Annotated in this window: 52 protein-coding genes and 1 pseudogene (2 of these 53 cut by a window edge); 28 read left to right on the top strand and 25 right to left on the bottom strand. The window is 63.1% G+C overall.

Features of this window, described 5'->3' with window-relative positions:
* Positions 1–106 carry the 5' portion of a SlyX family protein gene (locus AC07PQ_RS19285; protein ID WP_007931136.1) on the bottom strand. It extends 101 nt beyond the left edge of the window, so the window shows 106 of its 207 coding nt (coding positions 1–106); its start codon is at positions 104–106; its stop codon lies off the left edge, out of view.
* A 3-nt stretch (positions 107–109) separates the two neighbouring features.
* The gene (locus AC07PQ_RS19280; protein ID WP_493186094.1) at positions 110–535 is read right to left on the bottom strand and encodes an HIT family protein; all 426 of its coding nucleotides are present in this window, start codon (positions 533–535) and stop codon (positions 110–112) included.
* A 923-nt stretch (positions 536–1458) separates the two neighbouring features.
* Here AC07PQ_RS19280 and AC07PQ_RS19275 point away from each other — a divergent pair.
* Positions 1459–2823 (top strand): OprD family porin, encoded by a 1365-nt coding sequence (locus AC07PQ_RS19275; protein ID WP_007931140.1) that lies wholly within the window; start codon positions 1459–1461, stop codon positions 2821–2823.
* Positions 2824–3014: 191 nt separating this feature from the next.
* Here AC07PQ_RS19275 and AC07PQ_RS19270 read toward each other — a convergent pair whose 3' ends face one another.
* Both AC07PQ_RS19270 and AC07PQ_RS19265 read right to left on the bottom strand, forming a co-directional pair.
* Positions 3015–3854, bottom strand: a complete 840-nt coding sequence (locus AC07PQ_RS19270) for a mechanosensitive ion channel family protein (protein WP_007931142.1) — start codon at positions 3852–3854, stop codon at positions 3015–3017.
* Positions 3855–3991: 137 nt separating this feature from the next.
* Positions 3992–4477, bottom strand: a complete 486-nt coding sequence (locus AC07PQ_RS19265) for a YajQ family cyclic di-GMP-binding protein (RefSeq protein ID WP_007931144.1) — start codon at positions 4475–4477, stop codon at positions 3992–3994.
* A 146-nt stretch (positions 4478–4623) separates the two neighbouring features.
* On the opposite strand from AC07PQ_RS19265, the gene AC07PQ_RS19260 reads away from it, so the two are divergent.
* From AC07PQ_RS19260 to AC07PQ_RS19250, 3 genes are read left to right on the top strand one after another with little or no spacing between them, the layout of a single operon-like run.
* Positions 4624–5541, top strand: a complete 918-nt coding sequence (locus AC07PQ_RS19260) for a putative 2-dehydropantoate 2-reductase (RefSeq protein ID WP_493186095.1) — start codon at positions 4624–4626, stop codon at positions 5539–5541.
* A 45-nt stretch (positions 5542–5586) separates the two neighbouring features.
* Positions 5587–7623 (top strand): sensor histidine kinase, encoded by a 2037-nt coding sequence (locus AC07PQ_RS19255; RefSeq protein ID WP_493186096.1) that lies wholly within the window; start codon positions 5587–5589, stop codon positions 7621–7623.
* 2 nt (positions 7624–7625) lie between these two features.
* A complete protein-coding gene (locus AC07PQ_RS19250) occupies positions 7626–8204 on the top strand; it encodes a cob(I)yrinic acid a,c-diamide adenosyltransferase (protein WP_493186097.1) in 579 nt (192 codons plus the stop codon).
* A gap of 75 nt (positions 8205–8279) precedes the next feature.
* On the opposite strand, the gene AC07PQ_RS19245 is transcribed toward AC07PQ_RS19250, so the two are convergent.
* The 4 genes from AC07PQ_RS19245 to secA form a co-directional block, all read right to left on the bottom strand.
* Positions 8280–9218: a Nudix family hydrolase gene (locus tag AC07PQ_RS19245; protein ID WP_092417536.1), complete on the bottom strand. Its 939-nt coding sequence runs from the start codon at positions 9216–9218 to the stop codon at positions 8280–8282.
* Entirely contained in the window at positions 9215–9847 is a 633-nt protein-coding gene (locus AC07PQ_RS19240; RefSeq protein WP_007931154.1) for a glutathione S-transferase, read from the bottom strand. Before AC07PQ_RS19240 ends, AC07PQ_RS19245 begins: the two co-directional genes overlap by 4 nt.
* 104 nt (positions 9848–9951) lie before the next feature.
* The gene (gene argJ, locus AC07PQ_RS19235; RefSeq protein ID WP_493186098.1) at positions 9952–11169 is read right to left on the bottom strand and encodes a bifunctional glutamate N-acetyltransferase/amino-acid acetyltransferase ArgJ; all 1218 of its coding nucleotides are present in this window, start codon (positions 11167–11169) and stop codon (positions 9952–9954) included.
* 123 nt (positions 11170–11292) lie between these two features.
* The gene (secA, locus tag AC07PQ_RS19230) at positions 11293–14034 is read right to left on the bottom strand and encodes a preprotein translocase subunit SecA (protein WP_007931158.1); all 2742 of its coding nucleotides are present in this window, start codon (positions 14032–14034) and stop codon (positions 11293–11295) included.
* Between the two features lie 306 nt (positions 14035–14340).
* Here secA and AC07PQ_RS19225 point away from each other — a divergent pair, with 306 nt between their 5' ends.
* Positions 14341–14796 (top strand): DUF721 domain-containing protein, encoded by a 456-nt coding sequence (locus AC07PQ_RS19225; protein WP_007931160.1) that lies wholly within the window; start codon positions 14341–14343, stop codon positions 14794–14796.
* A 15-nt stretch (positions 14797–14811) separates the two neighbouring features.
* Here the strand turns inward: AC07PQ_RS19225 and AC07PQ_RS19220 are convergent, their stop codons facing one another.
* Entirely contained in the window at positions 14812–16299 is a 1488-nt protein-coding gene (locus AC07PQ_RS19220) for a helicase HerA-like domain-containing protein (protein WP_009045300.1), read from the bottom strand.
* A gap of 180 nt (positions 16300–16479) precedes the next feature.
* Here AC07PQ_RS19220 and AC07PQ_RS19215 point away from each other — a divergent pair.
* The 5 genes and pseudogenes from AC07PQ_RS19215 to gpgF form a co-directional block, all read left to right on the top strand.
* A pseudogene (locus AC07PQ_RS19215) lies at positions 16480–17511 on the top strand (HAMP domain-containing protein); the annotation flags it as partial.
* A gap of 93 nt (positions 17512–17604) precedes the next feature.
* Positions 17605–18369, top strand: a complete 765-nt coding sequence (locus AC07PQ_RS19210; RefSeq protein WP_370686811.1) for a methyl-accepting chemotaxis protein — start codon at positions 17605–17607, stop codon at positions 18367–18369.
* 171 nt (positions 18370–18540) lie between these two features.
* On the top strand, positions 18541–19662 hold the full coding sequence (gene gpgS, locus AC07PQ_RS19205; protein ID WP_493186099.1) for an N-acetylglucosaminyl phosphatidylglycerol synthase: 1122 nt from the start codon (positions 18541–18543) through the stop codon (positions 19660–19662).
* Positions 19655–20431: an N-acetylglucosaminyl phosphatidylglycerol deacetylase gene (gene gpgD, locus AC07PQ_RS19200; protein WP_493186100.1), complete on the top strand. Its 777-nt coding sequence runs from the start codon at positions 19655–19657 to the stop codon at positions 20429–20431. Before gpgS ends, gpgD begins: the two co-directional genes overlap by 8 nt.
* Entirely contained in the window at positions 20428–21423 is a 996-nt protein-coding gene (gene gpgF / locus AC07PQ_RS19195; protein WP_493186101.1) for a glucosaminyl phosphatidylglycerol flippase, read from the top strand. Before gpgD ends, gpgF begins: the two co-directional genes overlap by 4 nt.
* Here the strand turns inward: gpgF and AC07PQ_RS19190 are convergent.
* Positions 21410–21592 (bottom strand): hypothetical protein, encoded by a 183-nt coding sequence (locus AC07PQ_RS19190; protein WP_007931171.1) that lies wholly within the window; start codon positions 21590–21592, stop codon positions 21410–21412. The genes gpgF and AC07PQ_RS19190 overlap by 14 nt on opposite strands.
* 93 nt (positions 21593–21685) lie before the next feature.
* The gene (gene purU / locus AC07PQ_RS19185; protein WP_007931173.1) at positions 21686–22534 is read right to left on the bottom strand and encodes a formyltetrahydrofolate deformylase; all 849 of its coding nucleotides are present in this window, start codon (positions 22532–22534) and stop codon (positions 21686–21688) included.
* A 338-nt stretch (positions 22535–22872) separates the two neighbouring features.
* Here purU and mvaT point away from each other — a divergent pair, with 338 nt between their 5' ends.
* Complete coding sequence (gene mvaT, locus AC07PQ_RS19180) at positions 22873–23247, top strand: histone-like nucleoid-structuring protein MvaT (RefSeq protein WP_007931174.1); 375 nt, start codon at positions 22873–22875, stop codon at positions 23245–23247.
* 104 nt (positions 23248–23351) lie between these two features.
* Here mvaT and sbcB read toward each other — a convergent pair whose 3' ends face one another.
* The gene (sbcB, locus tag AC07PQ_RS19175) at positions 23352–24782 is read right to left on the bottom strand and encodes an exodeoxyribonuclease I (RefSeq protein ID WP_493186102.1); all 1431 of its coding nucleotides are present in this window, start codon (positions 24780–24782) and stop codon (positions 23352–23354) included.
* Between the two features lie 182 nt (positions 24783–24964).
* Here sbcB and AC07PQ_RS19170 point away from each other — a divergent pair, with 182 nt between their 5' ends.
* Genes AC07PQ_RS19170 through AC07PQ_RS19145 form a run of 6 tightly spaced genes read left to right on the top strand, consistent with a single transcriptional unit; the run spans position 24965 to position 31713 of the window.
* Positions 24965–25687: an RDD family protein gene (locus AC07PQ_RS19170; RefSeq protein WP_493186103.1), complete on the top strand. Its 723-nt coding sequence runs from the start codon at positions 24965–24967 to the stop codon at positions 25685–25687.
* Positions 25684–26661, top strand: coding sequence for a stage II sporulation protein M (locus tag AC07PQ_RS19165; protein ID WP_493186104.1), 978 nt, complete (start codon positions 25684–25686; stop codon positions 26659–26661). Before AC07PQ_RS19170 ends, AC07PQ_RS19165 begins: the two co-directional genes overlap by 4 nt.
* The gene (locus AC07PQ_RS19160; protein WP_493186105.1) at positions 26648–28186 is read left to right on the top strand and encodes a DUF4129 domain-containing protein; all 1539 of its coding nucleotides are present in this window, start codon (positions 26648–26650) and stop codon (positions 28184–28186) included. Before AC07PQ_RS19165 ends, AC07PQ_RS19160 begins: the two co-directional genes overlap by 14 nt.
* Positions 28183–29346, top strand: coding sequence for a DUF4350 domain-containing protein (locus AC07PQ_RS19155; RefSeq protein WP_493186106.1), 1164 nt, complete (start codon positions 28183–28185; stop codon positions 29344–29346). Before AC07PQ_RS19160 ends, AC07PQ_RS19155 begins: the two co-directional genes overlap by 4 nt.
* Entirely contained in the window at positions 29343–30368 is a 1026-nt protein-coding gene (locus tag AC07PQ_RS19150) for an AAA family ATPase (protein ID WP_087090210.1), read from the top strand. The genes AC07PQ_RS19155 and AC07PQ_RS19150 overlap by 4 nt, the downstream gene beginning before the upstream one ends.
* Before the next feature lie 13 nt (positions 30369–30381).
* Positions 30382–31713 (top strand): DUF58 domain-containing protein, encoded by a 1332-nt coding sequence (locus AC07PQ_RS19145; RefSeq protein ID WP_493186107.1) that lies wholly within the window; start codon positions 30382–30384, stop codon positions 31711–31713.
* Positions 31714–31716: 3 nt separating this feature from the next.
* Here the strand turns inward: AC07PQ_RS19145 and AC07PQ_RS19140 are convergent, their stop codons facing one another.
* Together AC07PQ_RS19140 and AC07PQ_RS19135 are read right to left on the bottom strand one after the other, a co-directional pair.
* Positions 31717–32076, bottom strand: a complete 360-nt coding sequence (locus tag AC07PQ_RS19140; RefSeq protein ID WP_037035875.1) for a PilZ domain-containing protein — start codon at positions 32074–32076, stop codon at positions 31717–31719.
* A gap of 152 nt (positions 32077–32228) precedes the next feature.
* Positions 32229–32603: a hypothetical protein gene (locus AC07PQ_RS19135; RefSeq protein ID WP_102679023.1), complete on the bottom strand. Its 375-nt coding sequence runs from the start codon at positions 32601–32603 to the stop codon at positions 32229–32231.
* A 157-nt stretch (positions 32604–32760) separates the two neighbouring features.
* Between AC07PQ_RS19135 and pyk the strand changes: the two genes are divergently transcribed.
* Positions 32761–34212, top strand: a complete 1452-nt coding sequence (gene pyk, locus AC07PQ_RS19130; RefSeq protein ID WP_007931191.1) for a pyruvate kinase — start codon at positions 32761–32763, stop codon at positions 34210–34212.
* A gap of 197 nt (positions 34213–34409) precedes the next feature.
* Here the strand turns inward: pyk and AC07PQ_RS19125 are convergent, their stop codons facing one another.
* The 3 genes from AC07PQ_RS19125 to AC07PQ_RS19115 are packed head-to-tail and all read right to left on the bottom strand — an operon-like array spanning position 34410 to position 37226.
* Positions 34410–35159 (bottom strand): enoyl-CoA hydratase-related protein, encoded by a 750-nt coding sequence (locus AC07PQ_RS19125; protein WP_101338913.1) that lies wholly within the window; start codon positions 35157–35159, stop codon positions 34410–34412.
* A 29-nt stretch (positions 35160–35188) separates the two neighbouring features.
* Positions 35189–36127 (bottom strand): iron-sulfur-binding ferredoxin reductase, encoded by a 939-nt coding sequence (locus AC07PQ_RS19120; RefSeq protein WP_007931193.1) that lies wholly within the window; start codon positions 36125–36127, stop codon positions 35189–35191.
* The gene (locus AC07PQ_RS19115; protein WP_037035869.1) at positions 36120–37226 is read right to left on the bottom strand and encodes a GGDEF domain-containing protein; all 1107 of its coding nucleotides are present in this window, start codon (positions 37224–37226) and stop codon (positions 36120–36122) included. The genes AC07PQ_RS19120 and AC07PQ_RS19115 overlap by 8 nt, the downstream gene beginning before the upstream one ends.
* Before the next feature lie 359 nt (positions 37227–37585).
* Here AC07PQ_RS19115 and AC07PQ_RS19110 point away from each other — a divergent pair, with 359 nt between their 5' ends.
* The 4 genes from AC07PQ_RS19110 to AC07PQ_RS19095 all read left to right on the top strand — a co-directional run bounded on the left by AC07PQ_RS19110 (position 37586) and on the right by AC07PQ_RS19095 (position 43885).
* A complete protein-coding gene (locus AC07PQ_RS19110) occupies positions 37586–39109 on the top strand; it encodes a fumarate hydratase (RefSeq protein ID WP_493186108.1) in 1524 nt (507 codons plus the stop codon).
* Positions 39110–39255: 146 nt separating this feature from the next.
* Positions 39256–41022, top strand: coding sequence for an ATP-binding protein (locus AC07PQ_RS19105; protein ID WP_493186109.1), 1767 nt, complete (start codon positions 39256–39258; stop codon positions 41020–41022).
* Positions 41016–42350, top strand: a complete 1335-nt coding sequence (locus AC07PQ_RS19100) for a sigma-54-dependent transcriptional regulator (RefSeq protein ID WP_493186110.1) — start codon at positions 41016–41018, stop codon at positions 42348–42350. Before AC07PQ_RS19105 ends, AC07PQ_RS19100 begins: the two co-directional genes overlap by 7 nt.
* A gap of 212 nt (positions 42351–42562) precedes the next feature.
* On the top strand, positions 42563–43885 hold the full coding sequence (locus AC07PQ_RS19095; RefSeq protein ID WP_007931214.1) for an MFS transporter: 1323 nt from the start codon (positions 42563–42565) through the stop codon (positions 43883–43885).
* Between the two features lie 131 nt (positions 43886–44016).
* On the opposite strand, the gene AC07PQ_RS19090 is transcribed toward AC07PQ_RS19095, so the two are convergent.
* Complete coding sequence (locus AC07PQ_RS19090) at positions 44017–44772, bottom strand: COG4705 family protein (protein ID WP_007931223.1); 756 nt, start codon at positions 44770–44772, stop codon at positions 44017–44019.
* A gap of 373 nt (positions 44773–45145) precedes the next feature.
* On the opposite strand from AC07PQ_RS19090, the gene AC07PQ_RS19085 reads away from it, so the two are divergent.
* Positions 45146–45487: a hypothetical protein gene (locus AC07PQ_RS19085; RefSeq protein ID WP_493186111.1), complete on the top strand. Its 342-nt coding sequence runs from the start codon at positions 45146–45148 to the stop codon at positions 45485–45487.
* A gap of 143 nt (positions 45488–45630) precedes the next feature.
* Positions 45631–46260 (top strand): flavin reductase family protein, encoded by a 630-nt coding sequence (locus tag AC07PQ_RS19080; protein WP_007931227.1) that lies wholly within the window; start codon positions 45631–45633, stop codon positions 46258–46260.
* 43 nt (positions 46261–46303) lie between these two features.
* On the opposite strand, the gene AC07PQ_RS19075 is transcribed toward AC07PQ_RS19080, so the two are convergent.
* On the bottom strand, positions 46304–46576 hold the full coding sequence (locus AC07PQ_RS19075) for a hypothetical protein (protein ID WP_037035873.1): 273 nt from the start codon (positions 46574–46576) through the stop codon (positions 46304–46306).
* A 9-nt stretch (positions 46577–46585) separates the two neighbouring features.
* Positions 46586–46951 carry an antibiotic biosynthesis monooxygenase family protein gene (locus AC07PQ_RS19070; RefSeq protein ID WP_007931229.1) on the bottom strand — a complete coding sequence of 122 codons (366 nt, stop codon included), beginning with the start codon at positions 46949–46951 and terminating at the stop codon, positions 46586–46588.
* 331 nt (positions 46952–47282) lie between these two features.
* On the opposite strand from AC07PQ_RS19070, the gene AC07PQ_RS19065 reads away from it, so the two are divergent.
* Positions 47283–48212 carry an AraC family transcriptional regulator gene (locus AC07PQ_RS19065; RefSeq protein WP_007931230.1) on the top strand — a complete coding sequence of 310 codons (930 nt, stop codon included), beginning with the start codon at positions 47283–47285 and terminating at the stop codon, positions 48210–48212.
* Positions 48213–48344: 132 nt separating this feature from the next.
* On the opposite strand, the gene AC07PQ_RS19060 is transcribed toward AC07PQ_RS19065, so the two are convergent.
* Complete coding sequence (locus AC07PQ_RS19060) at positions 48345–49793, bottom strand: aldehyde dehydrogenase family protein (protein ID WP_493186112.1); 1449 nt, start codon at positions 49791–49793, stop codon at positions 48345–48347.
* Positions 49790–51427, bottom strand: a complete 1638-nt coding sequence (locus AC07PQ_RS19055) for a 5-guanidino-2-oxopentanoate decarboxylase (protein WP_493186113.1) — start codon at positions 51425–51427, stop codon at positions 49790–49792. The genes AC07PQ_RS19060 and AC07PQ_RS19055 overlap by 4 nt, the downstream gene beginning before the upstream one ends.
* A 153-nt stretch (positions 51428–51580) precedes the next feature.
* Here AC07PQ_RS19055 and AC07PQ_RS19050 point away from each other — a divergent pair, with 153 nt between their 5' ends.
* Entirely contained in the window at positions 51581–52462 is an 882-nt protein-coding gene (locus tag AC07PQ_RS19050; RefSeq protein WP_493186114.1) for a LysR substrate-binding domain-containing protein, read from the top strand.
* A gap of 150 nt (positions 52463–52612) precedes the next feature.
* Here AC07PQ_RS19050 and AC07PQ_RS19045 read toward each other — a convergent pair whose 3' ends face one another.
* Together AC07PQ_RS19045 and AC07PQ_RS19040 are read right to left on the bottom strand one after the other, a co-directional pair.
* Positions 52613–53227 carry an NAD(P)-dependent oxidoreductase gene (locus AC07PQ_RS19045; protein WP_101338922.1) on the bottom strand — a complete coding sequence of 205 codons (615 nt, stop codon included), beginning with the start codon at positions 53225–53227 and terminating at the stop codon, positions 52613–52615.
* Positions 53228–53303: 76 nt separating this feature from the next.
* Positions 53304–54188: an MBL fold metallo-hydrolase gene (locus tag AC07PQ_RS19040; protein ID WP_493186115.1), complete on the bottom strand. Its 885-nt coding sequence runs from the start codon at positions 54186–54188 to the stop codon at positions 53304–53306.
* A 144-nt stretch (positions 54189–54332) separates the two neighbouring features.
* Here AC07PQ_RS19040 and AC07PQ_RS19035 point away from each other — a divergent pair, with 144 nt between their 5' ends.
* The gene (locus tag AC07PQ_RS19035) at positions 54333–55238 is read left to right on the top strand and encodes a LysR family transcriptional regulator (protein ID WP_037035534.1); all 906 of its coding nucleotides are present in this window, start codon (positions 54333–54335) and stop codon (positions 55236–55238) included.
* 138 nt (positions 55239–55376) lie between these two features.
* Positions 55377–55553, top strand: coding sequence for a hypothetical protein (locus tag AC07PQ_RS19030; RefSeq protein ID WP_007929787.1), 177 nt, complete (start codon positions 55377–55379; stop codon positions 55551–55553).
* A 15-nt stretch (positions 55554–55568) separates the two neighbouring features.
* On the opposite strand, the gene AC07PQ_RS19025 is transcribed toward AC07PQ_RS19030, so the two are convergent.
* Positions 55569–55588: the final stretch of a helix-turn-helix domain-containing protein gene (locus AC07PQ_RS19025; protein WP_053262424.1), read on the bottom strand. The gene runs 871 nt beyond the window's last position; the window shows 20 of its 891 coding nt (coding positions 872–891); its start codon lies beyond the right edge, outside the window; the stop codon is at positions 55569–55571.

Genomic DNA, 55588 nt, shown 5'->3' with positions numbered 1-55588 from the left:
CGACCACCCGCTGCTGCCCTACCAGCACGTCGTTCAGGGCTTGAATGGTGTCATCCTGAAAAGCCAATCGGCTTTCCAGATCGGTTACCCGCTCTTCCAGGTTCATGACTCAGCCCTCCAGAAACTTGAAATCATCGGTCAGGACCAGTCGTAACCGCTCACGAATCGCAGCCACCTGTTCGGCGTCGTAGGGCTTGGCAGGCAGCTTGCCCCATACCGGAGCAGACCAGGCCGCATCGTCGCGCTTGCGAACGATAACGTGCATGTGCAACTGGCTGACGACATTACCCAGAGTCGCCACATTCAACTTGTCCGCATCGAACGAGTCTTTAAGCAACTCCGCCAGCGCCGTGGTTTCTCGCCATAGTTGCTGCTGGTCCGCGTCATCCAATTGAAACAACTCACTGATATCTTCCCGGCGCGGTACCAGGATGAACCACGGGTAATTGGAATCGTTGGACAACAGCAGCCGGCAAAGGGGGAAATCCCCAATGGGCAGTGTGTCTTGTTGAAGTCGTGGATCTAAAGCGAACACCGCGCGCACTCCCGCTCAGCTCATCAAGTTTCAGCTTAGCGAACGCCATGACCGGCTGCCCGCCAAGCGACAGAACGGCAGCATACCTGCGAAAGCTCTTGCGTTCATCGCTCTGCTGCGCAGATCCCGCCTCAACATTCATCCTCGATGCCACACGTCAGAGCGCCCCGGCCTGGAACATTTTCCAGCGGGCTGCACCACGACAGAACGAAGCTCATAAAAAACAAGGAGAAAACCACGAAAGCCCCCCTTGCCTGCGCATTCTTCCAGGGCCCGACGCCGGATGACGATTGAGCTGCATCAAGAAACTTTTGCACCAAAACCTCACAGTGCGTCTACGCTCAGTGCGTTAACCATCCGCCATCTACTCACTCAGCAGGGTGAACCGGTAACGTTTTGGAATGTCATGCGTTTTTTTCAGGGATCAACACCAGGAGGACAGGGAACGTCAAGCCCAAACAAAACGACCTTAAAACCACTGTTTTATGCGGTTTTTACAGCCAGAAGGGCTATCACCGAAAAAAACTCGGTGCCTTCGCGTTTTGTGCACGCTTGTTGCATTCACACCCACATTGTCCCAGGAGTAGCCATCGGAAAAAGGCCTCTCCTGTGACTAAATAACAATAGTGGCAAGGCTGCCCATGGAGATTTGACTGCTTGACCAAAGTTCTTTTTGTTCCAGGTTCAAGCCTTCGAAAACAGCGCTGAAGTTGTCAGTCCGGGTACATGCGGACTGCGGATTTGCGACATTGATCGAGCATTTTGCGACAGGGTCGTAAAGAAGCTGAAAGGACTGATACGCAAGTATCGCCAACATTGTCGGCGTGATATAAGTTTGCGCCGACACAAAAAGAAAGAGCCGCCCAGATAATAAAACAGGTGGGACGGCAGTACTCTTCTAAAAACCAAAGGAGCAAATCACGATGCGCGTGATGAAGTGGAGCATGATCGCACTGGCAGTTGCAGCAGCCGCCAGTACTCAAGTGGCTACGGCCGCACCTTTTGTAAGTGACCAGTCTGAAGCCAAGGGCTTTGTTGAAGACGCAAAATTCGACGTACTGCTGCGTAACTATTACTTCAACCGTGACAACAAAGACCACAGCAACGATCAGAAAGACTGGACCCAGGGTATCTGGGGTAACTTCAGCTCCGGTTACACCCAGGGCACCGTAGGCGTCGGCGTCGACGCGTTCGGTTATCTGGCGATCAAACTGGACGGCGGCGATGGCACTGGCGGGACCGGCAACATGAGCCGCGACTCCGATGGCGACGTCAACAACAGCCAGGGCAAAGCAGGCGCTGCGGTCAAATTCCGCATCTCCAAAACCGAGTTGAAAGCTGGCGATATGCAGCCAAGCACCTCCCCGGTCTTCGCGGTCGGCGGTTCCCGTATCCTTCCTCAAACTGCCAGCGGTTTCCAACTGCAGAGCAGCGAGATCAAAAACCTTGATCTGGAAGGTGGTCACTTCTATTCGGCCACCAGCCAGGACTCCAACGCCCGTAACGGCAACTTGTATGCTAACTATGCCGGCATCGCATCCAACAGCATCGACTACTTCGGTGGCAAGTACGGCATCACCGACAACCTGAGTGCATCGCTGTACGGTGCCAAGCTGGAAGACATCTGGAACCAGTACTACGCCAACCTGAACTACACCATCCCGATGGGTGGCGATCAGTCGCTGAACCTGGACGGTAACATCTACCGCACCACCGATGCTGGTAGCGCCAAGGCTGGTGACATCAGCAACACCACGTTCTCCCTGGCAGCTGCTTTCTCGTTCCTGAAAGCACACACCATTACCGTCGCTTTCCAGAAGGTCAATGGTGATACTCCATTCGACTACATCGGTGTAGGTGGTCACGACACCTCCCGGCGCGGTGCCAACCGTGGCGGCGACTCGATCTTCCTCGCCAACTCCATCCAGTACTCTGACTTCAACGGCCCGAACGAGAAGTCCGCACAGATCCGTTACGATCTGAAAATGGCCGAGTACGGCGTTCCTGGTCTGAGCTTCATGACCCGTTATGTTAAAGGCTGGGACATCGACGGCACCGGTCTGGCTGACAACAGCGTGTACCGTAAAAACAACGGTGATCCGATTTACGGTGCCGATGGCAAACACAACGAGACCAACTTCGAAGCCAAGTACGTTGTTCAGTCTGGCCCGGCAAAAGATCTCTCCTTCCGCGTTCGTCAAGCTTGGCACTTCGCTAACAGCGACCAAGGTGAAGGCGATATCAAAGAGTTCCGCCTGATCGTCGACTACCCACTGTCGATCTTGTAATAGCGGTTACTTCGCGAGTAATAAAAAAGGCCCATCATTCGATGGGCCTTTTTATTAGGGCTGGCAGCTCGCTGAAGCTCCGGTTATCGACAGCTTATTGTTACAACCAGGTTTCAAATACTCTCCAGCGAATACCGCGTTAAAAGCCTGACCACTCGATCAGACTTTTAATCCCTATCCCCGTTACTGACTCAAACAGCCGCTTCCTGAACCACACGAATCACGCGCTGTGGAAACGGAATATCAATACCCGCTGCCTTCAAGCGATCACGGGACAACTCGTTGAAGCGGAACATCACATCCCAGTAGTCGGCAGTCTTCACCCAGACTCGCAAGGAAAGAGTAATGGCGCTGTCACCCAGCATGGAAACCACCGCCACCGGCTCCGGATCGGCCAGCACACGCTCGTCCTTGGCCAGGTCCAGCAGAACCTCACGGGCCTTTTGCAGGTCAGCCTCGTAGTTCACACCAACATCGAAGATCACTTTGCGGGTCAGCTGGCGGTTGTGGTTGGTGATGATGCCGTTGGACAGGTTGCCGTTTGGCACGATGACGGTCTTGTTGTCACCGGTACGCAGCACCGTGTGGAAGATCTGGATGCTGTCGACCGTGCCGCTAATACCCTGGGCTTCGATCACGTCACCGATGCGGAAAGGACGGAACAGCAGGATCAGCACGCCACCGGCGAAGTTGGCCAGGCTGCCTTGCAAGGCCAGGCCGATGGCCAGGCCCGCCGCACCGATCGCGGCAACGAACGAAGTGGTTTCGACACCGATCATCGAGGCCACGCTGACAATCAGCAGCACCTTGAGAATGATGTTCGCCAGGCTGCTGATAAAACCCTGCAGGGCCTGGTCCGCATTACGCAGTGCCAGCAGCTTGCCGACCTTGTGCGTCAACCTGTTGATCAGCCACCAGCCGATGGCCAGCGTGATGACGGCCAGCAGTACCCGACTGCCATATTCCATGATCATTGGAATCCAGGCTTGGGAAGCCTTGACCAGGTTGTCCACTTCAGCATTCAAATCCATCTATCTCTCCTGATTCCCGGCTGCCGGGCACACAAAAAACAAGGGCAGAACGAGTAGCTTTATAAAGGCTCAATCGTTTCTGCCCACCACTCGGGCCTCGGACGCCAATAAGCTCGCGAGGTTCCCGAAAAATCCCATCAGTCGCGGAAGTTGTTGAACTGCAGCGGCATGCCGAACTCTTTCGCCCGCAGGGCGGCGATGGCTTCCTGCAGATCGTCGCGCTTCTTGCCGGTCACCCGTACCTGCTCGCCCTGGATCGCAGCCTGGACCTTCAGCTTGGCGTCCTTGATGTGGGCAACGATCTTTTTCGCCAGCTCTTTGTCGATGCCTTCCTTGAGGGTGGCTTCCTGCTTCATCACCTTGCCCGAAGCGTAAGCGTCCTTGACCTCAAGGCACTGCACATCGATCTTGCGCTTGACCAGGGCCAGCTTGAGGATCTCGATCATCGCTTCCAGCTGGAATTCGGCTTCAGCGGTCAGGTTGACGGTGAGTTCCTTTTCCTTGAACTCGAAGCTGCCCTTGCCCTTCAAGTCATAGCGGCGGTCCAGCTCCTTGACGGCGTTTTCCACTGCGTTGGTGACTTCGTGTTTGTCCAGTTCGGATACCACGTCGAACGACGGCATGTAATTTCTCCAATAAAAAAAGGGGCGCAGCTCGATAAAGATGGAGCACGCCCGGTTTGCGGTTAAAATCCGGGCTCATTATAACGGGTCTTTCCCCTCCTTCACTGCGAGCCTCGCATGCGCCTGCCAAACCGAGCACCACGCTGATGTCGACGACCTGGCACATTCTGGGCGCGGGCAGCCTCGGCACCCTGTGGGCGACACGCCTGGCCCGGGCCGGCTTGCCGGTACGCCTGATCCTGCGCGATCAGGCCCGCCTGCAGGCCTACCAGGCCGCGGGTGGGCTGACGCTGGTGGAACAAGGGCAGGCCAGCTTTTACGCCATTCCCGGCGAGACGGTCGACAGCCCTGAGCCCATCACTCGGCTGCTGGTGGCCTGCAAGGCCTATGACGCGCAACAGGCCGTCAGCCAGCTAGTCTCGCGCCTGACGCCGGATGCCGAACTGATCCTGCTGCAGAACGGCCTGGGCAGCCAGGACGCCGTGGCCGCCCAAGTGCCGCAGGCCCGCTGCATTTATGCCTCGAGCACCGAAGGCGCCTTTCGCGATGGCGACTGGCGCGTGGTGTTCGCCGGCCACGGCTACACCTGGCTGGGGGACGCCAGCCACCCCACCGCGCCCTTCTGGCTCGACGACCTGAGCGCCAGCGGCATCCCCCATGAATGGAGCGCGGATATCCTGACCCGCCTCTGGCGCAAGCTGGCGCTCAACTGCGCAATCAACCCCCTGACGGTCCTGCACGACTGCCGCAACGGCGGCCTGCTGCAGCACCATTGCGAAGTGGCGATGCTGTGCGTCGAGCTGAGCGAACTGCTGGAACGTTGCGGCCAGCCCGCCGCGGCCGAGAACCTGCAGCAGGAAGTGGAGCGGGTGATACAGGCGACCGCCGCCAACTACTCCTCCATGTACCAGGACGTTGCCAGTCGGCGCAGAACCGAAATCAGCTATTTATTGGGGCATGCCTGCGACGTTGCCGCCAGGCACCAGTTGCACCTGCCCAACCTCGGCCGTCTGCGCCGGCTATTGGTGGAACACCTGCAACAACGCGGATTGCCCAGCGACTGAGCAGCGGCTACGCTGCCCACGTGTTCATCTCTAGCGACGTCCCCGATGCCATTGCGCCAGCGCCTTGAAAACCTGCCGGTCGGCCAAAAACTGCTGGCCGCCTTGCTCGTCCTGCTGATTACCGTACTGCTGGTCGCCAACCTGACCTTCATCAGCGCCGCCTACTGGATCTCTCAGGAAAGCATGGCACCGCAAGCCTTGCAGACCATCGGCCGACTGGTATCCAACCCGACCCTGGCCGCACAGGCGCTGGACTCGCCACAAAACGCCGAGAAGCTGCTCAACGAACTCAACAGCTACTCTCCCCTGCGCGCCGCAGCGATCTATGACGGCAAGGGCACGCGCCTGGCCCAGTTGCAACATGGCGAACGCCTGAGCCTGCCGGAGCGCTATCGGCATATCGAAGCCTGGCAACTGACCGAGTTTCGCAGCAACCAGATCATTACCCTGCCCCGCGCCGGCCAGCCCCCCGGTCACCTGTTGCTGGTAGCCAGCAGTGAGCTGCCGATGGCCTTCTACACCGGCACCCTGACCGCGAGCCTGGGCATCCTGATCTTCAGCGTGCTGCTGTGGCTGATCATTGCCCGACAGATCAAACGGCTGATCACCCAACCCATCCATCAGCTGGAAGAACTGTCCCGGCAGGTGACACGCGAGGAAAACTATTCCCTGCGCGCCGCCCGTGGCAACCACGATGAAATCGGCAGCCTGGCCGAGGCCTTCAACACCATGCTGTCGCGCATCGAAGCGCGAGAACAGCAACTCAAGCGGGCCCGCGACGACTCCCAGGCGGCCTATGACCAGGCCCAGGGGCTGGCCGAGGAAACCCGCCACACCAACCGCAAGCTGGAACTGGAAGTCCAGGTGCGCAGCAAGATCGAAAAGAAACTCACCGGCTTTCAGAACTACCTCAACAGCATCATCGACTCGATGCCCTCGGCGCTGATCGCCCTGGACGAGCAGCTCTATGTCACCCAATGGAACCAGGAGGCCAGCGCCCTCTCCGGCACCCGCCTGGACGAAGCGCTGAATCAGCCGATCTTCCTCGCCTTCGAACCGCTCAAGCCGTTCCTGCCGCAACTCAAGGAAACCGTGGAGCAACATACGGTCACCAAGGTCGAGCGGGTCACCTGGGTCAAGGACGACGAAGCCCGGCATTACGCCCTGACCTTCTACCCGCTGATGGGCGGTGCCGGGCGCGGCGTGGTGATCCGGATCGACGACATCACCCAGCGCCTGTCCCTGGAAGAAATGATGGTGCAGTCGGAAAAAATGCTCTCCGTGGGTGGCCTGGCCGCCGGCATGGCTCACGAAATCAACAACCCGCTGGGGGCCATCCTGCACAACGTGCAGAACATTCGCCGGCGCCTGTCCCCCGAGCTGCCGAAGAATCAGGAACATGCCGAGCAGATTGGCATCGAGCTGGAAACCGTCAACCATTACCTGCAGAGCCGCGAAGTGCCGCAACTGCTCGATGGCATTCAGCAGGCTGGTGCCCGGGCGGCGAAGATCGTGACCCATATGCTCAGTTTCAGCCGGCGCAGCAACCGGCAGATGGCGCCCTGCGACCTGCCGGCATTGATCGACCAGGCCGTGGAGATTGCCAGCAACGACTTCGACCTGGCCATAGGCTTCGACTTCAAGGGCCAGGCCATCATCCGCCAGTTCGACCCCCAACTGGGGCCGGTGCCCGGCACCGCCAACGAACTGGAGCAGGTACTGCTCAACCTGCTGAAAAACGCCGCCCAGGCCATTCACCAGCGCGTGGATGACAGCGAACCCGGGCGCATTATCCTGCGCACCCGGCTGAACCCGCCCTGGGCGGAAATCCAGGTCGAGGACAACGGCATCGGCATGAGCGAAAACGTGCGCAAACGCACCTTCGAGCCGTTCTTCACCACCAAGGAAATCGGCCAGGGCACCGGCCTTGGGCTTTCGGTCTCTTACTTCATCATCACCAACAATCACAAAGGCCAGATGGAAGTGCAGTCGACGCAGGGCCAGGGCACTTGCTTCACCTTGCGTTTGCCATTGGCGGGCAGTCAGCCGCCACCACTGGAACATCCCCCACTGGAGAGGTAAGCATGGGCTTTCGCTTGTCGAAGATTTACACCCGCACCGGCGACAAAGGCGAAACCGGGCTGGGTGACGGGCGCCGGGTTCCCAAGGACCATCCGCGGGTCGAGGCCATCGGCGAAGTCGATACGCTGAACAGCCAGCTGGGGCTGCTCCTGGCCGGGCTGGAGGAACAACGTCTAGAGCATCCCGGCTTGCAAGAGCTGATCGACGTTCTGGCGCCTTGCCAGCACCGCCTCTTCGACCTGGGCGGCGAGTTGGCCATGCCGGTGTATCAGGCACTGAATACCGCGGAAGTCGAACGCCTGGAAGCGGCCATCGATGCCTGGAACGAAGAGTTGGGGCCGCTGGAGAACTTCATTCTGCCGGGCGGTTCGGCCTTGATTGCCCAGGCCCATGTCTGTCGCAGCCTGGCGCGCAGTGCCGAGCGACGCTGCCAGCATCTGAATGCCGTGGAACCGCTGGAAGGGGTCGGCCTGGCCTACATCAATCGCCTGTCCGACCTGCTGTTCGTGGCGGCGCGCCTGATTGCCAAGCGCCAGGGGATTGCCGAGATTCTCTGGCAGGCGGCGGCCAAACCCGAATAGCGGGCGTTTTCCTGTTGATCGCGAGCCAGCTCGCCCCTGCGGCTCATGCAGGAACGAACTGGCTAGAGCCTGACCTCAGGGCCAGAACGCGCGAATCCCCGCCACCCCTTGCGCACCAGCCTGCCAGGCCTGCTCGCGCTGATCCGGACCGACGCCGCCCAGCAGGTACACCGGCTTGTTGAAACCGCTGATCAGTCGGGCGGCCTGCTCCCAACCCAGTGGCTGCGCCTCAGGGTGGGTCTGGGTCGGCTGGACCGGCGACAGCGTCACGAAGTCCACATCCATCTGCTGCGCCAGGGACAACTCTTCAGCGTCATGGCAAGACGCAGCCAGCCAGCGCTCCTTGCCAAAGGGACGTCCGGCGCTGGCGTATTTGCGCAGCTGCGCCGAAGTGATATGCCAGCCCGCCGAGGGGAAATCCCCCAGCCATTCGAACGGCCCCTTGAGCATCAATTGCGCCTTGCCCGCACACAGGCCGACCGCATCTACCGCCAGGTCGCGGTATTGCGGGTCGTAGCCGTTGGGCGCGCGTAGCTGGATCAACTTGCTGCCACCGGCAATGGCCTTCTGCATGCCCCGCAACAGCGCCGGTGTTTCCAGGCCTTCCGGGGTGATCAGGTAGTCGCTCGGCAAGCGCGCCGCCGCCACGATCGGCTGGTTGGCCGCCGGGAACTCGTAGTTCTCCAGCTCACGGGCCGTGACCCAGGCCAAAGGCTGGCCCTCGGCGCCGTGGGGTTCGCCGGTAAAGGCGCACACTTCCCAGACATCCAGCAACACCTGCTTGTCCGGGTAATCGTGCTGCACCTTGATCAACGGCCGCGCCTGGGACACCAGAATGCCCAGTTCCTCCTGCAGCTCACGGGTCAACGCCGCTTCCACCGCCTCGTCCGCTTCGACCTTGCCGCCGGGAAACTCCCAGAGGCCGCCCTGATGCTGGGTATCGGCACGTCGGGCAATCAGGATCCTGCCGTCGGCATCACGGATAACGGCCGCCGCCACATGTACTCGTTTCACCGCACTGCTTCCTCTAAACCGGCTTTCTGCCAGGCCTTGAAGGCTGGCCATTGATAGATCGTTTCAACATAGGCGGCATCGACAGCCGGCAGCGCCACCCGATAGGTGCGCAGGCGCACGGCGATTGGCGCAAAAAAGGCGTCCGCCAGGCTGACCCGACCAAACAGGAAAGGCCCTGGCTCGGTCGCAGCCATGCGACATTCGGCCCATAACGCCAGCATCCGTTCGATATCGGCCTGGGCCTCGGGCGGCATGGGTGAAAGCGCGGCATCGCGGCTCAGGTCGAACGGCAGGTTGCCGCGCAAGCCGAAAAAGCCGCTGTGCATCTGCGCGCAGGCGGAGCGGGCCTGGGCACGGGCGGCCACATCCCGCGGCCAGAGCTCGGCTTCGGGAAAACGCTCGACCAGGTATTCGGCAATCGCCAGGGAGTCGGCAATGGTGCCGTGCTCGGTCTTCAGCAACGGGACTTTGCCGGTTGGCGAATGCTTGAGAATCAGCTCGCGGGTATCGGGCTGGTTCAGCTTGATCAGTTCTTCGGTGTAAGTCGCGCCGGCCAGCTCAAGCGCCAGGGCGGCGCGCAGCGACCAGGAGGAATAGAGTTTGTCGCCGATGATCAGGTGAAGATTCATGTCGGGCACCTTTCAGAGGAGATGGAGGCCCGGGGCCTCCATCGCGAGCGGACTCGCTCCTACACGTGATGCGTCGCGTCCATGTAGAAGCGAGTAGCGGTGTATCAGGTACGGTATTCCGCGTTGATTTTCACGTACTCGTGGGACAGGTCGGTGGTCCAGATGGTTTCGCTGCAATCACCGCGTCCCAGCTCGATGCGAATGGTGATTTCTTCCTGCTGCATCACCGCCGCACCCTGGGCTTCGGTGTAGCTGGCGGCACGCGCGCCACGGCTGGCGATACACACCTCACCGAGGAAAACGTCGATCTTGCTCACATCCAGGTCCGGCACGCCGGCACGACCGACAGCGGCCAGGATACGCCCCCAATTCGGGTCGGAAGCGAACAGCGCGGTCTTGATCAGCGGCGAGTGGGCCACGGTGTAGCCGACATCCAGGCACTCCTGGTGATTGCCACCGCCGTTGACTTCGACCGTGACGAACTTGGTCGCGCCTTCACCGTCACGCACGATGGCCTGGGCCACTTCCATGCACACGTCGAACACCGCCTGCTTCAGCGCGGCGAACAGCGAGCCGCTGGCCTCGGTGATTTCCGGCAGGGCTGCCTGGCCGGTGGCGATCAGCATGCAGCAGTCGTTGGTGGAGGTATCGCCGTCGATAGTGATGCGGTTGAACGACTTGTTGGCGCCATCCAGCAGCAGGTTCTGCAGCACTTCACGGGAGACTTTGGCGTCGGTGGCGATGTAGCCGAGCATGGTCGCCATGTTCGGACGAATCATGCCCGCGCCCTTGCTGATGCCAGTGACGGTGATGGTCACGCCATCGTGCTGGAACTGACGGCTGGCACCCTTGGGCAGGGTGTCGGTGGTCATGATGCCCGTGGCGGCGGCGGCCCAGTTGTCAACGGACAGGTCATCCAGTGCGGCCTGCAGCGCGCCTTCGATCTTCTCGACCGGCAGCGGCTCGCCGATGACCCCGGTGGAGTACGGCAGTACGGCGCTGGCATCGACACCAGCCAGCTCGGCCAGCTTGGCGCAAGTGCGGGTCGCGGCGGCCAGGCCTGGCTCACCGGTGCCGGCGTTGGCGTTACCGGTGTTGGTCAGCAGGTAACGCACAGGGCCTTGCACGCGCTGCTTGGCCAGGATCACCGGAGCGGCGCAGAACGCGTTCAAGGTGAACACACCGGCCACCGTAGAGCCCTCGGCACAGCGCATGACCACAACATCCTTGCGCCCCGGGCGCTTGATGCCCGCCGAAGCGATACCAAGTTCAAAACCGGCAACCGGGTGCAACGTTGGCAAAGGACCAAGACCAACAGCCATGAATGCGCTCCTCTTTAACCTGATGTGTGCACCGCCATCGCAAAAGGCAGTGCGGCGAATGGAAAAACGCCGCGACGGCTGATGCCGGTCGCGGCGCGGGTATTTCAGTGTCTGGCGAAAATCTTAGTTGATCTGGCCGTGACAGTGTTTGTACTTCTTGCCCGAACCGCAGTAGCACAGTTCGTTGCGGCCCAGTTTCTGCTCGTTGCGTACCGGAGCCGAAGCCAGGGCCACGTCGACATCGACGCCCTCTTCCAGCGCTTCTGGCTGCTCCAGGCCCGGGGCTTCGGCATGTTCGAACTGCATGCGCTGGGCCAGTGCCTCGGCTTCCTGGCGCAGGCGCGCCTCTTCCTCGACCGGGTCCTCGCGGCGAACCTGAACGTGCGACAGCACGCGGATCGAGTCGCGCTTGATGGAATCCAGCAGCTCGGAGAACAGGGTGAAGGACTCGCGCTTGTATTCCTGTTTCGGGTTCTTCTGCGCATAACCACGCAGGTGAATACCGTGACGCAGGTGATCCATGGTCGACAGGTGGTCTTTCCACAGGTCGTCCAGGACGCGCAGAACGATTTGTTTCTCGAAGGTGCGTAGTGCTTCGGCACCGGCCTGGTCTTCTTTCTCGTTGTACGCCGCCACCAGCTCGTTGAGCAGTTTCTCGCGCAGGGTTTCTTCGTACAGGTGATCGTCTTCGTCGAGCCATTGCTGGATCGGCAGGGTCACACCGAAGTCGCTTTGCAGCGCAGCTTCCAGACCGGCCACGTCCCACTGCTCAGGCAGAGATTGTGGAGGAATGTGCGCGCTGACGGTGGCGTTGAGCACGTCCTGGCGGAAGTCGGAGATGGTCTCGCCGATGTTGTCCGCGGCCAGCAACGTGTTACGCATGTGATAGATCACTTTACGCTGTTCGTTGTTGACGTCGTCGAACTCGAGCAGTTGCTTGCGAATGTCGAAGTTGCGGCCTTCTACCTTGCGCTGGGCCTTTTCGATCGCGTTGGTCACCATGCGGTGCTCGATCGCTTCGCCGGACTGCATGCCCAGGGCCTTCATGAAGTTCTTCACCCGGTCGGAGGCGAAGATGCGCATGAGGCTGTCTTCCAGGGACAGGTAGAAACGGCTGGAACCGGCGTCGCCCTGACGACCGGCGCGACCACGCAGCTGGTTGTCGATACGGCGCGATTCATGACGCTCGGACGCGATCACCTGCAGGCCGCCGGACTCCAGCACTTGCTGGTGGCGCTTCTGCCAGTCGGCCTTGATCTGGGCAATCTGCTCAGGAGTCGGGTTTTCCAGGGAGGCGACTTCGACTTCCCAGTTACCGCCCAACAGGATATCGGTACCACGACCGGCCATGTTGGTGGCGATGGTCAGGGCGCCCGGACGACCGGCCTGGGCAATGATTTCCGCTTCTTTTTCGTGGAACTTGGCGTTCAGGACCTTGTGCTCGATGCCTTCCTTCTGGAGCAGGTTGGACATGTGCTCGGAAGTTTCGATGGTCGCGGTGCCCACCAGAACCGGGCGGCCCTGGGTCATGCATTCCTTGATGTCGTTGATGATCGCGGCGTATTTCTCGTCCGCGGTCAGGAACACCAGGTCGTTGTAGTCTTTACGAGCCAGCGGCTTGTTCGGCGGGATGACCATCACCTGCAGGCCGTAGATCTGATGGAACTCGAACGCTTCGGTGTCCGCGGTACCGGTCATGCCGGACAGCTTGGTGTACAGACGGAAGTAGTTCTGGAAGGTGGTCGACGCCAGGGTCTGGCTCTCGGCCTGGATGTTGAGGTTTTCCTTGGCTTCGATGGCCTGGTGCAGGCCCTCGGACAGACGGCGACCCGGCATGGTACGACCGGTGTGTTCGTCCACCAGGACCACCTGGCCATCCTGGACGATGTATTCGACGTTGCGGTTGAACAGCTTGTGTGCGCGCAGACCGGCATAGACGTGGGTCAGCAGGCCCAGGTTGTGCGCCGAGTACAGGCTCTCGCCTTCCGCCAGCAGGCCGACCTGGGTCAGCATCTCTTCGATGAACTGGTGACCGGCTTCGTTGAGTTCGACCTGACGGGTCTTCTCGTCGACGGTGAAGTGACCGGCCTTGGTGACCTCGCCTTCCACTTCCTCGACGTGCAGCTCAAGGCGCGGGATCAGCTTGTTGATTTCGGTGTACAGACGGGAACTGTCTTCAGCCTGGCCGGAGATGATCAGCGGGGTACGGGCCTCGTCGATCAGGATCGAGTCGACTTCGTCGATCACGGCAAAATTGAGCTCGCGCTGGAACTTGTCTTCCATGCTGAAAGCCATGTTGTCGCGCAGGTAGTCGAAACCGAATTCGTTGTTGGTGCCGTAGGTGATGTCGGCGGCGTAGGCGGCACGCTTCTCTTCCGGCGGCTGGAACGGCGTGACCACGCCGACCGTCAGGCCGAGGAATTCATAGAGCGGGCGCATCCAGTTGGCGTCGCGGCGGGCCAGATAGTCGTTCACCGTGACCACGTGCACGCCCTTGCCGGACAGCGCGTTGAGGTAAACGCCCAGTGTTGCCACCAGGGTCTTGCCTTCACCGGTACGCATTTCGGCGATCTTGCCTTCATGCAAGGTCATGCCGCCGATCAACTGTACGTCGAAGTGGCGCATACCCATGACCCGCTTGCCGGCTTCGCGGGCGACCGCAAAGGCTTCGGGAAGCAGTTTGTCGAGGGTTTCACCTTTGGCTATGCGAGCCTTGAACTCTTCGGTCTTGGCGCGCAACTGATCGTCCGAAAGGGCCACCATTTGCTCTTCGAAGGCATTGACGATCTGTACCGTCTTGAGCATGCGTTTGACTTCACGCTCGTTCTTGCTTCCAAAAAGTTTCTTTAACAAAGGCGCAAACATATCGGCAGGATCTTCCACACATAGGGATGGAGGGCGGCCCCGTGAGTCGCCCGTGCAGCCCTCATGGCCGCATGCGAACGAGCATTCTACCCGGAAACGATGGTGAGGAAAGTGGCGTTATTCCACGATGCTGGTACAGCGCTGTGACGGGGCTCACTTACAATAAGGCCTTTTGCGCCAGTTTCAACCCGGACGAGTACGAAGTTAACCATTGATTTAATGGATAAAGCGCAGCCGCAGCGATGAACGAGGTCCGGCCAGCGCTTTCTGCTACCATGGCGGCTCTGTAACTTCAGGTGTCTGATCATGGCATTTCGCCCTCTTACGGCCAGAGCACCCGCCGTACTCCTTCGCGAAGCCAAGCCTCTCAAAGCCATACTCGGCCACGCCCAGCGCCTGGCGCATTTGCAGCGTCTGCTGGAAAGCCAGCTGCAACCGGCCGCGCGCGAACACTGCCACGTTGCCTCCTGGCGCGAAGGCAGCCTGTTGCTGATCGTCACCGACGGCCACTGGGCAACGCGCCTGCGTTATCAGCAAAAACGCCTGCAACGTCAGCTTTTGGAGTTCAATGAGTTCAACAATCTGACGCGGATTCTGTTCAAAGTGCAGCCTCCCACCGTGCAACGCGGCGCAGCCGGCCACACCATGGACCTATCGAGCAACGCCGCCGAGACCATTCAGGCCACCGCCGACGGCATCACCGATCCCAACCTGCGCGCTGCCCTGGAGCGCCTGGCCAGCCACGCCAAACCTCGGGCGTAACTGGCCAGCCGCCGATCAGCGGCGCTTGCTGCCACCCAGTAGAGACCCCATCAACCCGCGCACCAGTTGCCGGCCCAACTGATTGGCGGCCTGACGCATGGCGGACTTCAGGGCCTGACCGGCGGCAGTGCCAAGGAACTCGCCGGCCCGATCGGTAAAGCTCGGCTCCTCCGCGGCCGGTTTGCCCGGCGCAGCCTCGGCCTCTGGTGCCAGGCCCTTGCGCCCCATCAGCACTTCATAGGCCGACTCGCGGTCGACCGGTTTGTCATAGCGGCCGACCAACGGTGAACTGTTGATCAGCGCGGTACGTTCGGCCTCGGTCAGCGGCCCGATGCGCGATTGCGGCGGTGCCACCAGCACTCGCTGGACCATCTCCGGCGTGCCTTTTTCCTGCAGGGTACCGACCAGCGCCTCGCCGATCCCCAGCTCGGTCAACACCGACAGCGCATCGAACGCCGGGTTCGGCCGGAAGCCGTCCGCCACCGCGCGCAAGGACTTCTGTTCCTTGGCGGTGAAGGCCCGCAAGCCGTGCTGGACGCGCAGCCCCAGTTGCGCCAGCACGTCGTCCGGCAAGTCGCCTGGCGACTGGGTGACGAAGTACACACCCACGCCTTTGGAGCGAATCAGCCGCACCACCTGTTCCAGCCGGTCCTGCAACGCCTTGGGCGTGCCGGCGAACAGCAGGTGGGCCTCGTCGAAAAACAGCGCCAGCAGCGGCTTTTCCGCATCGCCGCGCTCCGGCAGTTGCTCGAACAGCTCGGCCAGCAGCCACAACAGGAAGGTCGCATAGACCTTGGGCGCCTCGTGCACCAGGCGACTGGCGTCGAGCAGATGGATCCGCCCGCGCCCGTCACTGGCCGGCTGCAGGATGTCTTCCAGTTGCAGGGCCGGCTCGCCGAACAGGGCTTCGGCGCCCTGCTGTTCCAGAGTCGCCAGGCGCCGCAACAGGGCCTGGCTGGAGCCGGTGGTCATCAGCGCCGCGTCATCCCCCAGCAACTGCGGGTTGTCCTTGAGGTGGTTGAGCAACGCCTTGAGGTCTTTCAGGTCGAGCAGCAACAGCCCTTCGCGGTCAGCCACCTTGAATGCCGCGTACAACGCCGATTGCTGGCTGTCGGTCAGTTCCAGCAGGCTGCCCAGCAACAGCGGGCCCATTTCGCTCAGGGTAGTGCGCAGCGGGTGCCCGGACTGCCCGTGAATGTCCCACAACGTGACCGGATAAGCCTGGGGCTTGTGGTTCAGCCACGGCATCCCGGCAATACGTTCGGCGACCTTGCCCTGGGGATTGCCCGCGGCGCCCAAGCCACACAGGTCACCCTTGATGTCCGCGGCGAACACCGCGACACCGGCATCGCTGAACGCTTCTGCCAGTCGCTGCAAGGTGACGGTTTTCCCTGTCCCGGTAGCGCCTGCCACCAGCCCGTGACGGTTTGCCAGGCGCATGGCCTGGGCAATCGGTTGCCCCGCGAGATCGGCACCGATAACGAGTTGCGATGAATCCGGCATTTTGTCACCCATGGTTAATCTTTAGCCTTGACCGGCCGATAGATCAGAAAAGACTGAAAAATAGTTCAGATAATTCCCCAAGGAGAGGTGGAAATATCAACTTACTTTCAACCCCGCCCATTTTGCGCGCTTTTATAAGAGCACGCTCGTGACATTAAGACCTAGCGGACACCACAAGCCATGAACAAAAACCTGCGCTTCAGCCATAAAATCCTGCTTGCCGCCGCCCTCATCGTTATTGCCGCCTTCGCTTCCTTCACGCTGTACAACGACTACTTACAGCGCAACGCGATCCGCGAAGACCTGGACAATTACCTGCATGAAATGGGCGATGTGACCGCCAGCAACATCCAGACCTGGCTCACCGGGCGCATCCTGTTGATCGAAAACCTGGCGCAAAACCTGGCGATCGACCCGCAATCGACCAAGGTGGCCAGCCTGCTCGAACAGAAGGCCCTGACCTCGACCTTCATGGCCTCCTACCTGGGCGATGCCAGCGGCAGCTTCACCATCCGCCCGGACGCGAAGATGCCCGACGGCTTCGACCCGCGCGTTCGTCCCTGGTACAAGGGCGCCGAAAGCAGCAGCGGCTCGACCCTCACCGAACCCTATATAGATGCAGCCACCGGCCAGTTGATCATTTCCGTCGCCACCGCCTCGCGTAATGGCGGGCAGAGCATCGGCGTGGTGGGCGGCGACCTGAGCCTGCAAACCCTGATCGAAACCCTCAACGCCCTGGATTTCGACGGCATGGGCTATGCCTTCCTGGTCAGCGCCGACGGCAAGATCCTGGTGCACCCGGACAAGGCGCTGGTGATGAAGAGCCTGAGCGAGGCCTACCCGCAGAACACGCCACGCATCAATGGCGATTTCAGCGACATCGAAGTCGAGGGCAAGACCCGCATCGTCACCTTCACCCCGATCAAGGGCCTGCCGTCGGTGAACTGGTACATCGGCCTGTCCGTGGACAAGGACAAGGCGTTCTCGATGCTCAGCGAGTTCCGCGCTTCGGCCATCATTGCCACCGTCATCGCCGTGGCCATCATCATCGCCCTGCTGGGCATGCTGATCCGGGTGCTGATGCAGCCCCTGCATGTCATGACCCGCGCCATGCAGGACATCGCCGACGGCGAAGGCGACCTGACCCGCCGCCTGACCATCCAGAACCAGGATGAATTCGGCATCCTCGGCACCGCGTTCAACCGCTTCGTGGAACGCATCCACGGTTCGATCCGCGAAGTCTCGTCGGCCACCGAGCACGTCAATGAAGTCGCCCTGCGCGTGGTCAGTGCCTCCAATTCGTCGATGCTCAATTCCGACGAGCAGGCCAGCCGCACCAACAGCGTGGCCGCGGCGATCAATCAGCTCGGCGCCGCCGCCCAGGAAATCGCCCGCAACGCCGCCCAGGCCTCGCAACAGGCCAGCGACGCGCGCAACCTGGCCGAGGACGGCCAGCAAGTGGTGGACCGCAGCATCCTGGCGATGAACCAGCTGTCGGACATGATCAGCGCCTCCAGCAGCAACATCGAAACCCTCAACAGCAAGACCGTGAACATCGGGCAGATCCTCGAAGTCATCACCAGCATCTCCCAGCAGACCAACCTGCTGGCCCTCAACGCGGCCATCGAGGCGGCGCGGGCGGGCGAGGCCGGACGTGGCTTCGCCGTGGTTGCCGACGAGGTGCGCAACCTGGCCCACCGCACCCAGGAATCGGCACAACAGGTGCAGACCATGATCGAGGAGCTGCAGGTCGGCGCCCGCGAGTCGGTCAGCACCATGAGCAACAGCCAGCGCCACAGCCAGGACAGCGTGGAGATCGCCAACCAGGCCGGCGAACGCCTGAACAGCGTGACCCAGCGCATCGGCGAGATCGACGGCATGAACCAGTCGGTCGCCACCGCGACCGAGGAACAGACCTCGGTGGTGGAGTCGATCAACATGGACATCACCGAGATCAACACCCTGAACCAGGAAGGGGTGGAAAACCTGCAGTCGACCCTGCGCGCCTGTTCCGACCTGGAGCAGCAGGCCGCACGCCTGAAACAACTAGTCGGCAGCTTCCGTATCTGATCCCTTCAGCCATCCGGTGCCTGGGCAAAACTCAGGCACCGGACTGCCGACAATCCCTCCCGCATCCGCAGCAAACCGTTCATCCAGGCACATCGCCAACCGCCACGGCATCCCGACCGAACATCTATCCTTGATAAGGGTCAACCCTAGGGAGAACACCGGATCGGAGGGATGATCATCGTGCATATCGCTGACATAACCATGTTCTACGCCCCTGCCAGCGGTGGCGTGCGCACTTATCTGGACGCCAAGCATCGTCGCCTGGGACGCCAACCAGGAATCCGCCATAGTTTGCTGATCCCCGGGGCCCACTTCAGCGAACGCGACGGCATCTATAAAGTCCCCGCTCCCGCCCTGCCCTTTGGCAAGGGCTACCGTTTTCCCCTGCGCCTGGGGCCCTGGCGCAATATTCTCCATGACCTGCAACCGGACCTGATCGAAGTCGGCGACCCTTACCTCACCGCCTGGGCGGCCCTGGATGCTCGGCGCCAGCTGGACGTACCTGTGATCGGCTTTTATCACTCGGACCTGCCGCTGCTGGTCAGCAACCGCATGGGCCCCTGGTTCACCCCGAATGTCGAGGCCTACGTGCGCAAGCTGTACGGCAACTTCGACCGGGTTCTGGCCCCCAGCCAGGTCATGGCCGACAAACTGATCGGCCTGGGCGTGCGCAACGTCTATGTGCAGCCGCTGGGCGTCGACCTGCAGACCTTCCACCCGAGTCATCGCGACCCCGGCCTGCGTACCGAACTGGGGATTGCCGAAGACAGCCGCCTGCTGATCTTTGCCGGTCGCGGTTCCAAGGAAAAGAACCTGCCGGTGTTGCTCAGCTGCATACACCGCCTGGGCAAGCGCTACCACCTGCTGCTGGTGGGCTCGGCCATGCCGACCGCCGTGCCGGAGAACGTCACGGTGATCGACGAGTTCTGCCCGGCCCCTCAGGTCGCCCGCCTGATGGCCAGCGCCGATGCCCTGGTCCATGCCGGGGATCAGGAAACCTTTGGCCTGGTGATCCTCGAAGCGATGGCCAGCGGTATTCCCGTGGTGGCGGTGGCCGCCGGGGCCTTCCAGGAAATCGTCACCGCGGAAGGCGGCTTGCTCTGTGCGCCGAACAATCCGCTGGCGATGGCCCATGCCGTGCAGGAGCTGTTCGCCCAGGGCTGCGCCGAGCGGGGTCAACGGGCGCGCCGCCATGTCGAACGTTATTACGCCTGGGATACGGTGGTCGCCAGCCTGCTGGAGCACTATCGCGCCGTGCTCGGCACCCAGCAGCCGATGCTGGCCCATGGTTGAGTCCGCCGGGGTGCCCAGCGTGCTGCTGGTATTGCACGATGTCGCGCCACAAACCTGGATCGACTACCAACCCTTCGTCGAAACCGTCGACGCCATGGGCAACGTGCCGATGACCTGGCTGGTGATACCGGATTTTCACCGACACAACCCGCTCGATGCCCATCCCGGCTTTCGCCGGCTGCTCAGCGCGCGCCTGGAACGCGGCGACGAACTGGTGCTGCACGGTTACTTCCATTGCGACGAGGGTCCGCCACCACGCACCCCGTATGACTGGTTCATGCGTCGCGTGTACACCCATGAGGGTGAGTTCTACAGCCTCTCGGAAAACGCCGCCCTGGCACGCCTGCATGCCGGCCTGGAACTGTTCCAGCGTTACAACTGGCCCTTGCAGGGGTTCGTCGCCCCCGCCTGGCTCATGAGCCCGGGTACGCGCCAGGCCCTGCGCCAACTGCCCCTGCGCTACACCAGCGGCCCGCAGCATCTGTACCGGCTGCCGGACTTCTCGCCGATTGCCGCCCCCGGCCTGGTGTGGAGCGCCCGCAGCGCCTGGCGCCGCAAAGCCTCCCGGCTGGTCAGCCTGCAACGCGAACGACACTGGCAGCAGGCATCGGTGATTCGCCTCGGCCTGCACCCGGTGGACATGCGTCACCCCGACTCACGCCAGTACTGGCTGGACACCCTCGAACGCCTGCTGGAGCAAGGACGCCAGCCGCTGACCAAGGCCGACTGGCTCGATACCCAGCCGCCAAGGGCACGCGGTACCCCATGAGCCGGGCGATCTGGCTGGCCATGGCCTTGTTGGCGGCGCTCCTGGTGCCGCTGCTGCTGGGCGGCGGCGAACTGTGGGGGCGGGTCCAGCGTTTTTCCCTGCCGTTGCTGCTGGGCATGCTGAGCATGATTCTGCTGTGCTGGATCATCAATTCGCTGCGCCTGAGCCTGCTGCTGGGTCGACACCGCGGCCGGCTGGGACGCTGGAAGAGTCTCGCGGTGGTGATGTCCACCGAGTTCGCCATGTGCGCCACGCCCGGCGGCAGTGGCGGCCCCCTGACCTTGATGGCCCTGCTGGCGCGTAACGGCGTGAGCCCGGCTCGCGGCAGCGCGGTGTTTGCCATGGATCAATTGAGCGACCTGCTGTTCTTCCTCTGCGCGCTGCTGGGGATCCTGTTCTACGCGCTGTTCCAGAACCTCAGCCAGCACCTGGAATGGCTGCTGGCCCTCAGCAGCCTTTCGCTGTTCGGCGGGTTATGCATCTGCCTGGCGATAGCTCGCTACCACCGTCGCCTGATCCTGATCAGCGGCCATCTGCTTGCGCCCTTCAAGATTCGCCCCGCGACCCGTCGGCGCCGGGCGCGCAAATGGCTGCATTTCCTCAAGGCCTTCGGCGATAGCCTGAAACTGCCCTGGCAGACCCTGACGGGGGTCTTTGCCCTGACCTGCATGCATTGGGCGCTGCGCTACAGCGTGCTGTACCTGGCGTTGCGCGGGCTGGGGGTGGACCTGCAATGGGCCTGGACCTTTCTGATCCAGATGCTCGCCCTGAGCGCAGGGCAATTCAGCCTGCTGCCCGGCGGCGCGGGAGCGGCGGAGCTGACATCGGCGGCGCTGCTGGCGCCCATGGTGGGAAAATCGACAGCAGCCGCAGCCATCCTGATCTGGCGGGCCGTCACCTACTATTTCTATCTGCTGGCCGGCGGCCCGGTATTCCTGATGATGGTCGGGCGCCCCTTGCTGCGCACCCTGATGAAGCTCAAGCAGGCTTAGGCGGCTCTGTATCCGGGGCATCCTGCTGCAACTGCTGCCACAACTCGGCGGCGCCGGGAAACTCGGTGCCGTCCTCGGCGCTCATGTCGTCCGGGTCGTAACGGCTCAGGCAGCCCTCGCCGAGGGTGGCGGGTGCCTTGGATGTGGCTTTGTCCAGTGGATCACTCATCGGTCGATCCTCATGAAAAATCGCCGGACCTGGGGATTGGATGCCCGGGCCCGGCGGATTCGATCAGAGCGCTTTTAATCAGAACACTCTGAATCAGAACACGACAGTCTTGTTGCCGTGCACCAGCACGCGGTCTTCCAGGTGGTAGCGCAGGCCGCGGGCCAGGACCATCTTCTCGACGTCACGACCGAAACGCACCATGTCTTCAATGCTGTCGCTGTGGCTGACACGGACCACGTCCTGCTCGATGATCGGGCCGGCATCCAGCTCTTCGGTCACGTAGTGGCAGGTCGCGCCGATCAGCTTCACACCACGCAGGGAAGCCTGGTGGTAAGGCTTGGCGCCGACGAACGACGGCAGGAAGCTGTGGTGAATGTTGATCACCTTGTGCGCGTATTCGCTGCACAGTTCCGGCGGCAGGATCTGCATGTAGCGCGCCAGCACCACCACTTCGGCGTCGTGCTGCTTGACCAGGCGCGAGACCTCGGCGAACGCCGGCTCCTTGTCCTGAGGGTTGACCGGCACGTGGTAATAAGGAATCCCATGCCACTCGACCATGCTGCGCAAGTCGTCGTGGTTGGAAATCACACAGGAGATCTCGCAGTCGAGTTCGTCGCTGTGCCAGCGGTGCAACAGGTCCGCCAGGCAGTGGGACTCACGGCTGGCCATCAACACCACGCGCTTCTTCTGCGCGGTATCGGTGATGCGCCAGTCCATCGAGAACTCTTCGGCAATCGGCGCAAAGGCTTCACGAAAGGCTTCAAGGCCGAACGGCAAAGAGTCGGCACGTATTTCGTGACGCATGAAGAACCAGCCACTCAGGTCATCCGAGTGGTGACTGGCTTCGGTGATCCAGCCGTTGTGGGACGCCAGAAAGTTACTGACTTTGGCAACGATGCCAACGCGGTCCGGGCAGGAAATCACCAACCGAAAAGTGCGCATGAGGGGGAAACTCCAGAACTTCGCAAAGGCCGCCATTCTAGCGATTGCGCGACAAAACTGCAGTATTCGTGATGTCGGAATCCGATTCCTCTGAGCAGCCTGTAGGGCTCATGCCCGATGCGAGAGGGAAATCAGTCACACTTGGAAATAGTCCTATAACTTTGTGGGAAATAGTCGTGCGGACTCGTTCACAATATTTAACTCATCAATCAGGATCTTTGCTAAACACTCTAATCAAATTAAATAAAAGCTGGCTTTATTGTTTACTTGAGGAAACTGCCTGACTATTATTACGCCACTGTCACCTGCCACTCAGCACTCAACATAAGGCAATTCTCATGTCCCTGATCAACGAATACCGCGCCACAGAAGAAGCTATCAAAGAGCTGCAAGCCCGTTTGAAGAACCTGTCGCAAGACGACAAACTGCAAGCCGAGCTGGAATTCGAAGGCAAACTGCGCGCCCTGATGGGTGAATACTCCAAGTCCCTGCGCGACATCATCGCGCTGCTGGATCCGGACTCGAAAGTTAAGGCGCCACGTGTTGCCGCCAAAACTACCGGCACCAAGCGCGCACGCAAGGTCAAACAATACAAGAACCCGCACAACGGCGAAGTCATCGAAACCAAGGGCGGCAACCACAAAACCCTGAAAGAGTGGAAAGCCAAGTGGGGCGGCGACGTGGTCGAAGGCTGGGCAACCCTGCTGGGTTAAGCCGTACACCCGTCACAGAGGGATTTGCGACCTTATGAAAAAACGCCAGCTTGCTGGCGTTTTTTTATTTCCGGCAAATGCCCGAAATGTACTAAGCCGAACAATCAAAGCCCGAAACGCAGGGCCAGCGACCGGCTGTAATCCTGCCATTCATCCAGCACCTGACGCTGAATCGTTGTAGCACTCAGCCGTAGTTCGGCAGCCGCCTGATTGAAACTTTCCAGGGTATTGGGCGCTCCCCACTGCGGGTCGCACAGGCGCTGCTGACAGAATGACTTCCAGCGCTCTTGCTCCTCCCCGTTCAAGGTTTCAGGAAAGTTACGGGCGCGATAACGAAATAATAATTCAGGCAAACGTTCATCATCGAACGGCCATTGCTCTTGCCCTAAATGAAGCGGCTCGGCATTGCGCACTTGTTCGCATAAACGTCGGTCGCGATCGCCGATAAAACCGTCGTACAACTGCTGCTCGGGATCGACGCTGGGGGCAAAATCCTCGCTGGCATAAATTGCCGCAAGTTTATCCCGCCAAACTTCTTGTGCGTCACTTAGCCGCAGCGTCCGGGCCTTATATTCCGCCATGTCCAGTTGCAAACGCTGCTGGTCCTCGCCACGCAATACATTCAGCGGTGCGACGACCGGGCAGCGGTTGATATGGATCAGCTTCAACGGCACCGGCAACTCGCCTTCGGCCAGGTCTTCGCGGCGGGTATACAAACGCTGGCGCAGCGTCTCGGCGTCCAGGTCGAGCAATCCCTGTGGGTCCAGGTGCAGGTCACAGACAATCAGGGCGTTGCGGTTGCGCGGATGCCAGGCCAGCGGCAGGACCACGCCGACATAACTGCGCGCCGCGGAAAAGCGTCCGGAAATATGCACCAGCGGTTGCAACAGACGAACCTGGTCCATGACTTTCTGCTTGGTGCGCAACTGGAACAGCCATTCATACAACTTCGGCTGCTTGTCCCGAATCAACCTGGCCAGGGCAATAGTGGCGCGCACATCGGACAGCGCTTCGTGGGCATGCCCATGATCGATGCCATTGGCGGCGGTCAGGCGCTCCAGCTTCAGGGTCACCCGCCCCTCCTCGTCCCGCGGCCAGACAATTCCTTCCGGGCGCAAGGCATAGGCAGTGCGCACCACATCGATCAGGTCCCAGCGGCTGTTGCCGCCTTGCCACTCGCGGGCATAAGGGTCGAAGAAATTCCGGTACAGGCTGTAGCGGGTCATCTCGTCGTCGAAGCGCAGGGTGTTGTAGCCGGCGCCACAAGTGCCCGGTGCCGCCAGCTGGGCGTGCACCCGGGTCATGAAATCGGCTTCGCTCAGCCCCTGTTCGGCCAGCCGGCCCGGGGTAATGCCGGTGATCATGCAGGCCGCTGGATGGGGCAGGATGTCGTCGCTGGGCTGACAGTAAAGATTGACCGGCTCGCCGATCTCGTTGAGTTCGAAGTCGGTGCGAATCCCCGCCACCTGCAACGGCCGATCGCAGCGCGGGTTGATGCCGGTGGTTTCGTAGTCGTACCAGAAGATGGAAGTCACGGGCTGTTCCTGAGCAAAAGACCGGCAAAGTCTAGGCGCTTGGCACCGGCCGCGGCCAGCCTTGTGATGATTCAAGGGTAACGGCGCACGTCACGCGGCACAGTTAATGATGTCGTTCGCCCCTCCGACACTGCTAGCATCAGGCGGTCATCCATCGCCACCAGGCCAGCCTCAAGTTGCCTATGCTCGAGACGACAGCACTGCCAGGGAAAGCATTGCCCCCGCCACTGGACACCCGCTACCAGGTCGAAACGCCAGAAGGCATCGACCTGCCGCTGCGGCCGGCGGGGCTGATGTCGCGCGCCCTGGCCTTTGCCATCGACCTGGGCTTTCGTGGCCTGATCCTCGGCATGCTGTTTATTGTCCTGGGGTTTCTCGGCCAGCTCGGCATGGGACTGGGCTCGATCCTGCTGTTTCTGGTCAGTTGGTGGTACATGGTGCTGTTCGAGGTGTTGAATCAGGGCTGCTCGCCAGGCAAGCAGCTGATGGGCCTGCGGGTCGTGCAGGACGATGGCACACCTATCGGCTGGGGCCCTTCCCTGACCCGCAACCTGCTGCGTTTTGTCGACATGCTGCCGTTCGGTTATTGCCTCGGCGCCATCAGTTGCCTGCAGCACCCGACCTTCAAGCGCCTCGGCGACCTGGCCGCCGGCACCCTGGTGATCTACCGCGAGCAGCCGGTGGTTCGCCCGACCTTGCCGGCAGTGCCCGCCAGAACCGCCGCCTTCGCCCTGAGCCTGACTGAACAACGGGCCATCCTCAGCTTCGCCGAACGCCAGGAACAACTGTCCGCGGACCGGGTCCAGGAGCTGGCCGCGCTACTCGCCGAGCCCCTGCATGTAACGCCCGCGCAGGCCCGTGAGGAACTCAATGGCATCGCCCGCGGACTGCTGGGGCCGACATGAAACAGAGCCTGTTCGAAAACCGTCATCACGCCTTGTGGCAGCGCCTGCGCGAACAGCTCGAACAACTGGAACGCGGCCAGGCGACGCCCCAGACCCATGCCCGTTTTCCCGAGGATTACCGCCGCTTGTGTCAACACCTGTCCCTGGCCCAGGAACGCGGCTACAGCAGCTTCCTGGTCGACCCGTTGCAACAACTGGCGCTGCGCGGCCATCAGCAGCTCTATCGCCAACGCAGCCCGTTGGGCGCCCGGGTCCTGGGCTTTGTCCTGGCCGGTTTCCCGCAGTTGGTGCGCGAACAATGGCGCTTCGTCCTGGCCGCCAGCCTGGTGTTCTTTGGCAGCCTGCTGGGTATCGGCCTGCTGGTGTACCTGGTGCCCGAACTGATCTACAGCGTGGTCAGCCCGCAACAGGTGGCCGAAATGCAACGCCTCTACGATCCAGATGCCAGTCGCCTGGGCCGCCTCGCCAATCGGGCCGCTGGCGAAGACTGGATGATGTTCGGCTACTACATCATGAACAACATCGGCATCGCTTTTCAGACCTTTGCCAGCGGCCTGCTGTTTGGCCTGGGGAGCCTGTTCTTCCTGTTCTTCAACGGCCTGACCATCGGCGCGGTGGCCGGGCACCTGACCCAGATCGGCTATGGCGCCACCTTCTGGTCGTTTGTCGTCGGCCACAGTGCCTTCGAGCTCAGCGCCATCGCCCTGGCCGGCGCGGCGGGATTGAAAATGGGCTGGGCGCTGATCGCCCCCGGACGCCTGCCCCGCGGCGAAGCCTTGCTGCTGGCCGCGCGCACCAGCGTGCAGTTGATCTGCGGGGTCATCCTGTTCCTGCTGATCGCTGCCTTTATCGAAGCCTATTGGTCCTCCCTGACCTGGCCCGCGGCCTGGATCAAATACCTGGTCGGCGGCATCTGCTGGCTGCTGGTCCTGGCCTACCTGATATTCGCTGGACGCCGCCATGCGCCTGAGTGAAGCCAGCGTGGTGATTCGCCCGCGCACGACCTGGGAAGCCATGGACCTGGGAGTACTGCTGAGCCAGCGCCACCGACGCCTGCTGATGACCAGCTGGGCGCTGATCACCCTGCCGGTATTCGCCCTGCTCAGCCTGTTGCTCTGGGACTCGCCTACCCTCGCCCTGCTGCTGTTCTGGTGGCTCAAGCCGGCCTTCGAACGGCTGCCGCTGTACATCCTCGCCAAGGCCCTGTTCGGCGAAACCCCGACCTTGCGCCAGGCCCTGCGCCAATGGCCCAGGCTGCTCAAGCCGCAACTGCTGGCCAGCCTGACCTGGCGCCGCCTGAGCCTGAGCCGCAGTTTCATCATGCCCGTGGTGCAGCTCGAGGGCCTGAGTGGCGAGGCGCGCCAGCAACGGGTGCGGGTGCTGCAACAGCGCAATGCCGGGGCCGCGCACTGGCTGACCCTGATCGGCGTACACCTGGAAGGCATCTTGTGGATCGGCCTGCTGGCGTTGTTCTATCTATTGCTGCCACAACAGATCGAGCTGGACTGGGACTGGCAGACGCTGATTGCCGCCGCCGAGCAGGATTGGCTCTGGCTCGAACACCTGACCAACGCTTTTTACGCGCTGGTCCTGATTGTCTGGGAGCCGGTGTACGTCGCCTGCGGCTTCAGCCTCTACCTCAATCGCCGCACGCTGCTGGAGGCCTGGGATATCGAACTGGTGCTGCGCCGCCTGCGGCAGCGCTTGAGTGGTGCCGCCCTGCTGCTGGTCCTGGGCAGCCTGAGCCTGCTACCCCTGGCGCCAGAGGCCTGGGCCGCCGAGCCGGCCACTGGTCCTGACAGCCCGCGCCTGCTGGATCAGCCACTGACCAGCCAGGCCGCGAAAGACAGCATCAACCAGATCCTCGACCAGCCGCCCTTCAAGAACCCGCAGACCGTGACCCGTTACCGGTTCGACGAAGACAGCCCGAAAAGCGCTGAACAATCTGAGCTACCGGGCTGGCTCAAGGCCCTGACCGACCTGCTGGACAGCAGGGCCTTTGGCGCCGCGGCCAAGGCCCTGGAGATCCTGCTCTGGGCCCTGCTGCTGGGGGCGCTGGCCCTGCTGGTGTGGCGTCATCGTGAATGGTTGCGGGCCTTTGTCGGCCGCCGTCCGCTGCCGGGCAAGCTACCCGCGCGAGCCGCTCCGCACCAGCTGTTCGGCCTGGACCTCAGCCCCGACGCCTTGCCCGAGGATGTCGCCGCCGCTGCCGAGGCACTCTGGCCACAACAGCCACGCGAAGCCCTCGGGCTGTTGTACCGCGCGCTCCTGAGCCGGCTCCTGCATGACTTCCGCCTGCCGCTGAAACCGGCGGACACCGAGGGCCAGGTCCTCGAGCAGATCAAGGCTTTGCAGTTGCCCCAGCTGCAGGCGTTCAGCAACAGCCTGACCCAGCACTGGCAGAACCTGGCCTACGGTCATCGCCTGCCTCCCGCGCAATTGAAGCAGGAACTGTGCGATGGCTGGCGCACCCTGTTCGGCCCGGGAACGCCACGATGAACCGGCGCCTGCTGCCGCTGCTCGCGCTACTGGTCGCTGGCCTGCTCGGCGGCTTGCTGCTGTACCTCTACCTCAACGCCAGGCCCTACCAGGAAACCATCGATCACGGCCCCTCCCCGCAAGCCCGCGCCAACCCATACCTGGCGGCGGAAATGTTCCTGTGCCAGCGCGGCTTGCAGGTTCACCACGCCAACGGCCTGGAGGTGCTGCCGACCCTCAAGCCGCAGCAGAACAGCCTGTTGCTGCTGGGCGAGCGCTCGAACATGACGCCGCAGCAGGTCGAGCAACTGCTGGACTGGGCCAGGGCCGGCGGGCGCCTGCTGTTCGTCGCCGAAGCGCTGTGGAACAAAGAGGCCGGACGCAGCGGCGACCTGTTGCTCGATCGCCTGCACCTGCGCCAGTTTCTCAGCAAGGACCTCAAAGCCCCGCCGCCAGGCGCCGGCAAAGAGCCCTACCCGAAACTGACCAAGCTCTACCTGGAAGACGAAGACGCGCCGGCCTACATAGGTTTCGACACCGACTTCCACCTGGAAGACCCGGACAACCTCGCCCAGTCCTGGGCCAACAGCGCCCGGGCCACCCACATGATGCAACTGAGCTACGGCCAGGGTTCGGTGACCGTGCTCACCGACGCCGAGATCTGGAAGACGCCGTTGATTGCCAAGTACGACAACGCCTGGCTGCTCTGGTACCTGAGCGCCGACAGCGACGTCACCCTGCTGTTCGACACCGATCACGACAGCCTCTGGAGCCTGCTGCTGAAGTACTTCCCCCAGGCGCTGGTGGCCCTGGCGGCACTGCTCGGCCTGTGGCTGTGGCATGTCGGGGTTCGCCACGGACCGATGCAGGCTCCGATGCCCAGGGCCCGGCGCCAGTTGCGCGAGCACCTGCAAGCCAGCGCCCACTTCCTATTGCGCCACACCGGTCAGCAGGGGCTGCTGCATAGCCTGCAGCAGGACATTCTGCGCCGCGCCCAGCATCGTCATCCCGGTTTCGAACGACTCACCGCCACCGAACAAGGGCAGGTCCTGGCCCGCCTTACCCGGCAACCGGACAGCGTCATCAGCCAGGCCCTGGCTCCCCAGCCGGCACAACGCCTTTCCAGCGCCGACTTCAGCCGCCTGGTCACCCACCTGCAAACTCTCAGGAATGCCCTATGAGCGACCTTCCCGCCGAACCGCTTCCCGCCACCGAGCCCGGTCATGCGCAAGCGCATGCCGTCCAGCAACGCCAGCGCGCCAGCCAGCTGGCCCAGGCCCTGCGCCACGAACTGCAAAAGGCGGTGATCGGCCAGGACGCGGTGATCGACGACGTGCTCACCGCCCTGATCGCCGGTGGCCACGTGCTGCTCGAAGGCGTGCCCGGGCTGGGCAAGACCTTGCTGGTGCGCGCCCTGGCCCGCTGCTTTGGCGGCGAGTTCGCGCGCATCCAGTTCACCCCGGACCTGATGCCCAGCGACGTCACCGGCCATGCGGTCTACGACCTGCAGACCGAGCAGTTCAAGCTGCGCAAGGGCCCCTTGTTCACCAACTTGTTGCTGGCCGACGAGATCAACCGCGCGCCGGCCAAGACCCAGGCCGCCCTGCTCGAAGCCATGCAGGAGCGCCAGGTCACCCTCGAAGGCCGGGCGCTGCCCATCGCCCAGCCCTTCATGGTCCTGGCCACGCAGAACCCGATCGAACAGGAAGGCACCTACCCGCTGCCGGAAGCCGAACTCGACCGTTTCATGCTCAAGCTGCGCATGGATTACCCGGACAGCGACCAGGAATTGCACATGGTCCGCCAGGTCACCCGCTCACCCCGGGCCGACATGCTCGACGTGCAGCCGCTGCGCACCCTGCTGCAGGCCAAGGACGTGCTGGCCCTGCAGCGGATCGCCAGCGACCTGCCGCTGGACGAGCAGGTCCTCGACTATGCCGTGCGGCTGGCCCGGGCCACCCGCAGCTGGCCGGGGCTGACCCTCGGCGCCGGGCCGCGGGCGTCGATCGCCCTGGTCCGTGGGGCTCGGGCCAGGGCCTTGCTGCGCGGCGGCGAGTTCGTCATTCCGGACGACATCAAGGGTTGCGCCCTGGCGGTGCTGCGGCATCGCGTGCGGATCGCCCCGGAGCTGGATATCGAAGGCTTGTCGGTGGAGCAGGTGCTCAAGCAACTGCTCGATCAAGTGCCGGCACCACGACTGTGAGCCCGCCAAAGCAATGAAACCCTCACGCCTGTTTCTGACCTGGCTCGGCGTATTGCTGGCGCTGGACGTGCTGCTCGGCGCCGCGCGTGCCTACGGCCTGGCGGTCGCGGCCAACCTGCAAGCGATCGCCTGGGGCCTGCTCCTGGCCCTGTTGCTGCTGGCCGTGCTGGACGCCTTCCGGCTCAGGCGCCTGCCTTCGCCCCAGCTGCGGCGCCAGTTGCCCGGCAGCCTGCCCCTGGGGCGCTGGAGCGAAGTGCGCCTAGAGGTTCGCCACGACTTTACCCAGCCGCTGACCCTGGAGCTGTTCGATCATGTGCCCGATGGCCTGGGCTTCGAATACCTGCCGCAGTCGCTGCTCCTGGAGCCGGGCCAGTCGCAGGAACTGGGTTATCGGGTGCGCCCGCTCAAGCGCGGTCATTTCAACTTCGAGCGCTGCGAGGTCAGCCTGCCCAGCCCGCTGGGCCTGTGGTCGGCGCGTCGGCTGCTGAAGCTCGACGACAACACGCGCGTCTACCCGGATTTCGCCCGTCTCTACGGCGCCCGGCTGCTGGCCGTCGACAACTGGCTGAACCAGATCGGCGTGCGGCAACAGCCGCGTCGTGGCCTGGGTCTGGAGTTCAACCAACTACGTGAGTTTCGCGAGGGCGACAGCCTGCGCCAGATCGACTGGAAAGCCACCGCCCGGCAACGCACGCCGATTGCCCGCGAGTACCAGGACGAACGCGACCAGCAGATCGTCTTCATGCTCGACTGCGGACGGCGCATGCGCAGCCAGGACGGCGAACTGGCGCATTTCGACCACGCGCTCAACGCCTGCCTGCTGCTCAGTTATGTCGCCTTGCGCCAGGGCGACGCGGTAGGCCTCTGCACCTTTGCCGGCGAACGCCGCCGCTATCTGGCGCCGGTCAAGGGCGCGGGCCAGTTGAGCGCCTTGCTCAACACTGTCTACGACCTGGACAGCAGCCAGCGCTGCGCCGACTTCCAGGCCGCCGCCAGCGAGCTGCTGGCCCGACAGAAACGCCGGGCCCTGGTAGTGCTGGTGACCAACCTGCGGGACGAGGACGACGAGGAACTGCTAACCGCGGTCAAGCGCCTCGGGCGCCAGCACCGGGTCTTGGTGGCCAGCCTGCGCGAGGAAGTCCTCGATCAGTTGCGCCAGGCGCCGGTGCACAACCTGCCCGATGCCCTGACCTACTGCGGCACGATCAATTACCTGAATGCCCGCACCGACCTGCATGAACGCCTGAGCGCCCAAGGCGTTGCCCTGCTCGATGTGCGGCCGGGTGAACTGGGGGCGGAACTGGTGACCCGTTACCTCAGTTGGAAAAAGGCCGGGACGCTGTAGCGGTCAGGCGGAGGTCTGCACCGGGTAGAAACTGAAGTAGCTGCGCAAGGCCGTCACCAGCTCGCGGTACTCGGGAGGCGAACGCAGCAGCACGAAGCCGGTGTCGTAATGATGGGGCGTGACATCTTCATGGCACCAACGGCAAGAGGCGGTGATCTCGATCGGTTGCAGTTGGCCGTCGCGGCCGGGAACCTGCAGGCGCAACTCGAAATCGGCGCCGATCAGCATCGGCAACTGGCTGATCAACATAAAGCCATCTTCGGAAACGTTGCCCAGATAACCGATGGGTCGATCGGTCAGCCGATTGAAGACTTTCAAAAAACACGGCAACTGGTGCCGCTCGATCCGCCGGTCCGTGAACATGTCATGCATCGCTATTTAGGAAGGTCATTGCGCATCGTCGCGCCGAGGACTGTCGGCCCCGGCCGGCCCATTTTAGAAACAATACTCTAAAACAGGCCCACAGATGTTAGCTCAAGGCTCACGCGAGATCAGCAATAGCCTGATGACGAATATTACAACGCGGTCGGACGCGCCTGAGCGCTGTTGCGCGAAGGGTAATGACCCAGTTGCTGCAGGGTTTCCAGGCGCGCGCGGGCGCGGTAGGCGTACTCGCTGTTCGGATGTTCGGTGATGATGTACTGGTAGGTCTGCGCGGCATCGAGGAACAGCTTCTGCCGCTCCAGGCACTGTCCGCGCAGCATCGATACTTCAGGCTGGATATAAGGGCGCGAGCGACTCGTGCGGTCGACCTGGCTCAGTTCGAGCATCACCCGTTCGCAGTTGCCGGCGTCGTAGGCGCGGTAGGCGGTATTCAGATGATGGTCCATCGACCAGCGGGTACAGCCGACAACACTGACGGCCAGGGCAGCAATGAGCACGAATCGCATGGGGGTTCTCCTGTCTTGTGCACGTTATCGACCCGCGTTGGAAAATCTTCAGGAATGTTCGTTTAAAGAAACAAACGAATAAGTAGTGCAAACGAACAATGACTACAGCTGCGGACCATAGTAGCCTCTCGTTGCGCTTGAACTCAGGAGTCTTTGCATGTCCGTCCGTCGTACCAAAATCGTCGCTACCCTTGGCCCGGCCAGTAACTCGCCGGAAGTTCTCGAACAGCTGATTCTGGCTGGCCTGGACGTCGCCCGCCTGAACTTCTCCCACGGCACCCCGGACGAGCACAAGGCTCGCGCCAAGCTGGTGCGTGACCTGGCCGCCAAGCATGGGCGCTTCGTCGCGCTGCTGGGTGACCTGCAAGGCCCGAAGATCCGTATCGCCAAATTCGCCAACAAGCGCATCGAGCTGAAGATCGGTGACAAGTTCACCTTCTCCACCAGCCACCCGCTGACCGAAGGTACCCAGGACATCGTCGGCATCGACTATCCGGACCTGGTCAAGGACTGCGGCGTGGGCGACGAGCTGCTGCTCGACGACGGCCGCGTGGTGATGCGCGTCGACACCGCCACCAGCACCGAACTGCATTGCACCGTGACCATCGGCGGCCCGCTGTCGGACCACAAAGGCATCAACCGTCGCGGTGGTGGCCTGACCGCTCCAGCCCTGACCGAAAAAGACAAGGCCGACATCAAGCTGGCCGCAGCCATGGACCTGGACTACCTGGCCGTGTCCTTCCCGCGCGACGCCGCTGACATGGAATACGCCCGCCAACTGCGCGACGAGGCCGGCGGCACCGCCTGGCTGGTGGCGAAGATCGAGCGCGCCGAAGCCGTGGCCAACGACGAAACCCTCGACGGCCTGATCAAGGCCTCCGACGCCGTGATGGTGGCCCGTGGCGACCTGGGCGTGGAAATCGGCGACGCCGAGCTGGTGGGCATCCAGAAGAAAATCATTCTGCACGCCCGTCGCCACAACAAGGCGGTGATCGTCGCAACCCAGATGATGGAGTCGATGATCCAGAACCCGATGCCGACCCGCGCCGAAGTGTCCGACGTGGCCAACGCCGTGCTCGACTACACCGACGCCGTGATGCTCTCGGCCGAATCCGCCGCCGGCGCCTACCCGCTTGAAGCCGTCCAGGCCATGGACCGCATCTGCATCGGCGCGGAAAAGCACCCGACCAGCAAGACCTCCAGCCACCGCATCGGCAAGACCTTCGAGCGCTGCGACGAGAGCATCGCCCTGGCCACCATGTACACCGCCAACCACTTCCCGGGCGTGAAGGCGATCATCGCCTTGACTGAAAGCGGCTACACCCCGCTGATCATGTCGCGTATCCGTTCCTCGGTGCCGATCTACGCGTTCACCCCGCACCGCGAAGCCCAGGCCCGCACCGCGATGTTCCGTGGCGTCTACACCATCCCGTTCGACCCGGCGTCCCTGCCGCCAAGCGAAGTCAGCCAGAAGGCCATCGACGAGCTGGTCAAGCGCGGCGTCGTGAAGAAAGGCGACTGGGTGATTCTGACCAAGGGCGACAGCTACCACACCACCGGCGGCACCAACGGCATGAAGATCCTGCACGTTGGCGACCCGATGGTCTAAGCCACCTGACGCAACAATAAAAAGCCCCGCAGTGAAGACTGCGGGGCTTTTTTATGGAGGGCACATTTATGGAACTCACGAACCTGTAGCCGCTGCCGCCAGGCCTTCAGCGATCTTGAGACCTTACGCCCCCTTCGTCGGAATGCCGCCCAAATCGATCGCAGCCTCCGGTAGCGGCGACACGAACGGTGCCGATTTCAGCTTTTAGCGAAAAAGCCCGACAAGGCAGCCAGTGCTTCCGGCGAATGCAGGCGCTGGGTGAACAGGGCGCCCTCCTCCTCGATCACCTTGCGCAGCTGTTCGCGATCGGGCGTGCGCATCAGCTGCTTGCTGATCTGCACCGCCTGCGGCGCCAGCTTCTCGAAACGCAGCGCCATCTCCCGGGCCTTGTCCAGGGTCGCCGCGCCATCGGCCAAGGCCAGGTTGGCAATCCCCCACTGTGCAGCCTGTTCACCGCTGAAACCTTCGCCCAGCAGCAACAGTTCGGCGGCCCTGGCCTGCCCGAGCAAGCGTGGCAGGATCAGGCTGGAACCGAACTCGGGGCACAAACCGAGATTGACGAAAGGCATGCGCAACCGGGCATCGCGGCTGACGTACACCAGGTCGCAATGCAGCAGCAGGGTGGTGCCGATCCCTACGGCCGGCCCGGCAACCGCGGCGACCACCGGCTTGCGGCACTCGAACAGGCTGAGCATGAACTGGAAGACCGGGCTGTCGAGACCGGTAGGTGGCTGCTGGAGGAAGTCGGCAATGTCGTTGCCGGCGGTAAAGCAGTCGCTGCTGCCGCTGAGCAGTACCGCGCGGACCTCAGGGTCGGCGTCGGCTTGCCGCAGCCCTTCGGCCAGCTGGCTGTACATGGCCCGGGTCAGGGCATTTTTCTTGTCCGGGCGATTCAGGCGCAGGGTCAGCAGCCCGCCCTCGCGTTCAAGCAGGATGGTATCGGTCATGGGTGGTCTCGCTCAGGCCGGATCAGCGCTCAGCCGCGGGGCAGGAATACGTCGGCCAGCAGTTGATTGCGCGGCAGCCCCGCCAGGTACAAGCGTCGGGCGAAAGCATCGACGCTGTCGGGGTGCCCGCAGAGTAAAGCCTGGGTTTGCCGCGAAACAAGCCGCAGTTGTGCCAAAGCCGCTGGCAGCTCGGTCGCGGTCAACAGCTCGACACTGAGGTTGGCGTGGCTCGCCGCCAGCGCCGCCAGGGGCTTGGCCAGGTAATGTTCGCTGGCGTCATGGGCCAGGTGAATGACGCGGATGTCGCCCTGATGATCCTGGCGCAAAGCCTCGCGCAGGATGCCGAACAAGGGCCCCAGCCCGGTGCCCGCCGCCAGCAGCCACAATGGCCGGGTTTGCCAGTCCGGGTCGTAGTGCAGCGCCCCGCCGCGCAACTCGCCCAGGCGCAACCCATCGCCGGGCTTGAGCTGGCGCGCCGCGTCGCTGAACTCGCCGGGCTGGCGGCAATCGAGATGGAATTCGAGAAAGCGGTCTTCGCCAGGCAAGCTCGCCAGCGAATACGGCCGCGCCACGCCGGAAGCCGTCCACAGCACCAGGTGCTGGCCGGCCTGATAACGCAGGTTGCGCTCCGGCTGCAAACGCAGGCGCAGCACCGTGGCCGACAGCCAGTCCACACCGACCACCTCGGCCGGCGCGCCATCGCGCAGCGGGTCGTAGGTTTCGACCCGCAGGTCTTCCACCACCTGACACTGACAGGCCAGCCGCCAGCCGCGCTGGCGCTGATCGTCGCTCAAGGCATCGGGCCGGCTGTCGCTGGGCAGGCCCTCGACACAGTGCACCAGGCAAGCATGGCAACTGCCGGCGCGGCAGCTGTAAGGCACCGCCACGCCGGCCTGATTCAAGGCATCCAGCAGATTGCTGCCCGCGACCACCGACCACTGCCGCTCACCGACACGCAGCTCAGGCATCGATATTTTCCCAGGCCGCGGCGCAGCGATTGCGTCCGTCGCGCTTGGCCCGATACAGCGCCTGGTCGGCACGTTGCAGGGCATCGTCCAGGTCGTCGCCCAGCTCCACCAGGGTCATCCCCACGGACAGGCTCAGGCCAGGCACCTCGACCCCGATCAACTGGGCGTCCATAAAGGCCACGCGCAGACGCTCGCAGCAGGAGGTCAGGCGTTCGGGATCGCAATCGGGCAACAACATGACAAACTCCTCGCCGCCGTAGCGGGCCAATACATCGCCATCGCGCAGACAGGCGCTGGCTACGGCGGCGAACGCCTGCAGCACCTGATCGCCGGCGGCATGGCCGTGCACGTCGTTGATCCGCTTGAAATGATCGAGGTCGATCAGCGCCAGGCCATGCATCTGCTCCAGGCTCATCGTGTGCAGTTCACGCGACGCCAGCCGCAGGAAATGCCGTCGATTGTACAGGCCGGTCAGTTCGTCGGTGGCAACCAGATCCTCCAGTTGTCGCATCATGCCGCGCAAGGTGTCCTGGTGCGCCTGCAAGGCGAAGCGCCGTTGCCGCATGCGCTGCCGGGAAGTCTGCACATAGCTGGCGTACAGGCACAGCCAGATCAGCACCGCGAACAGCACGCACACCTGCAGGACGGCGAGCATCGGATCGGCCAGCCGGAAGTGGTAGCCGTCCCACAGCGTGATTCCGGCAAAGCCGATGAAAATACACAGGGCGCACCGCACGAAGGCCCGGCGCGGAAGGTGGAACAGGCCGAACAGCAGCGTCAACAGATAGAACACCAGGAAGGTGCCGCGCGCCGTATCGAGGTGGGCCAGCAGCCAGGTCTGCCAGCCGATGGCCAGGAGTATCTGGATCTCGGTCAGGCTCGGGTCGCGAAAGCGCAGGTTGCGCCCGGAGACAAACAGCCAGAACAGCAGCGCCTGGCTCAGCACCACCAGGCCGGTATCGATCAGCGCCGAATGCACCGGCGCCGAATAGTAGCCACTGAAAATGGCCAGCCAGAGCAGCAGCAACGCCAGTCCATAGGTACCCGCCGCAAGAACGAAGCGCTTGAGTAAAAGACTCTGGATAGCGTTATGGGTCAATCGTTGACTCACCATGCGAAAGGGGGCTTTAAAGAGTTTCCTACCCTACAGGCCACTTGCCACTTTAGTGGTGTCGCCAAAAAATAACTATCCCATTTTTGTTCCCGCCCAGCGCCATCCGGCCCGGGGCCGCGCCCACCGTCATGCCTGGCGCCATCCCCCGACTGGCGCATCCCCGGCATGCGACTTTGGTTTGACTGCCGGCGCGTGTGCCCGGCTCCGAGGCGCGGTATACTGCCGCGCCTTTTTAGCGTCGCGCCAGTGTGTCCGGCGTGCCTTGAAGGTGCTTGCAACCGACCGATGCACCCAAGCTGCAAGCACCTTATTAAATGTTCCCGTCTTTTAGAGGAGCGCGACTCATGACCGTGATCAAGCAAGACGACCTGATTCAGAGCGTTGCCGACGCCCTGCAATTCATTTCCTACTACCACCCCGTGGACTTCATCCAGGCGATGCACGAAGCCTACCTGCGCGAAGAATCGCCAGCGGCCCGTGACTCCATGGCGCAGATCCTGATCAACTCGCGCATGTGTGCCACCGGCCACCGCCCGATCTGCCAGGACACCGGTATCGTCACCGTATTCGTACGCGTGGGCATGGACGTGCGCTGGGACGGCGCGACCATGAGCCTGGACGACATGATCAACGAAGGCGTGCGTCGCGCTTACAACCTGCCGGAAAACATCCTGCGGGCCTCGATCCTCGCCGACCCGGCGGGCGCTCGTAAAAACACCAAGGACAACACCCCGGCGGTCATCCACTACTCCATCGTTCCCGGCAACACCGTGGAAGTGGACGTGGCGGCCAAGGGCGGCGGCTCCGAGAACAAGTCGAAAATGGCCATGCTCAACCCGTCCGACTCGATCGTCGACTGGGTGCTGAAGACCGTTCCGACCATGGGCGCCGGCTGGTGCCCGCCGGGCATGCTCGGCATCGGCATCGGCGGCACCGCCGAGAAAGCCGCGGTGATGGCCAAGGAAGTGTTGATGGAGTCCATCGACATCCACGAGCTGAAGGCCCGCGGCCCACAGAACCGTATCGAAGAGATGCGCCTGGAGCTGTTCGAGAAGGTCAACCAGCTGGGCATCGGCGCCCAGGGCCTGGGCGGCCTGACCACCGTGCTCGACGTGAAGATCATGGACTACCCGACCCACGCCGCTTCCTTGCCGGTGTGCATGATCCCGAACTGCGCCGCGACCCGTCACGCGCACTTCGTGCTCGACGGCTCGGGCCCTGCGTCCCTGGAAGCGCCACCTCTGGACGCCTACCCGGAAATCGTCTGGGAAGCCGGTCCGTCGGCCCGTCGCGTCAACCTCGACACCCTGACCCCGGAAGAAGTGCAGAGCTGGAAGCCGGGCGAAACCGTCCTGCTCAACGGCAAGATGCTCACCGGTCGCGACGCCGCGCACAAGCGCATGGTCGAGATGCTGAACAAGGGCGAAACCCTGCCGGTGGACCTCAAGGGTCGCTTCATCTACTACGTCGGCCCGGTCGATCCGGTCGGTGACGAAGTGGTTGGCCCGGCTGGCCCGACCACCGCGACGCGGATGGACAAGTTCACCCGCCAGATCCTCGAGCAGACTGGCCTGCTGGGCATGATCGGCAAGTCCGAGCGCGGCCCGACCGCGATCGAAGCGATCAAGGACAGCAAGGCCGTGTACCTGATGGCCGTCGGCGGCGCTGCCTACCTGGTAGCCCAGGCGATCAAGAAGTCCAAGGTCCTGGCCTTTGCCGAACTGGGCATGGAAGCGATCTACGAGTTCGAAGTCAAAGACATGCCGGTCACTGTCGCGGTCGACAGCAAAGGCGAGTCGGTGCACATCACCGGTCCTGCCATCTGGCAGAAAAAGATCAGTGAAAGCCTGGCGGTAGAAGTGCAGTAAGCGCTGCTTGCTGTTACCCAAGGCGGCGTTGCTCGATGAGCAGCGCCGCCTTTTTCATGCCTGGCCGGGCAAGGACTGTCCACGATCAACGAAGCCTCGGACAGGCGTGTTATCTTTCCTGCCCCCTTTCAGCCTGCCCTTGACTCATGGTCCAGATCTCCCGCCCGCTGCGCTTGACCTTCTATACCCTGGTGATTCTCGCCGGCGCCGTGGTCAGCGCGACCTTCGCCATGCGCCATGCCGAGCGCCAGGCGCTGGAGGACGATGCCGCCCGCGCCAGCGAGCAACTGGCGCTGTATGCCAACTCCCTGCATACCCTGATCGAGCGTTACCGCGCCCTGCCCGCCGTGCTGGCGCTGGACCCGGAACTGCGCTCGGCACTCAAGGGCCCGGTCGGCCCGCAACAGCAGGACGCCCTGAACCGCAAACTGGAACAAATCAACGGCGCCGCCCGCTCCTCGACCCTGGAGCTGCTGGACCACACCGGCCTCGCCGTGGCCGCCAGCAACTGGCGCCTGCCCAGCAGCTATGTCGGGCACAACTACGGTTTTCGCCCCTACTTCAGCCAGACCCGCAGCCAGGGCAGCGGACGCTTCTATGCGGTGGGCGTCACCAGCGGCATTCCCGGTTATTTCCTCTCCAGCGCGGTCAAGGGCGAGCAGGAGCAGTTCCTCGGCGCCATGGTGGTGAAACTGGAGTTCCCCGAACTGGAGCGCGAATGGAGCCAGGGCAGCGACACCCTGCTGGTCAGCGATGCCCGGGGCATCGTGTTCATCGCCAACCAGCCGGGCTGGCGTTATCGCCAGCTGCGCCCGTTGTCGGACAGCGACCGCGCCGAACTCCAGGCCACCCGGCAATACGACAAGCAACGGCTGACGCCGCTCGAACACCGGCCGCTGCGACGCTTTGACGACGACAGTACGCTGACCCGGGTCGAGGGCCCGGACGGCAGCGTCGACTACCTGTGGGAATCCCTGCCCCTGGCCACCGAAGGCTGGACCCTGCATTTGCTGCGCCGCCCGCAGATCGCTTTTGAGGACCGCCGCAATGCCGGCCTGGCCGCGGCCGGCGCCTGGCTGACCCTGGTGTTCCTGCTGCTGTTCCTCAATCAGCGCTGGCGCCTGGCCAGGCTGCGCCAGCGCAGCCGCGAGGAGCTCGAACGCCTGGTCGAGGAGCGCACCCGCGACCTGCGCACCGCCCAGGACGGCCTGGTGCAATCGGCCAAGCTGGCGGCCCTGGGGCAGATGTCCGCGGCCCTGGCCCATGAAATCAATCAGCCGCTGACCACCCAGCGCATGCAGCTGGCCACCCTGCGCCTGCTGCTCGATCACGGGCGGATCGACGAGGCCTACCAGGCCCTGAAACCGCTGGACGATATGCTGACCCGCATGGCCAGCCTCACCGGCCACCTGAAAACCTTCGCCCGCAAAAGCCCCAGCGGCCTGCGCGAACGCCTGGACCTGGCGGCGGTGGTGGATCAGGCCCTGCAACTGCTGGACACCCGGCTGCGCGACGAACAGATCGACACACACCTGCAACTGACGCGCCCGGCCTGGGTTCGCGGCGATGCCATACGCTTGGAGCAGGTGCTGATCAACCTGCTGCGCAACGCCCTGGACGCCATGCGCGACAAGCCCCTCAAGCACCTGGAAATCCGCCTCGAAGCCGACCAGCAGCTGTGGAGCCTGAGCGTCATCGACAGCGGTGGCGGCATCGCCGAAGAACACCTGCCGAACGTCTTCGATCCATTCTTCACCACCAAGCCGGTGGGCGACGGCCTGGGTCTCGGCCTGGCGGTGTCCTACGCTATCGTCCACGAACTCGGTGGACGCCTGAGCGCCGGCAATCAAGGCCAGGGCGCGATCTTCACCCTGAGCCTGCCCATCGACCTGGAGGCGCATATCCCATGTTGAATTCGGTGATGCTGGTCGACGACGAAGCCAGTATTCGCACCGCCGTCGAACAATGGCTGAGCCTGTCGGGCTTCGCGGTGCAGTTGTTCAGTCGCGCCGAGGACTGCCTGGCCCGGCTGCCCAGGGACTTCCCCGGGGTGATCCTCAGCGACGTACGCATGCCCGGCATCAGTGGCCTGGAGCTGCTCAAAGAAGTGCAGCAGCGCGACGCCGACCTGCCGGTGATCCTGCTGACCGGCCACGGCGACGTGCCGATGGCGGTGGAAGCGATGCGCGACGGCGCCTACGACTTCCTGGAAAAACCCTTCAGCCCGCAAACCCTGCTGAGCAGCCTGCGCCGGGCCCTGGACAAACGCGGCCTGGTCCTGGAGAACCGACGCCTGCACGAACAGGCCGATACCCGGGAGAAAATCGACTCCACCCTGCTCGGCGTGTCCCGCGCCTTGCAGACCCTGCGGCGCCAGGTGGTCGACCTGGCCGCGCTGCCGGTCAACGTATTGATCCGCGGCGAGACCGGCAGCGGCAAGGAACTGGTCGCCCGCTGCCTGCACGACTTCGGGCCGCGCGCCGACAAACCTTTTGTCGCCCTGAACTGCGCGGCGATCCCCGAGCAACTGTTCGAAGCCGAACTGTTCGGCCATGAAAGCGGCGCCTTTACCGGCGCCCAGGGCAAGCGCATCGGCAAGCTGGAATACGCCGACGGCGGCACCCTGTTCCTCGACGAGATCGAAAGCATGCCGCTGGCCCAGCAGGTCAAGCTGCTGCGGGTGCTGCAGGAACAAAAGCTCGAACGCCTAGGGTCCAACCAGAGCATCGAGGTGGACCTGCGGATCATTGCCGCGACCAAGCCGGACCTGCTGGACGAAGCCCGCGCCGGGCGTTTTCGCGAAGACCTGGCCTACCGCCTGAACGTCGCGCAACTGCGCCTGCCGCCGCTGCGCGAGCGGCGCGAGGACATCCCGCTGCTGTACGAACATTTCGCCCACGCCGCCGCCGAGCGCCTGGGCCGTAGCGTCGCGCCCCTGAGCGGGGCGCAGTTGAGCCGCCTGCTGAGCCACGACTGGCCGGGCAACGTGCGCGAACTGGCCAACGTCGCCGAACGCCAGGTGCTTGGCCTGGGCGAGCCCGAGCCGGAAACCATCGACCCCGGCCAGTCCCTGGCGGCGCAGCAGGAAGCTTTCGAGGCGCAATGCCTGCGGGCCGCGCTGACCCGGCACAAGGGCGACATCAAGGCGGTGCTCGTTGAGCTGCAACTGCCGCGCCGCACCTTCAATGAAAAGATGCAGCGCCATGGGCTGGCGCGGGAAATGTTTCTTGGGGAGGAGTGAAGCTCAAGGGCTGTGTCGTTCATTCTGACGTCTTCGCGGGCAAGTCGGCGGCTTTCCGCTTACGCCCTTCCAGCAATGAGCGGATTTCCGCTCATTAAAATCTCCAGACCCTTCTAAACCGGGCCTTTCGGCTCCTGGCACAGCTCCTGCTATAGCTCCAGCAGGCTGCGTTTCGGCGCGCTCCACAAAAACAATTAAATGAAGGATCCGTCATGGATAACTCGCAAACCCTGCCTCTTGGGTCGGCAGCTGCGCCTGCCAAAGAAAAGACCACCGCCAGCCGCCTGAAATCGATCTTCAGCGGTTCGGTCGGCAACATGGTCGAGTGGTACGACTGGTACGTCTACGCCGCCTTCTCCCTGTACTTCGCCAAAGTCTTCTTCCCCAAGGGCGACACCACCGCGCAACTGCTGAACACCGCCGCGATCTTCGCCGTGGGCTTCCTGATGCGTCCGATCGGCGGCTGGCTGATGGGGCTCTACGCTGACCGCAAGGGCCGCAAGGCCGCGTTGATGGCCTCGGTGCTGCTGATGTGCTTCGGCTCGCTGATCATCGCCCTGACTCCCGGCTACGAGACCATCGGCGTCGGCGCCCCGATCCTGCTGGTCCTGGCGCGCCTGATGCAGGGCCTGTCGGTCGGCGGCGAATATGGCACCTCGGCCACCTACCTCAGCGAGATGGCGACCAAGGAACGTCGGGGCTTCTTCTCCAGCTTCCAGTACGTGACCCTGATCTCCGGCCAGCTCATCGCCCTGGCGGTCCTGATCGTGCTGCAGAACGTGCTGACCACTGAAGAGCTGCAATCCTGGGGCTGGCGCATTCCGTTCGGCATCGGCGCCCTGTGCGCGATCGTCGCGCTGTACCTGCGTCGTGGCATGGAAGAAACCGAGTCCTTCACCAAGAAGAAGGAAAAGCCGAAAGAAAGCCTGATGCGCACCCTGATGCGTCATCCGAAAGAGCTGATGACCGTGGTCGGCCTGACCATGGGCGGCACCCTGGCCTTCTACACCTACACCACCTACATGCAGAAATACCTGGTGAACACCGTCGGCATGAGCATCTCCGACTCCACCACCATTTCCGCAGCAACCCTGTTCCTGTTCATGTGCCTGCAACCGGTGGTCGGCGCGCTGTCGGACAAGATCGGCCGCCGTCCGATCCTGATCGCCTTCGGCATCCTCGGTACCCTTTTCACCGTGCCGATCCTCACCACCCTGCACACCGTCCAGAGCTGGTGGGGCGCGTTCTTCCTGATCATGGCGGCGCTGATCATCGTCAGCGGCTATACCTCGATCAACGCGGTGGTCAAGGCCGAGCTGTTCCCGACCGAGATCCGCGCCCTGGGCGTGGGCCTGCCCTACGCGCTGACCGTATCGATCTTCGGTGGCACCGCCGAATACATCGCGCTGTGGTTCAAGAGCGTCGGCATGGAAACCGGTTACTACTGGTATGTCACCGCCTGCATCGCCGTGTCGCTGTTGGTCTACATCACCATGAAAGATACGCGCAAACACTCGCGGATCGAGACTGACTGACCGGCAAAAAAAAGCGCGAGGGTGCAAGGCCCTCGCGCTGTGGTGTCATCAGGTAAAGCCTATCGCGGGCAAGCCTCGCTCCTACAGAAGCGGGGCTTGCCCGCGATAACCGCAACGCGATGCGCGGATCATCACCCCAATTCAGCTGCCACCTGCCGCTCGCTACGGTTCTTGTAGTACGAAGCCCCGGCAATCATCACCAGCAGAATCCCCGCCAATACCGCCGACGAACCGATAGTGCCGAAGTCCAGGCCGCCCTTTTCCAGGGGCTTGGTCAGGAAGTCGCCCAGGGTCGCGCCGAACGGCCGGGTCAGCACGAACGCTACCCAGAACAACAGTACCGAGGAGATCCGGGTGCAGTACTTGAGCACGACCACCAGGGCGATGGTCGAGCCGATCAGCAGTGCGCCGCCGGCAAAACCCAACCCCGAGTCGTCCGCCAGGTAGTCCCCCAGCGCCGTGCCCAGGGTGTTGGAAAACAGGATCGCCAGCCAATAGAACAGCTCGCCGCGCAGGGTCTGGATCTTGTTGACGTTGAGCGAATCTCCGCTCAGGCGCCAGACCGCGAAGATCGCCAGCAGGATCGCGATCAGGATCGCCGAGCCGGTGGCGTAACCCAGGCCCAGGGTGCGGTCCATGAAGTCCGACATGGTGGTGCCGGCGGTGCTGGTGGAGAGGATCACAATCCAGTACAGCACCGGGTTGTAGGTTTTCGAAAACAGCTGGGTGACCAGGGTCAGCAGGAACACGCTGATCAGGATCATCGAGCTGATGGCGTAGCCGACATTCAGGGTCATCGACAGCAAGTCGCCGGCGGTTTCCCCGAGGGTCGTCGCGCAGATTTTCATGACCCAGAACGCCAGGGTGATCTGAGGGAGTTTATTCATTCGTTGCAGTGCTCCAGGGCTCGAGTGAAGACGGTCCGTCTTGGACTTCTATGTGGGAGCGAAGGCTGCGGGGCGAGCGGTGAAAAATAGGTAAGGGGTGTATGAAAAAACCGTTGAGCAGGTTTTTTCAGTGGTGCGGGCAGGTTAATGACCGGTTAATGCCCAGCCCTCACTCTGCCTCCATCGAAATCGGTGTCGGCGCGTCAAACGCGGCAGAAGCAGGCAAGAGGCCTTATGCAGTGATTCTTGACGCCAAAAGCATCTATTAATTCGATATTTTTAAGCATTTATTTGCGCTTTTTAATCAAATTAACTGGCGTAGCATCCATTTCACACCCACTGCACAAAACTCACCGAACCTGGAGTGACCCTCATGAAAAGCAAACTGATCCTCGCCCTGACCCTTTCCGTACTGGCTGCCAATACCTTTGCCGCCGATGGTTACGACCGCACCGGCTCGGCTACTTTCACCTCGGGCAGCTCGGCCAGCGCCAGCCTGGCTTCCGACGGTTTCGATCACACCGGCACCGACGCCGCTATCGCCTCCGATGGCTTCGACCACACCGGTACCGCAGGCGCAATCGCTTCCGATGGTTTCGACCACACCGGCACCGCTGACGCAATCGCTGCCGACGGCTTCGACCACACCGGTACCGCAGGCGCAATCGCTGCCGACGGCTTCGATCGCACCGGGACTGCCGCCGCCATCGGCTAACCCTCAGGGATGCCCCGCAGCCCGGCTTCGGCCGGGCTTAGTTGTTTATGGCCCGGGGAAAACCGCACGCCGCAAGGCTGGCATTCACTTTCAATGGCTTGCACTATGGCGGCCTTCCCTCTTTGTCCGCGCAAGAGCCCATCATGTCCGAAGACATCCATTACTACGAACCCGCCCAGGGCCACGGCCTGCCCCACGATCCGTTCAACGCCATCGTCGGCCCTCGCCCGATCGGCTGGATCTCCTCCCAGGACCAGCAAGGTCGGCTGAACCTGGCGCCCTACAGTTTTTTCAACGCTTTCAATTACATTCCACCGATCATCGGCTTCTCCAGCGTCGGTCGCAAAGACAGCCTGAACAACATCGAGCAGACCGGCGAGTTCGCCTGGAACCTCGCCACCCGCCCGCTCGCCGAGCGGATGAACCAGAGCTGCGCGGCCGTGCCGGCCGAGGTCAATGAGTTCGAACTGGCGGGGCTGACGCCCGTGGCCTCGAAAGTGATTGCGGTGCCGCGGGTAGCCGAAAGCCCGGTGTCCTTCGAATGCAAGGTCACGCAGATCATTCAACTGCAGCGCGCGGATCAGGAGTTGGTGCCCAGCTGGCTGATCCTCGGCGAAGTGGTCGCCGTGCATATCGCCAAGTGGCTGCTCAAGGACGGGATATACGACACCGCCGCGGCAGAGCCGATTCTGCGCGGCGGCGGGCCGGCGGATTATTTCCAGCTGGGGCCAGAGGCCTTGTTCAAGATGTTCCGCCCGGGGGCGGTCAGGTAGCTGCTCAAACCAACTAGCTGCGCAGATCAGGTAGCGACCCGGATCAGGCCGTTGCCCAGGCCAGTTCGCCGTCTTCGGTCACGTCGATCAACTGCTCAAGCTTCTGCGCGGCAGCCTGGTCGGCGTCATGGGCGGTCTTGAATTTCTGGTCGTCGAGGACCTTGTGAAAGCGCGGTGCCCCTGAACCACCCAGGGCCTTGACCGCGATGGCGGCGCTGTAGCCCCCTTCACCTGGAACCACGGCGGAAACCGCTTCGTATGCTGCAAACTCTTTACGTGCCATGTTGCTGGTCCTGGCCAATGGAAAGTCGGCCATTCTAAACCCTCAGCTGGCCAGCTGGTGTACCGGTGCCCCGTTCAGTTGCGCGTATTCGCCTTCGGCCTGGGCCGCCGAGACGTCTCTGAAAGTATGGAAATCCAGGCTGTTGACCACCAGGTCCTGGACCAGCTCGGCGAAGATCGCCATGGCCGGCGAACAGAAGTAATCGGTCATCGCCTGCTGGCTGCTCCAGAATCCGGATATCAGCCACAGGTCAGCGTCGCACTGCGAATGCTGCAAGGCGAACTGCAGGCAACCTGTGGCCTGGCGGGATGGTTCGATCAGACTGCTCAAGCGAGCCCCCAACTCCGTTGAGCGGCCGGCGCGGGCGCGAACGAATGCCATGTGGCTGACGGGAATATGCGTGGACATGTGCGACCCTCCCAGGGTGGTGTCGAGGCAGCCATGGGACGGGCTGCGACAGGATCCAAGATTAAGCGCCCGGCGTAATGCTCGTTAGTCGATTCCTGCCGGCCTATTGCACAATCCTGCGAGTCTTGCCCGGGAACGCCGAATCCTGCCCGACAAGCGGAAAAAAACCACAACGTTGTTTCAAGCAAGTGACAGCCCGCACACAGGACTCGGCTCTACTCACGCGCGCACGCGTGGCAGGATCAGGCAAGATTTACGCAGGAATCGCCTACCCCTGGCGCTTGCACAAATTTAAGCTGTGGCCATTCGCAATCTTCTCGGAGGGGCCTTCATGTCATCGCTCGAAACCCAGCAGCCGCCACTGGATGCGGAAATGGAAAAACAGCGGGCGGAGCTGGCCGGGATCATTGCTCGCAATACCGGCGAAGACGGCAGCTATGCCACGGCGATCCAGTCGCTGTTCGTCTCGCGCTACAGCCACTCCCACGATTTCGCCTCGGTGCTGGCCCAGCCGGCCCTGTGCATCATGGCCCAGGGGCGCAAGGAAGTACGGCTGGCCGACGAGGAGTTCAACTACGACCCGCTCAACTACCTGGTGGTCTCGGTTTCCATGCCGTTGAGCGGGCGCCTGGCCGATGTCTCGCCGCTGGAACCGGTCCTGGCCCTGCGCCTGGACATCGACCCGGCCGAGATCAGCACGCTGATCGCCGATGCCGGGCCGCTGGGGGTGCCGAACCGTCCTGTCGGCCGCGGCCTGTATGTGGAGCGCCTGGACACGCCGATGCTCGACGCCGTGCTGCGCCTGACCCGCCTTCTGGACACGCCCAAAGACATCGCCATGCTCGCGCCGCTGATTCGTCGGGAAATTCTCTACCGGCTGTTGCGCAGTCCGCAGGGCCATCGGTTGTATGAGATCGCCATCGCCAACAGCCAGAGCCACCGGGTCAGCCAGGCCATCAAGTGGCTGAACGGCAACTACGAGCAACCGCTGCGCATCGACGATCTGGCGCGAGGGGTGAACCTCAGCGTGTCCACCCTGCACCACCGTTTCAAGGCCATGACCGCCATGAGCCCCTTGCAGTATCAGAAGCAACTGCGCCTGCAGGAAGCCCGGCGCCTGATGCTGACTGAAGGGCTGGAGGCGTCCGCCGCCGGGTACCGGGTCGGCTACGAAAGCCCTTCGCAGTTCAGCCGCGAATACAGCCGCCAGTTCGGCGCCCCGCCGCTGCGCGACATGGCGCGCCTGCGCAGCAGCGTCTGACTCCCCCTTGTAGGAGCGAGCTTGCTCGCGATAGCCGCAAGGCGGCGCTCTATCTGTCGCACGGCGTCATCCTTGACCCGCATCGCGAGCAAGCTCGCTCCTACAGAGAACCATCTCGCTCCAAAAGACTGTTTACTGCGCGCGAACCACGTGCTTGATCTCCTGGAACGCCTGCAACCCCCAAGGCCCCAGTTCGCGGCCGATGCTGCTCTGCTTGTAGCCGCCCCAGGCGGTCTGCGGGAAGATCACTTGCGGTGCATTGATCCACACCAGCCCGGCCTGCAAGGCATTGGCGACTCGCTCGGCGTTCGGCACATCGGCGCCGACCACACTGGCCACCAGGCCGAATTCGCTGTCGTTGGCCAGCGCGATGGCCTCGGCCTCGCTGGCGAAACTGCGCACGCAGAGCACCGGGCCAAAGATCTCCTCACGCCACAGCGCACTGTCGAGGGGCACTTCGGTGAAAATGGTCGGCCGTATAAAAAAGCCGCGCGTCAGCTCCGCAGGGCGTTCGCCGCCACACACCAGCTTGGCCCCGACACTCAACCCGCGATCGATATGGCCCAGCACGCGCTGGTATTGCGCCTGGTTGACCAGCGCACCCATCTCCACGTCCGGATCGAAAGGGTCCGCCACCCGAATCGCCTCGGCCCGTGCCTTGAGGCGCAGGAGGAATTCGTCCGCCAGCTCGTCGGCCACCAGCACCCGGCTGGTGGCGGAGCACATCTGTCCGGCGTTAAAAAAACCACCACTACAAGCCAGCTCCACCGCCAGTTCGAGATCGGCATCGGCCAGCACCAGCAGCGCAGATTTGCCACCCAGTTCCAGGCTCACGCCCTTGACCGTCTCCGCAGCGCGCTGCATGACCTGGACCCCGACCGCATTGCTGCCGGTAAAGGAAATCTTCGCCACCCGCGGATCGGCCGCCAGCGGCGCGCCCACCGCCAGGCCGGTGCCGCAGACCAGGTTGAACACACCCTTGGGCAAGCCGCTCCGGGCGATGATCGCCGCCAGTTCCAGTTCCGGCAGCGGGGTGACTTCCGAGGGCTTGAGCACCACGCTGCAACCGGCGGCCAGGGCCGGCGCGAGCTTCCAGGCGGTGGTGACCATCGGGAAATTCCACGGCACGATCAGGCCGACCACGCCACAGGGCTCACGCCGCACACGGGCGCTGAAATCATCGCTGGGCAGCGGCACATCGCGGTCCTGGGCGGCGTCCAGGCCTTCGGCCAGCCCCGCGTAATACTCGAAGGTAGCAATCACGTCGTCGACGTCGATGGCCGCTTCGAATTGCGGCTTGCCGTTGTTGCTCGACTGCAGGTGCACCAGGCGTTCACGACGCTCGGCGACACCGGCGGCGATCCGCCGCAACACCGCGCCACGCTCGGCGCCGCAGGTGGCGGCCCACTCGGCGAGCCCGGCCTGGGCGGCACTTACCGCCTGCTCGACGCTGTGTTGATCGCCGCCACCGACCACGGCCAGTGGCTCTTCGGTAGACGGATTGATCACCGGCAACCGCTCGCTGCCGGCATGCCACTGGCCATCGATGTACAGGCCGTTCAACAGGTTTGTCGGGTTCATGCCTGCACCGCCCGCATCCAGCCAGCCTGGTCGATTTCGATCAGGGTCGGGCCCTGGCGATCGCTGGCCGCACGCAACGCATCGCGCAATCCGTCGACGCTGTCGATGGCCTCGGCGGCGCAGCCCAGGGCCTTGGCCACGCCGATGAAGTCCGGCGTGTAGATGTCCACGCCCACCGGCTCGATGTCGCGGTTGACCATGTATTTCTTGATCTCTTCATAGCCCTGGTTATTCCACAGCAGCACGATGATTGGCGTGCGTGCTTCCACCGCGCAGGCCAGTTCCGACAGGGTGAACTGCAGGCCGCCGTCGCCGATCAGGCACGCCACCGGGCCCCGGGCCTTGCGTTCGGAAGCGCCACCGAGCCAGGCGCCGATCGCCGCCGGCAAGGCATAACCCAAGGTGCCGTAGCCGGTCGAGGAGTTGAACCAGCGGCGCGGACGCTCGGGGTTGAAGGTCAGGTTGCCGCTGTACACCGGCTGCGTGGAGTCGCCGACGATGACGATCTCCGGCAGCTCCTGCAGGACGGTTTCGAGGAACAGGGTCTGCGCCCGGGTCGGTGCGTCCCACTGCTGCTCCAGTGCGCTACGCAGGGCAGCGGCACGGGCCGCGCCCCAGGCGCTGTCGCGCTCGCTCAGCGGTTGTTTGCCCAACTCGGCCAGCAAGGCTTCGGTTGCGCTGTGCGCGTCGGCCACCAACGCCACTTTCGGCGGATAGTTGCGCACGGTCTGGTCAGGATCGATGTCGATGCGCAGCAGGGCGCCAGGAATCTCGAAACCACCAGCGAAAGTCACGTCGTAATCGGTTTCGGCCAGCTCGGTGCCGATGGCCAGGACCACGTCGGCATCGGTCACCAGGGCGCGGGTCGCCACCAGCGACTGGGTCGAACCGATCAGCAGCGGGTGCCGCGACGGCAGCATGCCCTTGGCATTGATGGTCAGGGCCACGGGCGCCTGGAGCGATTCGGCGAGGCGGGTCAGGGACGCGGCGGCATCGATCGCGCCACCGCCGGCGAGGATCAGCGGACGCCTGGCGCCGGCCAGCAACTGGCTCATCCGCGCGATGGCGGCGGGCGCGGCACCGGCCCGGGCAATGCTCACCGGCTCGCTGTCGAGCAGGTCGTCGGCCTCCTCCACCAGCACGTCGAGGGGGATTTCGATGTGCACCGGGCGCGGGCGGCCGGCCTGGAACAACGCGAAGGCGCGGGCCAGGACACCCGGCAGTTCCGCCGCCGACATCAGGGTATGGGAGAACGCCGCCACGCCGCCCACCAGGGCGCCCTGGTTCGGCAACTCGTGCAGCTTGCCGCGACCGCCGCCGAGCTGGCTGCGCGATTGCACGCTGGAGATCACCAGCATCGGAATCGAATCGGCGTAGGCCTGGCCCATGGCGGTGGTGATGTTGGTCATGCCCGGGCCGGTGATGATGAAGCACACCCCCGGCTTGCCACTGGTGCGGGCATAGCCGTCGGCCATGAAACCGGCACCCTGCTCGTGGCGCGGCGTGACATGCCGGATGCTCGAACGGGCCAGGCCGCGATACAGCTCGACGGTGTGCACCCCGGGAATGCCGAAGACCTGCTCGACGCCATAACCTTCGAGTAACTTGACCAACACTTCGCCGCACGTCGCCATGTCTTGCCCTTCTTGTTCGCTTGAGACGGTGTGCCTGGCTGGCCGCTGCATGGCCAGGCACGGGGAAGGCGTCATTGGAACGGGCCGCGTGTAGCGGGAACAATGGATAAAAAGTCATACTCGCCATGTCCTCACGTCATGCCTTGGCCCTTTATGAAACGCCTCCCGCCCTTGCCCGCGCTGCACACCTTTCTGATCACCGCGCGCTGCTGCAACTTCACCCACGCGGCCGAGCAGCTGCATATCACCCAGGGTGCGGTGAGCCGGCAGATCGCCGGCCTGGAGAGTCACCTGGGTTATGCCTTGTTCCAGCGCCAGGCCCGCGGCCTGAGCCTGACGGCCGAAGGCCGGGAATGGCTGCCACGGGTGGAACAGGTGTTCAGTCTGATCAGCGAGGGGGTGGAACAGGTCGGGGTGAACCGCGACACCCTGCAACTCAAGGCGTCCACCTGTGTGATGCGCTGGTTGTTGCCGCGCCTGATGCAGTGGCAGAAAGAGCGGCCGGACGTGCCTGTGCGGCTGACCACCACGGTGCAGCATGGGGTGGACTTCAGTCGCGAACAATTCGACGCCGCGGTGATTTACGGTGCCCCGCCACCTTCCACCCTCGGGGCCTATCACCTGTTCGACGAACAGCTGACGCCGGTGTGTTCACCTGCATTGCTCGAAGGGGCGATACCGCTCCAGACCCCGGCCGACCTGCAGCAACACATGCTGCTGCATCCGACCCTGGATACCCATGACTGGAGTACCTGGCTGAAAGCCTCGGGGACGGTGCTGAACAACATCGGCAAGGGCCAGCATTTCGAAACCCTGGACCTGGCGATGTCGGTTGCTTCCCAGGGGACGGGAGTGGCTATTGGCGATTGGGCATTGATCGGCGAAGACCTGAGCGCCGGGCGGCTGGTCATGCCATTTGAATTGAAGGTCCGTACGGGGCTGGGCTATTACCTGGTGCACCCCGATCGCTCGGCACCGTCGCCGCAGTTGCGGGCGTTGCTGGACTGGCTGGTGGAACAGGCCCGGGCCAGATAGCGCTGTAGCCCTGTAGCCGCTGGCGCAGCCTGCGATCGAGCGCGTAGTGGTCGTAATCCAGTCAACACGTTGTACCTGCAAAAACGCGGTATCTGGTTTTACGACTGCTGCGCAGCCGATCGCAGCCTCCGGCAGCGGCTACAGGATGTCTCAGTAACCGACCGTGAAACGCTGGCGGGAGTGCTTCGGTGTTTCCAGCTCATCGATCATGGCGATGGCGAAGTCGGAGAAGGTGATCCAGCTCTTGCCTTCGGCGCTCACCAGCAGATGGTCCTGGCCCAGGCGGAACTGCCCGCGGCGCTCGCCTTCGACGAACTCCGCCGATGGCGACAGGAAGGTCCAGTCCAGCTCTTTTTCCTGGCGCAGGGTATCGAGGAACACACTGCCGGCACTGGCTTCGGCCTTGTATTCGTCCGGAAAACCGGCGGCATCGATCACCCGGCTGCCGTCGGGCAACAGCAACGAACCGGCACCGCCCACCACCAGCAGGCGTTTGACCCCGGCCTTTTTCACCGGCTCGATCACGGCCTTGGGCGCGATGGTGGAAAAGTGCGCCGCACTGATCACCGCATCGTGACCAGCGATCGCCGCTTGCAACGCGGCGCCGTCCAGCACGTCGACCGCCTTGCTCACCACACCGGCGCGATTGCCGATTTTCGCCGGGTTACGGGCAATCGCGGTAACGCTGTGACCACGACGCAGGGCTTCTTCCAGCAGTTGGCTACCGGCACGGCCGGTGGCCCCAATGATTGCGATCTTGCTCATGACAGTTCTCCAGTTCCGATAAGTGACGCAAAGCCTTACAGGGAGTGCCCCCGCGCCAGGCGCGGGGACGGTCGAATCACCACTTCATTTCGCCCTTGGCGACCTTGGCGCTCAGCTCCAGGGAGCTGTCTTCGCCCAGGTCCGGGTAACGCTTTTTCATCGCCGCGATCAGTTCGGCGGAATCCTTGGCCTTGGCGGTTTCTTCATCGAAGGCCTTGATGTAGTCGGCGGTGAAATGCACCGGAGCCAGGGAGCGGGCGCTTTCGCCCAGGTAATGGCCGGGCACCACGGTCTGGGGTTTCAGCGCGGCGATGGTGTCCAGGGTCGTCAGCCAGTCCTTGTGGGATTGCGCGGTCTGGGTATCGGCCATCCACACATGGATGTTTTCCGCGACCACCACGCCACCGACGACCGCCTTGATCGACGGGATCCAGACGAAGGTACGGTCAGGTTGCTTGCCGTCCAGGCCGATGATGTCCAGCTTCTGCCCTTCCAGGGTCAGGCTGTGGCCCTTGAGCACGCTTGGCACAATGGTCTTGGCCGGTACGTCGGCGCCCATTTTCGGGCCCCAGAATGCGAGCTTGCCGTCGACCGTGGCCTTGATGTGCTCGACGGTCGGCTGCGACGCCACGACCTTGGCCTTGGGGAAGGCCCGGGTGATGGTGTCCAGGCCGAAGTAGTAGTCCGGGTCACCGTGGCTGATGTAGATAGTGGTCAGTTGCTTGCCGCTGGCGCGGATCTTTTCCACCAGTTGCTCGGCCTGGGATTTGCCGAACTGCGCATCCACCAGGATCGCTTCCTTCTTGCCGCTGACCAGCACCGAGGTCACCGGGAAAATCGCCGCGGCGCCCGGGTTGTACACATCCAGGCTCAGGGCCGGCTCGACGGCGGCGGCATGGGCGGCGAAACCCAGGGTGGCGGTGGCCAGCAGCAGGCGCTTGAGTGAGGTGAATCCGATCATGTGCAGCTCCGATGGTCTGTCGGCCGTAAGTGGCCAGGGGTAGGTGGCGATAGGTAAGTGGCGATGGAGATGAAGCTTAGTTGCCGCACTCGTTACAAAAAATGCGATGCTTGGACATAGTTTGTTTCTGAAAGCGGGCAAATCATGGATCGTCTTCAAGCAATGCGCGTCTTCGTCACCGTAGTCGACCTTGGCAGCCAGTCGGCCGCCGCCGACCACCTGGACCTCTCGCGGCCGGTGGTTTCGCGCTATCTGGCGGAACTGGAGGACTGGGTCGGCGCCCGGCTGATGCACCGCACCACCCGCAAGCTGAGCCTGACCGCGGCGGGCACGGAGATCCTGCCGCGCTGCCGGCAGATGCTCGAGTTGTCGACGGACATGCAGGCCGCCGTCAGCGAACCCGACGACGCGCCCCGCGGCTTGCTGCGCATCAGCGTCAGCACCTCGTTCGGCCAGGCACAGTTGGCCGATGCCATGGCCACCTACGTCAAGCGTTACCCCGGCGTCAGCATCGACCTGCAGATGCTCGACCGCACGGTGAACCTGGTGGACGAGCGCATCGACCTGGCGATCCGCACCAGCAACGACCTGGACCCGAACCTGATCGCCCGGCGGCTGACGGTCTGCCGCTCGGTGATCTGCGCCTCGCCGGCCTACCTGCGTGAGCACCCGGCGCCGCAACGCGTCGAGGAACTCAGCCAGCACAACTGCCTGACCCACTCCTATTTCGGCAAGAGCCTGTGGCATTTCGAGCAGGACGGCGAACAGGTTTCGGTCCCGGTGCAGGGCAATATCAGCGCCAACGAAGCCAGCACCCTGTTGCGCGCGACCATGGCCGGGGCTGGCGTGGCCATGCTGCCCAGCTACCAGGCCGGGGTGCATATCCACAGCGGCGAACTGGTGCGCCTGCTGCCCCACGCAGAACCCCGGCAAATGAACATGTACGCGGTCTACGCCTCGCGCAAACACATGCCGGCGGCCCTGCGCAGCATGCTGGATTTCCTGGTGCTGCGCTTCCCCGAGGAGCCGGAGTGGGACAAGGGCCTTTAAAGCCCGATAAGACCGCTGAATACCGCGTCAACACGCTGCCCGCGACCTGGCCGGCGGCCATGGCTGATCCACATGGCTGATCTATGCTGATAACAGTACCCCCACACGCGCAGGGGTATTCGTTCAGAGGTGTTTGCCATGAACATCAAAACAAGAAGATACCTGGCCATTTTCGTCACCTGCACCGCGACCCTGGCGCTGTATGGAACAGCGGCCTATCGCGTCGAGCAGGCCCGGCAACAGCCACGTGTCTACGCCAGTTGCAACGTCGACCAGTGCATCCCGCACAACGCGACCCTCAACTCCCTGAAATGATGCAGGCGCGCGGCGTCACGGTTCGTGATCGGTCT

The sequence above is a fragment of the Pseudomonas sp. GW821-FHT09E12 genome (assembly GCF_059416085.1).
Note: the sequence above shows the minus strand (reverse complement) of the source record. Positions and strands in the feature narration are given on the sequence as shown.

Bases quoted from the DNA above. Each gene is read 5' to 3' on its own strand.
- AC07PQ_RS19275 (WP_007931140.1), top strand. From the start codon at position 1,459: ATGCGCGTGATGAAGTGGAGCATGATCGCACTGGCAGTTGCAGCAGCC.
- AC07PQ_RS19270 (WP_007931142.1), bottom strand. From the start codon at position 3,854: ATGGATTTGAATGCTGAAGTGGACAACCTGGTCAAGGCTTCCCAAGCC.
- AC07PQ_RS19265 (WP_007931144.1), bottom strand. From the start codon at position 4,477: ATGCCGTCGTTCGACGTGGTATCCGAACTGGACAAACACGAAGTCACC.
- AC07PQ_RS19260 (WP_493186095.1), top strand. From the start codon at position 4,624: ATGTCGACGACCTGGCACATTCTGGGCGCGGGCAGCCTCGGCACCCTG.
- AC07PQ_RS19255 (WP_493186096.1), top strand. From the start codon at position 5,587: ATGCCATTGCGCCAGCGCCTTGAAAACCTGCCGGTCGGCCAAAAACTG.
- AC07PQ_RS19250 (WP_493186097.1), top strand. From the start codon at position 7,626: ATGGGCTTTCGCTTGTCGAAGATTTACACCCGCACCGGCGACAAAGGC.
- AC07PQ_RS19240 (WP_007931154.1), bottom strand. From the start codon at position 9,847: ATGAATCTTCACCTGATCATCGGCGACAAACTCTATTCCTCCTGGTCG.
- argJ (WP_493186098.1), bottom strand. From the start codon at position 11,169: ATGGCTGTTGGTCTTGGTCCTTTGCCAACGTTGCACCCGGTTGCCGGT.
- secA (WP_007931158.1), bottom strand. From the start codon at position 14,034: ATGTTTGCGCCTTTGTTAAAGAAACTTTTTGGAAGCAAGAACGAGCGT.
- AC07PQ_RS19225 (WP_007931160.1), top strand. From the start codon at position 14,341: ATGGCATTTCGCCCTCTTACGGCCAGAGCACCCGCCGTACTCCTTCGC.
- AC07PQ_RS19220 (WP_009045300.1), bottom strand. From the start codon at position 16,299: ATGCCGGATTCATCGCAACTCGTTATCGGTGCCGATCTCGCGGGGCAA.
- AC07PQ_RS19210 (WP_370686811.1), top strand. From the start codon at position 17,605: ATGCTCAATTCCGACGAGCAGGCCAGCCGCACCAACAGCGTGGCCGCG.
- gpgS (WP_493186099.1), top strand. From the start codon at position 18,541: ATGATCATCGTGCATATCGCTGACATAACCATGTTCTACGCCCCTGCC.
- gpgD (WP_493186100.1), top strand. From the start codon at position 19,655: ATGGTTGAGTCCGCCGGGGTGCCCAGCGTGCTGCTGGTATTGCACGAT.
- gpgF (WP_493186101.1), top strand. From the start codon at position 20,428: ATGAGCCGGGCGATCTGGCTGGCCATGGCCTTGTTGGCGGCGCTCCTG.
- AC07PQ_RS19190 (WP_007931171.1), bottom strand. From the start codon at position 21,592: ATGAGTGATCCACTGGACAAAGCCACATCCAAGGCACCCGCCACCCTC.
- purU (WP_007931173.1), bottom strand. From the start codon at position 22,534: ATGCGCACTTTTCGGTTGGTGATTTCCTGCCCGGACCGCGTTGGCATC.
- mvaT (WP_007931174.1), top strand. From the start codon at position 22,873: ATGTCCCTGATCAACGAATACCGCGCCACAGAAGAAGCTATCAAAGAG.
- AC07PQ_RS19170 (WP_493186103.1), top strand. From the start codon at position 24,965: ATGCTCGAGACGACAGCACTGCCAGGGAAAGCATTGCCCCCGCCACTG.
- AC07PQ_RS19165 (WP_493186104.1), top strand. From the start codon at position 25,684: ATGAAACAGAGCCTGTTCGAAAACCGTCATCACGCCTTGTGGCAGCGC.
- AC07PQ_RS19160 (WP_493186105.1), top strand. From the start codon at position 26,648: ATGCGCCTGAGTGAAGCCAGCGTGGTGATTCGCCCGCGCACGACCTGG.
- AC07PQ_RS19155 (WP_493186106.1), top strand. From the start codon at position 28,183: ATGAACCGGCGCCTGCTGCCGCTGCTCGCGCTACTGGTCGCTGGCCTG.
- AC07PQ_RS19150 (WP_087090210.1), top strand. From the start codon at position 29,343: ATGAGCGACCTTCCCGCCGAACCGCTTCCCGCCACCGAGCCCGGTCAT.
- AC07PQ_RS19145 (WP_493186107.1), top strand. From the start codon at position 30,382: ATGAAACCCTCACGCCTGTTTCTGACCTGGCTCGGCGTATTGCTGGCG.
- AC07PQ_RS19140 (WP_037035875.1), bottom strand. From the start codon at position 32,076: ATGTTCACGGACCGGCGGATCGAGCGGCACCAGTTGCCGTGTTTTTTG.
- AC07PQ_RS19135 (WP_102679023.1), bottom strand. From the start codon at position 32,603: ATGCGATTCGTGCTCATTGCTGCCCTGGCCGTCAGTGTTGTCGGCTGT.
- pyk (WP_007931191.1), top strand. From the start codon at position 32,761: ATGTCCGTCCGTCGTACCAAAATCGTCGCTACCCTTGGCCCGGCCAGT.
- AC07PQ_RS19125 (WP_101338913.1), bottom strand. From the start codon at position 35,159: ATGACCGATACCATCCTGCTTGAACGCGAGGGCGGGCTGCTGACCCTG.
- AC07PQ_RS19120 (WP_007931193.1), bottom strand. From the start codon at position 36,127: ATGCCTGAGCTGCGTGTCGGTGAGCGGCAGTGGTCGGTGGTCGCGGGC.
- AC07PQ_RS19110 (WP_493186108.1), top strand. From the start codon at position 37,586: ATGACCGTGATCAAGCAAGACGACCTGATTCAGAGCGTTGCCGACGCC.
- AC07PQ_RS19105 (WP_493186109.1), top strand. From the start codon at position 39,256: ATGGTCCAGATCTCCCGCCCGCTGCGCTTGACCTTCTATACCCTGGTG.
- AC07PQ_RS19100 (WP_493186110.1), top strand. From the start codon at position 41,016: ATGTTGAATTCGGTGATGCTGGTCGACGACGAAGCCAGTATTCGCACC.
- AC07PQ_RS19095 (WP_007931214.1), top strand. From the start codon at position 42,563: ATGGATAACTCGCAAACCCTGCCTCTTGGGTCGGCAGCTGCGCCTGCC.
- AC07PQ_RS19090 (WP_007931223.1), bottom strand. From the start codon at position 44,772: ATGAATAAACTCCCTCAGATCACCCTGGCGTTCTGGGTCATGAAAATC.
- AC07PQ_RS19085 (WP_493186111.1), top strand. From the start codon at position 45,146: ATGAAAAGCAAACTGATCCTCGCCCTGACCCTTTCCGTACTGGCTGCC.
- AC07PQ_RS19080 (WP_007931227.1), top strand. From the start codon at position 45,631: ATGTCCGAAGACATCCATTACTACGAACCCGCCCAGGGCCACGGCCTG.
- AC07PQ_RS19075 (WP_037035873.1), bottom strand. From the start codon at position 46,576: ATGGCCGACTTTCCATTGGCCAGGACCAGCAACATGGCACGTAAAGAG.
- AC07PQ_RS19070 (WP_007931229.1), bottom strand. From the start codon at position 46,951: ATGTCCACGCATATTCCCGTCAGCCACATGGCATTCGTTCGCGCCCGC.
- AC07PQ_RS19065 (WP_007931230.1), top strand. From the start codon at position 47,283: ATGTCATCGCTCGAAACCCAGCAGCCGCCACTGGATGCGGAAATGGAA.
- AC07PQ_RS19060 (WP_493186112.1), bottom strand. From the start codon at position 49,793: ATGAACCCGACAAACCTGTTGAACGGCCTGTACATCGATGGCCAGTGG.
- AC07PQ_RS19055 (WP_493186113.1), bottom strand. From the start codon at position 51,427: ATGGCGACGTGCGGCGAAGTGTTGGTCAAGTTACTCGAAGGTTATGGC.
- AC07PQ_RS19050 (WP_493186114.1), top strand. From the start codon at position 51,581: ATGAAACGCCTCCCGCCCTTGCCCGCGCTGCACACCTTTCTGATCACC.
- AC07PQ_RS19045 (WP_101338922.1), bottom strand. From the start codon at position 53,227: ATGAGCAAGATCGCAATCATTGGGGCCACCGGCCGTGCCGGTAGCCAA.
- AC07PQ_RS19040 (WP_493186115.1), bottom strand. From the start codon at position 54,188: ATGATCGGATTCACCTCACTCAAGCGCCTGCTGCTGGCCACCGCCACC.
- AC07PQ_RS19035 (WP_037035534.1), top strand. From the start codon at position 54,333: ATGGATCGTCTTCAAGCAATGCGCGTCTTCGTCACCGTAGTCGACCTT.
- AC07PQ_RS19030 (WP_007929787.1), top strand. From the start codon at position 55,377: ATGAACATCAAAACAAGAAGATACCTGGCCATTTTCGTCACCTGCACC.